We start from the raw sequence: 57,101 nt of genomic DNA, 5'->3' as shown, positions 1-57,101 counted from the left end.
GCAAAGACGATATCGCGCCTGCGCTGGGTCGTGCGGATGAAGTGTTTATCTTCCAGCCGGCAGATATTCCGTGGCTGGTCAGTGAAATTACCGAGCGTTGTGTGCAGCCGGCTTACTGGACCGGAGACCCGGACGCACTGGTCAATATGGTGGCCGGGCATGCTCAGCCGGGAGATCATATCCTGGTGATGAGCAACGGCAGCTTCGGCGGTATCCACGATAAACTGCTGGAAAAGCTGAAGTAATCTGACAGCTGAGAATGTGAAAGCTGAGAATTTGAAGACTAAGAAAAAAAACCGCGCGGGACATCAGTACCGCGCGGTTTTTGTATGATTAACGGCGGATTACAGTTCCTGTTCGAACAGGGCAAGAATCGCTTCGTAAAGCTGTTCTGTGGTGAAATCTTTGGCCGGTGTCGAGAAAATGGTGTCATCCCCGGCGATACTGCCGAGAATACCCTCGGATTTGCCGATGGAATCCAGCAGGCGGGCAATCAGCTGCGCTGCGCCCGGACTGGTACGGATAACCACCACCGAGTCATTGTAATCAATATCCAGCACCAGGTTTTTTAACGGGCTGGTGGCTGTCGGAACACCCAGTTCCGCAGGCAGACAGTAAACCATTTCCATTTTTGCGTTACGGGTGCGGACAGCACCGAACTTGGTCAGCATCCTGGAAATCTTGGACTGATTAATATTCTCAAAGCCCTCTTCCTGCAGGGCGGTGACAATCTCCCCCTGAGAGCTGAATTTTTCTTCTTTCAACAGCGCCTTAAACGCCTTGATCAGATCTTCCTGTTTAGAAGGTGCACGCATAGTCTTTCCTGAAAATTTGGATACGGACTTTATTATTATGCGGAAAAATGCATTTTTATGCAAATTAAACCCTGTGGTCTGACCCGGATAAACCGCATTAATGGTCAAAACTGGTGATCAGTTCACGTAATTGACATTGCTTATGGTTCTGACCAGGTTATCACCATAGGTAAATATATTGTTAATTAAATGATGTTGTTAGCAGTTACGCATTGTTATATTAACGCACATGACTATAAGTGCTCTTAAAGTAAAATAATTGTCAAAATAGTGTTCCTTATCTCATTAACAGATAAGCGATTTGTTTAGAATGGATAACAATAGACAAACAGATTCAAATGCGTGAATATGCAATCAGTCTGTTAAAATATTGTATTCACAGCCCTCATGCACGGATTCGCGCCTGATGCGCAATCGTGCTAACCGTCCCAAGTTAAGGAGTCTCAGGATGAAAGTTGCAGTTCTCGGAGCAGCAGGTGGTATTGGTCAGGCTCTCGCCCTTCTTCTTAAAACCCAGCTTCCTTCCGGTTCAGATCTTACTTTATATGATATCGCACCGGTCACTCCGGGTGTGGCAAAAGATCTCAGCCATATTCCGACAGACGTCCGGATCACCGGATTTGCCGGGGAAGATCCTACCCCTGCATTAGAAGGTGCGGATATTGTCCTGATTTCTGCCGGTGTGGCCCGTAAACCCGGCATGGATCGTTCTGATCTGTTTAATGTGAACGCAGGGATCGTGCGTAATCTGGTGGAAAAAATTGCCAAAACCTGCCCGAAAGCGTTAATCGGTATCATCACCAACCCGGTAAACACCACGGTAGCTATTGCGGCAGAAGTGCTGAAAAAAGCCGGTGTGTATGACAAAAATCGTCTGTTCGGCGTTACCACGCTGGATATTATCCGCTCCAACACCTTTGTGGCGGAACTGAAAGGGAAGAAACCACAGGAGCTGGAAGTGCCGGTTATCGGCGGACACTCCGGTGTGACTATTCTGCCGCTGCTGTCTCAGATCCCGGGCGTCAGCTTCAGTGATGCGGAAATTGACAGCCTGACCAAGCGTATTCAGAACGCGGGTACAGAAGTTGTGGAAGCCAAAGCAGGCGGCGGGTCCGCGACACTTTCTATGGGCCAGGCTGCTGCACGTTTCGGTCTGTCACTGGTTCGCGCCATGCAGGGTGAAAGCAATGTGGTGGAATGCACCTACACCGAAGGCGACGGCAAATATGCCCGTTTCTTTGCCCAGCCGGTCGTATTAGGCAAAAACGGTGTTGAAAAGCGTCTGGATATCGGGTCACTCAGCGCCTATGAAGAGAAAGCGCTTAACGGCATGCTGGATGTGCTGAAAGCGGATATTGCACTTGGCGAGAAATTTATTAACAGCTGAGTTATTAAATAGTTGTATTTATTTTTTTGAGCCGTAAATAAAACCGCTAATTATGATTAGCGGTTTTATTGTTTTTATAACTATATATTGAAATTAATTAGTTACCTTCACTCTTATTTTCCTATCTAATAATTCACCTGTGATAGAATTAAAATAACGGCTGGGCCAAATCTCCGACGGATGGACGGCGAGAAAGTCTGCGATGAGCCATTCACCTTTCGGCCACGGGCGGGAGAGCGCATTGGCGAGCGTTGAGGAGCTGAGCCCTGCGTTACGTGACAGGGCGGCCAGGGTTGTCCCCCGTTTCTTCAGCGCAGCAATAATATCAGCAGGGTGCCAGTCAGATTTACCGGAATCCATATATTGAGTCCTTTTTATTTTAGATTAATGCCGTGTTAGTGGTATAAATAACGGGTTGCCATCACATTAAAGATGAATTCAATTCGTTATTAAGAAAATAAAATACCATTATTTTTCTAAATATTTTCTTAAATTTTTTCTTAAAAATATCTTTTTTGAACTCTGTTACAGAATTAAGAAACAGAATGAAAATGTGCAGGTAACGCAAAGGACTGAATGAGGTAAGCATATTTGCTTACTTAACATAAGGAGTTTGTTGATGAAACAAAAGCGATTTTTATCTGTTACCAGGTGTGATACGTCAGCAGCACTGAGCCGGATCTCATTTTCTGCCCGACGATCATTGTATTAAGTGCTTACCGTTGTTGTAACAAAATATGCCGATTATTCACAAATAAATAATGTTTTATCCTTGTGTTTGTAAAATAATCCCGTAAAAATCGGTGTAGATCCGGAATTAGTTAAAAAATTCAGTGCAGATAAAGCATTTGTCATTTTTAGGAAAGTGCCCGGCAGATTCACGCAGTTTAAACACAGAAATTGCCGATTTTTTGCTGAAAATGGGTTGCAGGAGAAAAGATGAAAAAAGAATGGTATTCCGCGAAGGAATTGGTTGGTTTGGCGGGCTTGCCATCATCTCCTCAAGGTGTCAACCTGATGGCGAGACGGGAAGGCTGGCATCAGCGGCGCAAGCGCGGCGTGCAGGGAAAAGCAGTCGAGTACAGTATCGATAGTCTGCCGGATGAAGTTCAGGCAATCCTGCATGCGTGTGACAACAGCGCGAGCTATCAGGCAAAGCGGCAGGATGCGTTTCTGATTTGGGTGGAAGCTTATTATCAGCTCACCAGAGAGGAGCGCGAAAAAATTGTCACGTTCATTCTGCGGGAAGGTTTAGCTAAACTGATCCAGCATCTCGATGCACAGGAGCTTCCGGGCAGCCGGGAGCAGGACGAAAAACCGGAATAAAAAAACGGGATCTTTACAGATCCCGTTTTTTCTCTGTGATCAGGCAGAGCGGCGGACCGCGATATGTGCCAGACCTGCCAGGGCATCTTTGTACTGAGAGTCCGGCAGTGCAGACAGCGATGCGATCGCTTTGTCTGCTTCTTCTTCGGCGCGGGCATAGGTGTATGCCAGAGAGCCGCAGCGCTTCATCACGGTAAGCACCTGCTCCAGCAGATGACGCCCGTTACCCTGTTCTATCGCCTGACGGATCAGCGCGGATTCTTCCGCATTGCCGTTGTGCATGGCATGAAGCAGCGGAAGTGTCGGCTTGCCTTCATCGAGATCATCCCCGGTATTTTTACCGAGTGTCGTATTATCCGCATCATAGTCCAGAACATCATCGATCAGCTGGAAAGCCGTGCCGAGATACCGGCCGTAATCCTGCAATGCTTTCTCCTGCTCCGCGGTGGCACCGGCCAGAATCGCGGCAGATTGCGAGGCGGCTTCAAACAGACGGGCGGTTTTGCTGTAGATAACCTGCATGTAATCCGCTTCGCTGATATCCGGATCGTTGCAGTTCATCAGTTGCAGTACTTCACCTTCCGCGATCACGTTTGTCGCTTCTGACATCAGTTTCAGCACTCGCATGGAATCCAGATCCGTCATCATCTGAAAAGATCGTGTGTAGATAAAATCCCCGACCAGCACACTGGCAGCATTACCGAACACTTCGTTAGCCGTCTGTTTGCCGCGGCGCATGTCGGATTCATCCACCACATCGTCGTGCAGCAGGGTGGCGGTATGGATAAATTCGATCAGTGCCGCCACCTGAATATGTTTGTCGCCGTCATAGCCCAGAGCCCGGCCGGTCAGTACGGCGATCATCGGGCGGATCCGTTTCCCGCCGCCGCTGATAATGTAATAACCCAGCTGGTTGATGAGCGATACGTCTGAGGTCAGCTGTTTTTGAATCTTTTGATTGACTGCGGCCATATCATCCGCCGTCAGCGCGATTATTTGTTCTGAGTTCATATGACTTGCTTTAACCTTGTTTTTGACATCCCGATCAAAGGTAATGGTTTATGATAGCAGCGTTTTTTTATATTTTGTGATTGTACTGTAAAAAAGCCGCAAATAAACGGCTATCTGTAAAGTGACGATTTTTTTATCATTAGATCGTTTTCAGCACTTGTCATTTGCGGCATTTTTGCGTAAAATCCGCGCCCTATTGTGAATAATTTTATAGTGCACTCTGAGAATCAAATTTTATGGGGTGTGCGGAAAGCGGAGTTAATATGTACGCGGTTTTCCAAAGTGGTGGTAAACAACACCGGGTCAGCGAAGGTCAAATCGTTCGCTTGGAAAAGCTGGACATCGCAACAGGTGAAACTGTTGAGTTTGACCAGGTTCTGATGGTTGCAAATGGTGAAGACATCAAGATCGGCGCTCCAGTCGTTGAAGGTGTTAAAATTAAAGCTGAAGTGGTTACACACGGTCGCGGCGATAAAATTAAAATCGTTAAGTTCCGTCGTCGTAAACACAGCCGGAAACAGCAGGGCCACCGTCAGTGGTTCACTGATGTTAAAATCACCGGTATCGCTTAAGTTAATAGGAGAGCAGATCAATGGCACACAAAAAGGCTGGCGGCTCGACTCGAAACGGTCGCGATTCTGAAGCAAAACGTCTGGGTGTAAAACGTTTCGGTGGTGAAGCTGTATTAGCAGGCAGCATCATCGTTCGTCAGCGTGGTACTAAATTCCACGCAGGCAACAACGTAGGTTGCGGTCGCGACCACACTCTGTTCGCGTTAGCTGACGGAAAAGTAAAATTCGAAGTTAAAGGCCCGAAAAACCGTAAATTCATCAGCATCGAAGCTGAATAAGTTTTTCACGTCTTAACCGAGTCCGAAAGCCCTGCAAACCTTTTGCAGGGCTTTTTATATGCGTAAAACGTCATCCCGGGTCATACTGAACCGGTAGTCCGGACACGGCAACGTTACGGAGAAAAGTAATGAAATTTGTAGATGAAGCTAAAATCTTGGTTGTGGCAGGAGATGGCGGCAACGGATGCGTGAGCTTCCGTCGCGAAAAATATATTCCGAAAGGCGGACCAGACGGCGGAGACGGCGGTGATGGCGGTGATGTATACCTCCAGGCCGATGAAAACCTCAATACCCTGATTGATTACCGTTTTGAAAAATCATTCCGTGCTGAGCGGGGTCAAAACGGCCAGAGTCGTGACTGTACCGGTAAACGGGGCAACGATATCACGATTAACGTGCCTGTAGGCACCCGTGTGCGTGATATGACCACCAACGAGATACTGGCGGACATGTTGCAGCACGGACAGCGCCACATGGTTGCCAAGGGCGGATTTCACGGCCTGGGTAACGCACGCTTTAAATCTTCCGTTAACCGTGCACCGCGTCAGCGCACCATGGGTACCCCGGGCGAAACCCGTGAACTCATGATGGAACTGATGCTGCTGGCTGACGTCGGGATGCTGGGGATGCCGAATGCCGGTAAATCCACCTTTATCCGTTCTGTCTCTGCGGCAAAACCAAAAGTGGCGGATTATCCGTTCACCACGCTGGTACCGAGCCTGGGTGTGGTGCGGATGGATAACTCACAGAGCTTCGTGGTCGCGGATATCCCGGGGCTGATCGAAGGCGCATCTGATGGTGCCGGCCTGGGTATTCGTTTCCTGAAACATCTGGAGCGCTGCCGCGTGCTGCTGCACCTGATCGATATCTGCCCGGTGGATGAAAGTGATCCGGTGGAAAACGCGAAGATCATTGTCGGTGAACTGGAAAAATACAGTGAGAAGCTGGCAGAGAAGCCGCGCTGGCTGGTCTTCAACAAGGTCGATCTTATTGATCCGGAAGAAGCGAAAGCCCGTTCTCAGGCGATCGCGGATGCGCTCGGCTGGGATGAAAAATTCTATATGATCTCCGCAGTCAATCACGAAGGCGTGAAAGCACTGTGCTGGGATCTGATGGAATTCCTCAACACCCATGCCCGTGAAGCAGTTGCCGAAGTACCGGCCGCAGATGCGAAAGTGGACTTTATGTGGGACGATTACCACAAAGAGCAGCTTGAGCAGACGGAAGATGATGATGACTGGGACGACGACTGGGATGAAGACGACGAAGAAGGTGTCGAATTTATCTGGAAGAAATAATCGTCAGAGTTCTGAATAAAAACCCGATAGTTGGTTACCCGACTACCGGGTTTTTTTATGGATGAGGGAATGAGGGCTGTATTGCGATTCTCACCGAAAAAATAAATTCTGTTTATGTTAATCACGGTATTTTTATTGCACCCGCATGAATAAGATGGTGAACTTAAGGTAAATTTTCTTTTGTCATAAGGACGACAAGTGGCCAACATCATCTATCTGTCAGTAACCGGTAATAAACAAGGATTAATTTCCCGGGGGGCTTCAACGATTGATTCGATCGGAAATAAATATCAGTCGGGACATGAAGATGAAATACTGGTGTTTGAAGTTTCCTCCGGTATGTCGATGGGACAGAATGTCAATTTTCAGCCGCTGGATATCCGTAAACCGATTGATAAGTCATCCCCGCTTCTTGCTCAGGCGCTGACAAATAATGAAATATTGGCGTGTGATTTTTCATTTTACCGCACTGGGATGAACGGCAGTATGGAATTATATTACAAAATAAAACTGACCGGAGCTGCAATTGTCAGTCTTAACTGTTTCTATCCGAACTCTGTTACACATAACGATTCACAACCGGAAGAAAGTCTTTCAATCCGCTTTAAGTCCATAACATGGGATCACGTTATGGCAGGAACCAGTTCTTACAGTATCTGGGATGACAGGAGTTTCTGATGCCAACAGCCCGTGTATTATCGACGCAACCCGCTTACAACCGTGAATTCGATGATTATTGCAATAAGCTGAAAACGCTTTCTGAACGCGCGGCATCCTATCTTTTATATGACCCGGAAGTAAAAATAATTTACCGTGAGAATATCCGTAAGGCAATAGCGTATCTGCGGGAAGAATTTTACCGCAAGCGGAGTTCAGCGGAGGATCATTATGCTTACAGGCAAGGCCGGGATAATGCGTTTAATGGTCTTGTTTATTTGTACCAAAGTGAAGAGGCTGATTACCAACGTGGCAGACGGAATGACTGGTCTGTTTATGAGGCAACTGAACAATTTGAAGAGCAAGGATGGGTTTTTTATGCAAAAAAGACAGGTGAAATTATTGGTGGTGTACTTCAGGTTGCAGGTGGGTATTTAACATTCAGAACCGGACAAATGATTAGGTCAAATAGATTAAAAGGAATCGGTGTATTAGCTATTATAACCGGAGGTAGTAATATAGTAGAGCATGGAAATATATTGATGTATGATTTTACCAAAGGAAAATACGGCGGTAATGATCTTAATTTTTTACAAAATACGATGGCTGATATTTCTGAATATGCAGGGTATAGCAGGCATAGTGGAGAGTTGGCCTATAAATTTGTAGATTTTGGTGTCAATGTTTATCTTTCATTTGGTGCCTTGGTTAAGTTAAAAAATCCAAACAGATTATTACACCTTCCTGTACCTACCCGAAATGGTGTTGTTTATCCAACAGCAATGGAGCGATGGTTTGGCGACAAAGGTGGGTATTTTTTATGGCATGCATTTCGTTCTGACTTTACATATAAATTTAAGCAGATGTATAGGCCTGTATTTCTGTATCAATCGGGCATGGCTGCATATAAGCTTAAGGTGATTATATCCGAATTGATTGATGACTAGCGGATTGAAGTAAGAAAATATTTTTTGTATAAATTACAGAAATAACTTAGTGATAATTTTAAGCATAGTAGTATACTCCCGAATAAATATACAGAAATAAATAAATAAACAAGGAGTGATGCTAAAAACGAAAATATAATATCTATATAAATAGGATCATTATTTACGCTTTGGAATAGCAGTACTATAAAAAAAGAAACTGCAGTCGCATGAAGTGTTGCCAAGATATTTGACTTTATACTAATGTAACCAATGTTATACCTTGCTTTCTTTAATCTTTTTTTGTCTTTCTTAGTTAACATTTTCATTCCTATGTAAACTATGTTATTAAGCGTCAAATACTGGTATTTTCTCAGTTATACCTGTAATGGCACTCTTTTTCAATACAAACTAAACTCTGTTATTGGTAATAAAAAATAATTTTTATAAAAAATAATACGTTCTGATTTCAACTTTAACTTTAAAGTTAATCAAGTGTCCAGATTTTTTCTTTATAATACAAGGGTAGCAGTCAATAAACTTATATTTTTACTTCCTGGGTGCACGAATGATTAATATTTTTTTCAGCGCTATTTATTAAGTTAATGAAAAATACTGTTTTTCAATCATACACCATCACTTGAATGATTTCGTAAAGCGCCCCTTTTCTGAGTGAAATGATGGATTGTGGTAGTCAGCCTGTTTTGATGCTTCTCTTATCAAAGCAAAGCCCGGCACTTGTACCGGGCTTTGTTGTCAACTCAGTAATTACGGTATAAATCTTTATACAAATGCCCCTCAAAGCGGACCAGCGGCACACGGCGGCTGCGCTGCTGGGCAGGCGGGACAGCATAAGCGGAAATAAACTGCACGAACGCAATGCGCTGTCCGCTGGCGGTGGTGAGGAACCCGGCCAGGTTATACACACCCTGTAGTGAACCGGTTTTGGCTGAAAGTTTGCCGTTAACGCCTGCTTCTGTCAGGCCGCCGCGGTATTGCAGTGTGCCGTCATAGCCGGAGAGCGGCAGCATTTTAATGAATTGCAGCTGATCATCATGTTTGGCTATAAATTGCAGCACTTCCATCATGGTCGCCGGGGTGATCAGATTATGGCGTGATAACCCGGAACCATCCACCATCACGGTATTGCCCATATCAATGCCGGCTTTCTCTTTCAGAACCTGACGGACAGCCTGCTGGCCGGAACGCCAGGTGCCGGGCACACCGTAATAGCTGCGCCCGATAGTGCGGAAAACTTCATCGGCAATCATATTGTCGGATTTTTTCAGCATTTTGGTCAGCAACGCGTGCAGCGGGGCGGATTGTGTCTGTATCAGCACGGTGCCGGGTTGTTCCGGATGAGTCTGACGGCGGACATTACCGTTCAGGGCAATTCCGGCGTGAATCAGTTCATTTTTGACGATAGCTCCGGCGTAGCTTGCACCGTTCTGCACTCCGAATGCCAGCGGCAGCGGCTCGCTGCGCTGATTCATACAGCCGGTGATGGTATAGCGGTTCAGTTCACCGGGCACCACATCCAGTTCGCAGAAACGTCCTTCGGCAGAGCCGCGCTCCAGGGTTTTGACTTCACTGAACATATTGACCGGGTAGTAATCCGCCGTGCGGATATACGCGGTATCCCCGGGTTTATCACCGGGGTGCAGCGTTACCGAAAAGCAGTTACGGTCAATAATGGCAGCTCCCGGCGGGGCGCTGAAGCACTGGGTTAAATCATTCCACACCCAGCCCGGTGCTTTGTCATGACTGGCAAATGCAGATATGTCGATCACCAGATCACCATCAATAGCCTGTACCCCGGCTTTGCGCAGTTCATTGACCATATTGCGGATCTGCTGACGGGTAAGGGTCGGATCACCGGTAAAACGGGTGATTAAATCCCCTTTCAGGGTGGTACCATCAAGATGTCCTTTGGTTTCCAGACTGGTGGTGAAGCGGAAATCCGGTCCCAGCTGTAACAGTGCGGCCAGCGCCGTTACCACTTTCTGGGTACTGGCGGGCAGGGCCATTTGTTGTCCCTGGTATTCCACGATTGGCTGAGCATCGCCTACCCGCTGTGCAATCATTGCCAGGTTTGTGCCGGCGGGCAGATATTGGGTATATTCCTCAACCGGAGTAGCTGCTGCACCTGCAGCCAGTAATACTGATAATCCCGTTGCATACGAGAGCCGGGTAAAAACATTCATTGAGCGACCTATCCATCACAATCCGGGGTGAGAGCCCGTTATACTAAAGCCACGGGCCGGTAAAAGTAAACGATGACCCGCATTGCGCTCCGGGATAGAATACCGGAACAGGATCTCAGTTCAGCCCGCGCGGATAACGCGTCAACCGCGCTGACAGCATCCGTAGTGCGATGGCCGTATCAGCGCAAATTTACACGGTTTTACTTAATAGTAGTGTGCCACATATGGTGCATAAGGTACTGTTATCGTTTAATCAGGATGATATGACTATTACTTAGGAATGATTCAGAGGTAGAGAATGAAACAAATCCCTATGACGGTACGCGGCGCAGACCAACTGCGTGAAGAATTAGAATTTCTCAAAAATGAGCGCCGTCCGAAAATTATCGCTGATATCGCGGATGCCCGCGAGCACGGCGATCTGAAAGAAAACGCAGAATACCATGCAGCACGTGAGCAGCAGGGTTTCTGTGAAGGCCGCATCCAGGAGATCGAAGCCAAGCTCTCCAATGCGCAGGTGATTGATGTCACCAAAATGACCAACAACGGCCGGATTATTTTCGGTGCGACAGTCACGGTTTTTAACGTCGCAACGGATGAAGAACAGACTTACCGTATCGTGGGTGATGATGAGGCTGATATCAAATCAAACCTGCTGTCAGTAAACTCCCCGATTGCCCGCGGCCTTATCGGCAAAGAGGTTGACGACGTGGTTGTCATCCAGACACCGGGCGGTGAAGTTGAGTACGAAGTGGTAAATGTGGAATACCTGTAAGCAGTGCCGTAAAAAAACAGCACAATACGGATATTTCATCAGAAAAATGCAGTGAAAGGCATTTTTACTGAACTTTACATTCAGGTGGCTGAGCACAGAGTCTGCCGGGATATGAAGAAAATCTGAAAGGAATGCCACCGGCCGGACGATATCGTCAGAAATCATCTGCCGGTGGCATTTTTTTATAAATATGCAATTATCATTTAGGTAAAATGATCTTCCGGGCTTCCGACGGGCGGTAGAGCACCAGAATTTTACCGATAATCTGCACATTGTAAGCACGGGTTTCACGCACAATCGCATCAGCGATCAAGGTTTTCATTTCACGGTCTTCGCCCGCGATTTTAACTTTGATAAGCTCATGATGTGTAAGAGCCACTTCAGTTTCTGCGAGTACGCCTTCAGTCAGCCCGTTGTTGCCAATCATGACAACCGGGTTCAGATGATGAGCGAGCGCTTTCAGGTGCTGGACTTGTTTTTTAGTGAGGTTCATCGTTTTTTTTGCTTAATAACTATTGAAAACGGTGTATTCTACCGCCATATCATGCTTATCACCATCATTAGGTGAGGAGTACTGTCTGCGGTAACAGGACTTTTGTCCGGTTATGCGAAAAAACTGAGTCAGAAATAACAGGTTAGTCGGAAAACACAATGGCCAATAAAAAACGTTCAGCAAGCTCCGGGCGCTGGTTACAGGAACATTTTAGTGATAAATATGTTCAGATGGCGCAGAAAAAGGGGCTTCGCTCTCGTGCCTGGTTTAAGCTCGAAGAAATTCAGCAGGGCGATAATATTTTCAGACCGGGTATGACTATTGTGGATCTGGGTGCTGCACCCGGCGGCTGGTCACAATATGCTGTTAATCATATCGGGCAGTCCGGGCGTGTTATTGCCTGTGACCTGTTGCCGATGGACCCTATCGTCGGCGTGGATTTCCTTCAGGGCGATTTCCGTGACGAAAACGTGCTTAAAGCTCTGCTGGGGCGCGTGGGAGATAAAAAAGTCCAGGTTGTTATGTCAGACATGGCACCAAATATGAGCGGAACACCGGCTGTTGATATTCCGCGCGCGATGTATCTGGTTGAGCTGGCACTTGATATGTGCCGTTCTGTTCTGGCACCGGGGGGCAGTTTTATTGTTAAAGTCTTTCAGGGAGATGGCTTTGACGAGTACCTCCGGGAGGTTCGCTCCCTGTTCACGAAAGTGAAAATCCGTAAACCCGATGCTTCGCGGGCCCGATCGCGTGAAGTATACATTGTAGCGACAGGGTGGAAAGTGTAGTACCCTGTGCGTTATTTGTTAACACAGATGTAATAAGAGGTTAATCCCTTGAGTGACATGGCGAAAAACCTAATTCTCTGGCTGGTCATCGCAGTAGTGCTGATGTCGTTGTTCCAGAGTTTTGGCCCAGGCGATTCAAACAGTCGTAAGGTGGACTACTCTACCTTCATCACTGAGTTAGCACAGGATCAGGTGCGCGAAGTCCGTATTTCCAATCGTGATCTTAACGTCAGTAAAAAAGACGGCTCCAAATACACGACGTACCTGCCGATGCAGGACAATCAGCTGCTTAACACCATGCTGAACAAAAACGTTGCTGTGGTCGGTGAACCACCGGAAGAGCCGGGTATCCTGACAACCATCTTCATTTCCTGGTTCCCGATGCTGCTGTTGATCGGCGTCTGGATCTTCTTTATGCGCCAGATGCAGGGCGGCGGCGGTAAAGGTGCGATGTCCTTCGGTAAAAGTAAGGCTCGTATGCTGACCGAAGATCAGATCAAAACCACCTTTGCGGATGTGGCCGGTTGTGATGAGGCCAAAGAAGAAGTCGGCGAGCTGGTGGAGTATCTGCGTGAGCCGAGCCGCTTCCAGAAACTCGGCGGTAAAATTCCGAAAGGTATTCTGATGGTGGGGCCTCCGGGCACCGGTAAAACCCTGCTGGCAAAAGCGATTGCCGGTGAGGCAAAAGTACCGTTCTTCACCATTTCCGGTTCTGACTTCGTCGAAATGTTCGTGGGTGTGGGTGCGTCCCGTGTCCGTGATATGTTCGAACAGGCGAAGAAAGCAGCTCCATGTATCATCTTTATCGATGAAATCGACGCCGTCGGCCGTCAGCGTGGTGCGGGTCTGGGCGGTGGTCACGATGAACGTGAGCAGACGCTGAACCAGATGCTGGTTGAGATGGATGGTTTCGAAGGTAACGAAGGTATTATCGTTATCGCGGCAACCAACCGTCCGGATGTGCTTGACCCTGCGTTACTGCGTCCGGGCCGTTTCGACCGTCAGGTCGTGGTCGGTCTGCCGGATGTGCGCGGCCGTGAGCAAATCCTGAAAGTGCATATGCGCCGTGTGCCGTTATCGCCGGACGTTGAACCGTCTGTGCTGGCACGTGGTACACCGGGCTTCTCCGGTGCGGATCTCGCTAACCTGGTGAACGAAGCTGCGCTGTTTGCGGCGCGCGGTAACAAACGCGTTGTAACCATGGTCGAGTTCGAAAAAGCAAAAGATAAAATCATGATGGGTGCGGAGCGCCGCTCTATGGTGATGACAGAAGAGCAGAAAGCCTCGACTGCCTACCATGAAGCCGGTCACGCGATCATCGGTCGTCTGGTGCCGGAGCATGACCCGGTACACAAAGTGACCATTATTCCGCGCGGACGTGCGCTGGGTGTGACCTTCTTCTTACCGGAAGGGGATCAGATCAGTGCCAGCCGTCAGAAACTTGAAAGTCAGATTTCCACCCTGTACGGCGGTCGTCTGGCGGAAGAGATTATCTACGGGCCGGAAAATGTGTCCACAGGCGCATCCAACGACATCAAAGTGGCAACGAACATTGCCCGTAACATGGTGACGCAGTGGGGCTTCTCTGAAAAACTGGGGCCATTACTGTATGCGGATGAAGACGGTGAAGTATTCTTAGGCCGTTCTGTGTCAAAAGCACAGCACATGTCTGATGAAACTGCCCGGACTATCGATGAGGAAATCCGCGGGCTTATTGAGCGCAACTACAAACGTGCGCGTCAGATCCTGATGGATAACCTGGATATCCTGCACACCATGAAAGATGCATTAATGAAATATGAAACCATTGATGCACCACAGATTGATGATCTGATGAACCGTGTGCCGGTCCGCGAACCTGCGGGCTGGGAAGGTGACAAGCCGAAAGCGGATACCCGTCCGCCGGAAAGCAGTAACCAGGTTCCGGTTCAGGAAGCACCTGAATCATCAGATGACAACGATGCTGCGCCGTCTGAAGACGACAACAAGCAGTCATAATTCATCATTCAGTTGTATGAAGCAGTAATATGAAAAACCCGGCGGAAAATCTGCCGGGTTTTTTTATATCTTTATCCCGCCGGAGTCAGGCATTACAATCACATCACGATTTGAATAATAAACAGTAAGAAGGCCGGATTATGAAACTTACCGCACGCGGTCAGACGCTCTCACTGGCAACGCCGCAGGTGATGGGGATCCTCAATGTGACCCCGGATTCATTCTCAGACGGCGGTACACACAACACCCCCGCCAAAGCACTGGAACATGCCCGGAAAATGATTGCCGAAGGTGCAACGATTATTGATATCGGCGGCGAATCCACCCGTCCCGGAGCTGCCGAAGTAAGTCCGGAACAGGAAGCGGAGCGGGTTGTCCCGGTTGTGGCGGCGATTGCCCGTGAGTCGGATGTCTGGATTTCGGTGGATACCTCAAAAGCTCTGGTGATCCGCGAAGCCGCAAATGCCGGTGCTCATATTCTCAATGATATCCGTTCATTCAGCGAACCCGGTGCATTACAGGCGGCTGCACAGAGCGGTCTGCCGGTCTGTGTGATGCATATGCAGGGGGAACCGCGTACCATGCAGCATGCACCGCACTATCAGAATGTGGTGCGTGAGGTTTATGCGTATCTTGAAGAGCAGGTGGCGCGTTGCACGGCCGCCGGTATTGAAAAAAATCATATAATTCTCGATCCGGGTTTCGGTTTCGGGAAAACACTGGCGCATAATTACCAGTTATTGGATAAATTAGACGTATTTCATAATCTGGGATTACCGGTTCTTGCCGGAATGTCACGAAAATCTATGATTGGCCAGCTGATGGATATTCCCCCGGATGAACGGGTTGCCGGCAGCGTGGCCTGTGCGGTGATCGCCGCGATGAAAGGTGCGCAGATTATCCGTGTTCATGATGTGAAAGAAACTGTCCAGGCCATGAAAGTGGTGGAAGCAACCCGTTTAGCGAAGGAAACAAACGACAATGAGTGATCGCAAATACTTTGGTACTGATGGCATCCGCGGAAAAGTGGGTGACAGCCCGATTACCCCTGATTTTGTGCTCAAACTGGGCTGGGCGGCCGGGAAAGTGCTGGCACGTCACGGCTCACGTAAAATTATTATCGGCAAAGATACCCGTATTTCCGGCTATATGCTGGAATCCGCCCTGGAAGCCGGGCTTGCTGCCGCAGGGTTATCCGCCTCTTTTACCGGCCCGATGCCGACACCGGCGGTCGCTTATCTGACCCGTACTTTCCGTGCGGAGGCGGGTATCGTGATCTCTGCCTCTCATAACCCGTATTATGATAACGGTATTAAATTCTTCTCTATCGACGGCACCAAACTGCCGGATCACGTGGAAGAAGCCATTGAAGCTGAAATGGAAAAACCGCTGACCTGCGTGGAATCCGCCGAACTGGGCCGTGCCAACCGCATTGTGGATGCCGCCGGTCGTTATATTGAATTCTGTAAAGGCACATTCCCGAATGAACAAAGCCTGAACGGGCTGAAAATGGTGATCGACTGCGCACACGGCGCAACCTATCACATCGCACCGAACGTATTAAGCGAGCTGGGTGCGGAAGTCATTGCTATCGGCTGTGATCCGAACGGTATCAACATTAATGAAAAATGTGGTGCGACAGATGTCCGCCAGTTACAGGAACGTGTTCTGGCTGAAGGCGCGCATGTCGGTCTGGCCTTTGACGGCGACGGCGACCGCCTGATCATGGTGGATCACCTGGGTGAGAAAGTGGACGGTGACCAGATCCTGTTTATCATTGCCCGTGAAGCGCTGCGTCAGGGACAACTGCGCGGCGGTGCTGTCGGTACACTGATGAGTAACATGGGGCTGGAACTGGCACTGAAACAGCTGGGTATTCCGTTTGAGCGCGCGAAAGTCGGCGACCGCTATGTGCTCGAAAAACTCCAGGAAAAAGGCTGGCGTCTGGGTGCGGAAAACTCCGGTCATATCATCCTGCTGGACAAAACCACCACCGGTGACGGTATTGTGGCCGGCCTTCAGGTACTGAGTGCCATGGTACGCAACAACATGAGCCTGCATGACCTGTGCAGCGGCATGAAACTGCTGCCGCAGGTACTGGTGAACGTCCGTTTTGCCGGTCAGCACGACCCGCTGGCAAGCGAGGAAGTCACCCGTGTGGCACAGGAAGTGGAAAAAGAACTGAACGGCAAAGGCCGTGTGCTGCTGCGTAAATCCGGTACTGAACCGCTGATCCGTGTGATGGTGGAAGGGGAAGATGAAGCGCAGGTCACTGCAATGGCAAACCGTATTGCAGACGCGGTGAAACGCGTATAATTATTTATGATGTGAATGACAGAGCCGGAAAAACTGATTGCGGTTTTCCCCCGGCTCTGTCAGAATCCGCCCCTTATTGTTGTTTTTTTCCGCAACCGATGCGCCGGGCTTAAAATAGACTTGCGTGTCCGCGTTTGTTTGGTTAGTATTCTGACCCGCTCAGCAAGGTAATTTATTTTACCGGTGAGTGTGCAGATTGATACCGAATCAGTCGGTATACCGTACGAGGAATAGGTACACGTTTATGTATACAGCTCTCTTAGTCGTTTTCTTACTTGTTGCGATCGCCCTGGTGGGTATGATCTTAATGCAGCAGGGGAAAGGTGCGGACATGGGTGCTTCGTTCGGTGCAGGCGCGTCTGCAACACTGTTTGGTTCTTCGGGTTCAGGTAACTTTATGACCCGTACCACAGGCATTTTAGCAACACTGTTTTTTGTACTGAGTTTAGTCCTGGGTAATATGACCAGCAATAAAACCGGTACAGGCAGCAAGTTTGATAATCTCGCTCAGCCGGTGCAGACAGAACAGAAAACAGATGTTCCCGCAGCACCAGCAGCTCCTAACAGCGATATTCCGCGCTGATTGTTGCAAGTCTGAAGTAAAAGTTTTAAACGGGATTGATACACACCATCAGTCAGTCCCGTAAAAAAGAGCAGTTCAGTGCCGAGGTGGTGAAATTGGTATACACGCTACCTTGAGGTGGTAGTGCCTACAAAACGGGCGTACGGGTTCAAGTCCCGTCCTCGGCACCATTTAGTTTCACACTTGCGTTTTGCAGGTGATCAGCGTAGAATTTTTCACGTTTCGAACGCGGGATGGAGCAGCATGGTAGCTCGTCGGGCTCATAACCCGAAGGTCGTCGGTTCAAATCCGGCTCCCGCAACCACTTCTTATAACAAATCGTTTTTTCCAATGTTGATTGTATCAACAACTCTTACGTTATCCCTGATTTGGAAAAAAGATTAAGAAGTGTGATGTACACAGGGTCCAGTTGCATAAAGCCCCGAAATTTCGGGGTTTTTTGTTATCAGTCAACAGAGATACTGGGCGTTATGCCCTTTTTTTATGTCCCGGGGGTGGTCTTGTCCACATTAGAGCAGAAATTAACAGAGATGGTCACTGCACCTGTCGAAGCACTCGGTTTTGAGCTTGTCGGCGTGGAGTTTATCCGCGGCCGCGTGTCAACACTGCGTATTTTTATTGATAGTGAAGAGGGTATCACTGTTGATGATTGCGCGGACGTGAGCCACCAGGTCAGTGCCGTTCTTGATGTTGAAGATCCTATTACGACCGTTTATAACCTTGAGGTTTCATCTCCGGGTATGGAGCGACCGTTATTTACGGCAGAACATTATCAGCGGTTTACCGGTGAGGAAGTCTCACTGACTTTACGAATCGCAATGCAGAACCGTCGCAGATGGCAGGGTATTATCAAAGCCGTTGACGGTGAAATGATCACGGTTACAGTGGATGGCAAAAACGAAGTGTTCGCACTTGGCAACATCCAGAAAGCTAACCTGGTACCCCACTTTTAATATAAAGTTCAAAAGAGGCAACTAGGATGAATAAAGAAATTCTGGCTGTTGTTGAGGCAGTTTCTAACGAAAAATCGCTTCCTCGTGAGAAAATTTTTGAGGCACTTGAAACTGCGCTGGCAACCGCCACCAAGAAAAAATACGAACAGGAAATTGATGTTCGTGTTGAAATTGATCGTAAATCCGGTGATTTTGATACCTTCCGCCGCTGGGTGGTGGTAGAAGAAGTTACTCAGCCGACCCGTGAAATCACACTGGAAGCGGCTGATTATGAAACACCCGGCATTCAGTTAGGCGAATATATCGAAGATCAGATTGAATCTGTCACCTTCGACCGTATCACCACTCAGACCGCCAAACAGGTTATCGTACAGAAAGTGCGTGAAGCCGAACGTGCGATGGTGGTTGATCAGTTCCGCGAGCAGCAGGGCGAAATCATCACCGGTGTGGTGAAAAAAGTGAACCGCGAAAACATTACCCTCGATCTGGGGAATAATGCGGAAGCGGTCATTATGCGCGAAGATATGCTGCCGCGTGAGAACTTCCGTCCGGGTGACCGTATCCGCGGTGTTCTGTATGATGTCCGTCCGGAAGCCCGTGGTGCGCAATTATTTGTGACCCGTTCCCGTCCGGAAATGCTGGTCGAATTATTTAAAATCGAAGTGCCGGAAATCGGCGAAGAGATTATTGAAATTAAAGCGGCTGCCCGTGATCCCGGTTCCCGTGCGAAAATCGCGGTGAAAACCAATGACAAACGCATCGACCCTGTCGGGGCATGTGTGGGAATGCGCGGCGCCCGCGTTCAGGCCGTTTCCGGTGAGCTGGGCGGCGAGCGGATTGATATCGTGTTGTGGGATGACAACCCGGCGCAATTCGTGATTAATGCAATGGCTCCGGCAGATGTTGCATCCATTGTTGTCGATGAAGACAAATGCACAATGGACGTTGCTGTGGAAAGCAGCAACCTTGCACAGGCCATTGGCCGTAACGGCCAGAATGTGCGTCTCGCTGCACAACTGCTGAAAAAACATCGTGGTGATGACAAATGGGAACTGAACGTCATGACTGCGGAGGAACTTAACGCGAAACACCAGGCGGAAGCACACGCTTCCATTGAAACTTTTGTTAAGCATCTCGACATCGATGAAGATTTCGCAACCTTATTAGTGGAAGAAGGTTTCTCCACACTGGAAGAACTGGCCTATGTGCCGGTCAGCGAACTTCTGGAAATCGACGGCCTCGAAGAGGAAACCGTTGAAGTTCTGCGCGAACGTGCAAAAGCCGCTTTAACAACGCTCGAACTGGCACAGAAAGAGAGCCAGTCAGGTACCACACCGGCGGATGACTTGTTAAACCTTGAAGGCATGGATCGCACACTGGCATTCACCCTGGCTTCCCGTGGTATTTGTACCCTTGAAGATCTCGCAGAGCAGGGTATCGATGACCTCACAGATATCGAAGGTCTGACTGATGAGAAAGCAGGTGAGCTCATCATGGCAGCGCGTAATATCTGTTGGTTTGGCGACGATGCATCTTAATTTGTAGCGGGAAGGAGCAGCATGACAGAATCGGTAAAATCACTGGCAGACGAAATTCAGACATCCGTAGAGCGCCTGGTACAGCAGTTTGCTGATGCCGGCATCAACAAAACGGCGTCTGATAACGTTTCCCAGCAAGAGAAAGAGGCCCTGCTGGCCCATCTGAACCGCGAGCAAGGCGGGGCAAGTCAGCCGGGTAAATTAACACTTCAGCGCAAAACTCGCAGTACGCTGAGTGTTCCGGTAACCGGTGGCAAGAGCAAATCGGTTAATATTGAAGTCCGCAAAAAACGCACATATGTAAACCGCGATGCCGCTGAACAGGCAAAAGCCGCGGAAGAGCAGGCACAGCGTGAAGCGGAAGAGCAGGCAAGACGCGAAGCTGAAGAGCAGGCCCGTCGTGAAGCCGAAGAAAAAGCCAGACAAGAGGCGCAAGCCAAACGTGAGGCTGAAGAAAAGGCAAAACGCGAAGCGGCAGCAGCGAAAGTAACTGAACAAGCGGCAGAACCGGCTAAGCGTGAAGCAGCGGAAAAGAATAACGTGAAAGAAAATAAAGCGAAATCAGCCCCGGCTGATACCCGGGAAAACAGCGAAAAAGTGCGCCGCGAAGCCGAAGCCGCTGAAATCAAACGCAAAGCTGAAGAAGAACAGCAGCGCAAACTCGAAGCTGAAGTAAAACGTGCAGCAGAAGAAGCACGCCGTCTGGCCGAAGAAAACGGCGAGAAATGGTCTGCTCCTGTCAGCGAAGAAACTGAAAGCGCGGACTATCACACCACCACCTCTGCTCACGCCCGTGAGGCGGAAGATGAAAGTGATGCGAAAGTTGAAGGCGATAACCGCGGCCGCGGCCGTGGCGCGAAAAACGTCCGCCAGAAGAAAAACAACCGTCACTCTGAGAAAGCCGATCGCGAAGAAGCCCGTGCGCAACTGCCGCGCGGTAAGAAACAGCGTAAAGGCAGCTCACTGCAGCAGAGCTTTAACAAGCCGGTTGCAGCGGTTACCCGTGATGTGGTTATCGGTGAAACCATCACTGTTGGTGAATTAGCCAACAAGATGGCAGTGAAAGGTTCTCAGGTCATTAAAACCATGATGAAGATGGGCGCGATGGCGACTATCAACCAGGTGATTGACCAGGAAACCGCACAGCTGGTTGCCGAGGAAATGGGTCACAAAGTTATCCTGCGCCGTGAGAACGAGCTGGAAGAAGCGATCCTGAATGACCGTGATATGGGCGAAACTCAGGCTGAGCCGCGTGCACCGGTTGTTACCATCATGGGTCACGTTGACCACGGTAAAACCTCATTACTGGACTATATCCGTTCCACCAAAGTCGCCTCCGGCGAAGCGGGCGGTATTACCCAGCATATCGGTGCATATCATGTGACTACCGATAAAGGCGCTATCACGTTCCTGGATACTCCGGGACACGCCGCGTTTACCTCCATGCGTGCCCGTGGTGCGCAGGCAACGGATATCGTTGTTCTGGTGGTTGCAGCGGACGATGGCGTGATGCCGCAGACTATCGAAGCTATCCAGCATGCGAAAGCAGCCGGTGTGCCGGTTGTGGTTGCGGTGAACAAAATTGATAAACCGGAAGCCGATCCGGATCGCGTACGTAATGAACTGTCTCAGTACGGCATCCTTTCTGAAGAGTGGGGCGGTGAGACTCAGTTCATCAGCGTTTCCGCGAAGAAAGGTATCGGTATCGACGATCTGCTCGACGCTATCCTGCTCCAGGCTGAAGTTCTCGAACTGAAAGCAGTACGTGCGGGTATGGCAAGCGGTGTGGTTATCGAATCTTACCTCGATAAAGGCCGTGGTCCGGTCGCGACTATCCTGGTACAGAGCGGTACACTGAACAAAGGCGATATCGTCCTGTGCGGCTTTGAATACGGCCGTATCCGTGCGATGCGTAACGAACTGGGTCAGGATATCACCGAAGCGGGTCCGTCTATTCCGGTGGAAATCCTGGGTCTGTCCAACGTACCATCTGCCGGTGATGAAGCCACTGTTGTCCGTGACGAGAAGAAAGCCCGCGAAGTGGCACTCTATCGTCAGGGTAAATTCCGTGATGTCAAACTGGCCCGCCAGCAGAAAGCCAAACTGGAAAACATGTTTGCCAACATGGAAAGCGGTAAGGTTTCTGAGCTGAACATCGTTCTGAAAACCGATGTTCAGGGTACCTGTGAAGCTATCACCGATTCACTGATGAAACTGTCGACTGACGAAGTCAAAGTGAAAATCATCGGTTCCGGTGTCGGTGGTATCACTGAAACTGACGCCACACTGGCTGCGGCATCCAACGCGATTATCCTTGGCTTTAACGTCCGTGCGGATGCATCAGCACGCCGCCTGATTGAAAGCGAAAGCGTTGACCTGCGTTACTATTCCGTTATCTACAGCCTGATTGATGAAATCAAACAGGCAATGAGCGGGATGCTGGCGCCGGAATTCAAACAGGAAATCATGGGTCTGGCAGAAGTCCGTGATGTGTTCCGTTCACCGAAATTCGGTGCAATCGCCGGTTGTATGGTGACTGAAGGGACTATCAAACGTAACAACCCAATCCGCGTTCTGCGTGACAACGTGGTTATCTATGAAGGCGAGCTGGAATCTCTGCGCCGCTTCAAAGATGACGTCGCTGAAGTCCGTAACGGGATGGAATGTGGTATCGGTGTCAAGAACTACAATGATGTCCGCCCGGGCGACATGATTGAAGTCTTCCAGGTGATTGAAGTCAAACGTACTATCTGATCACCTGACGGTATGACATAACATGATATAATTGGGGGGCTTATGGCCCCCCGAATTTTCAGGAGAGAAACTATGGCACGAGAATTCAGCCGTACTCAGCGCGTTTCACAGGAAATTCAGAAAGAAATTGCGATTATCCTGCAGCGTGAAATTAAAGATCCCCGTGTGGGTATGGTAACCGTATCGGGTGTGGATTTATCCCGCGATATGGCCTATGCCACAGTATTTGTCACCTTTCTGAACTTTATGGATGAAGACCATAACTCTGAACAGGTGAAAACCGGCATTAAAGTATTAAATGATATTTCCGGCTACATCCGTTCCCTGTTAGGGAAAGAGATGCGTCTGCGCATTATCCCGGAACTGAAATTTGAATATGACAGTTCTCTGGTCGAAGGGATGCGTATGTCCAACCTGGTGTCTGATGTGATCAAACATGACCAGGATATGCGTAAATCTGCGGACGACAAAGAGGGTAATTGATGGCACGCCGTCGTCGTGGCCGTGAAATCAACGGCATTGTGCTGCTGGACAAACCGCAGGACATTTCATCCAATGATGCATTACAGAAGGTCCGCCGTCTGTTTAATGCCAGTAAAGCCGGTCACACCGGCGCGCTCGATCCGCTGGCGACTGGTATGCTGCCGGTCTGCCTCGGTGAAGCGACCAAATTTTCGCAGTTTCTGCTGGATTCCGACAAACGTTACCGTGTGATTGCCCGTCTGGGACAGCGTACAGATACCTCAGACTCGCATGGTGAGGTTATCAGTGAGCGCCCGCTGACATTCACTGCGGAACAGCTTGCGGCCGCCCTGGAGTCATTCAGGGGCGATACCATGCAGGTGCCGTCCATGTATTCTGCTCTCAAGCATCAGGGACGTCCGCTGTACGAATATGCCCGCAAAGGGATCACCATAGAGCGGGAAGCCCGCCCGATCACGGTGTATGAACTGCTGTTTATCCGCCATGAAGGGGATGAGCTGGAGCTGGAAATCCACTGCTCGAAAGGCACTTATATCCGCACTATTATTGATGATCTCGGTGAAAAGCTTGGCTGCGGGGCACATGTGATCATGCTGCGCCGGTTGCAGGTGGCCACGTATCCGTCAGAACGGATGGTGACACTGGAGCAGCTTCAGGAAATGCGCCGGGTCGCGGATGAATCAGAAACACCGCTGGAAACCGCGCTGGACCCGTTGTTACTGCCGATGGATACCGCTGTGTCACATTTCCCGCAGGTGAACCTGACGGATGTGACCGCCGGATATTTTAAGCTGGGACAGCCGGTACGGGCGCCGCACGAACTGGCACCACAGACACTAACCCGCGTGACACAGGGTGACGAAGACCGTTTTATCGGTCTTGCAGTGATCAGTGATGACGGGCTGGTGGCACCACGCCGCCTTGTTGTGGAATACACCGAATAAGCATCGCCGCATCTTGCGTTCAGGGCGCAGGCGGCGTAGAATAACGCGGCAATTTCCCTGAGATGCTGAATTAGAGATCGGCACTCAATTTTATTAATCAAAGTATATTTGGAGTTCTATTATGTCTCTAAGCACTGAAGCTAAAGCGAAAATTGTCGCTGATTTCGGTCGTGGCGAAAACGACACCGGTTCAAGCGAAGTTCAGATCGCGCTGCTGACTGCACAGATCAATCACCTGCAAGGTCACTTTTCTGAGCACAAAAAAGATCACCACAGCCGTCGTGGTCTGCTGCGCATGGTAGCTCAGCGTCGTAAGCTCCTGAACTATCTGAAAGGCAAAGATTTAGCAAGCTACACCTCAATTCTTGAGCGTCTGGGCCTGCGTCGCTAATTCAGACAAGTTTCAGTGGAAAGGGGCCGACGGCCCCTTTTCTTCTGAATGCGGCTATTGAGCTGTTGCCGCAATAATAACGATTCTTCGGTACAGCTATTCGCGCGGCTAATGAGAGCACTTTCCGGCAGAAGGAAAAGGTTGTCATTAGTCGCGAGGATGTATCTGAAGGAACCATTTCACTACTTACCCCTGCCGGGGTGAGAGACCCAGAAGGATATTATTTTGTTAAATCCGACAATCCGTAAATTCCAGTATGGTCAGCACACTGTCACTATTGAAACCGGCATGATGGCCCGTCAGGCGACAGCAGCTGTAATGGTTAACATGGACGACACCGCGGTATTCGTTACCGTTGTCGGCCAGAAAAAAATGAAACCGGGCCAGGACTTCTTCCCGCTGACCGTAAACTATCAGGAGCGTACTTACGCTGCCGGCCGTATTCCGGGAAGTTTCTTCCGTCGTGAAGGCCGTCCGGGCGAAGGCGAAACCCTGATCGCACGTCTGATTGACCGTCCGTTACGTCCTCTGTTCCCGGAAGGTTTCCTGAACGAAGTTCAGATCATCGCAACCGTGGTATCTGTGAACCCGCAGATTAACCCGGATATCGTGGCAATGATCGGTGCCTCAGCGGCGCTGGCACTGTCCGGTATTCCGTTCAACGGCCCGATTGGTGCGGCACGTGTTGGTTTCATCAATGACCAGTATGTTCTGAACCCGACCACTGACGAATTAGCGGTAAGCAAGCTGGATCTGGTTGTTGCCGGTACCAAAGGTGCGGTTCTGATGGTTGAATCAGAAGCGCAGCTGCTGACTGAAGAACAAATGCTGGGTGCGGTCGTGTTCGGTCACGAGCAGCAGCAGATTGTTATCGAAAATATCAACGCACTGGCAGCTGAAGCCGGTAAACCTAAATGGGACTGGCAGCCTGAGCCTGTTAATCAGACTCTGCATGACCGCGTTGCTGAGCTGGCTGAAAAAGCCCTGGGTGATGCTTACCGTATCACTGAGAAACAGGATCGTTATGCGCAGGTTGATATCATCAAAGATGCAACCATCAGCGCACTGGAAGCTGAATTTGCCGCACGCGGTGAAGAGCTGACCAGCGAACTGAAACATGAAATCAGCGACATCCTGTCTGCGGTTGAAAAATCGGTTGTCCGTACCCGTGTACTGGACGGCGAGCCGCGTATCGACGGCCGTGAAAAAGACATGGTCCGTGCACTGGATGTCCGCACCGGTGTTCTGCCGCGTACCCACGGTTCTTCTCTGTTCACCCGTGGCGAAACTCAGGCGCTGGTAACAGCAACTCTGGGTACTGCCCGTGATGCACAGACCCTGGATCAGGTGATGGGTGAAATCACTGATACCTTCCTGTTCCACTACAACTTCCCTCCGTACTGCGTGGGTGAAACCGGTATGGTCGGTTCACCGAAACGCCGCGAAATCGGCCACGGCCGTCTGGCGAAACGTGGTGTGCTGGCAGTGATGCCGTCTCAGGAAGAATTCCCGTACACCGTACGTGTGGTGTCAGAAATCACTGAATCCAACGGTTCTTCTTCTATGGCGTCAGTCTGTGGTGCATCTCTGGCACTGATGGATGCAGGTGTTCCTGTGAAATCAGCGGTTGCCGGTATCGCGATGGGTCTGGTGAAAGAAGGCGACAAATACGTGGTTCTGTCTGATATCCTCGGTGATGAAGATCACCTCGGCGATATGGACTTTAAAGTGGCGGGCAGCCGTGACGGTATCAGTGCCCTGCAGATGGATATCAAAATCGAAGGTATCACCAGCGAAATCATGCAGGTGGCTCTGAATCAGGCTAAAGGTGCGCGTCTGCACATCCTGGGCGTGATGGAACAGGCTATCAACTCACCACGTGCTGATATCTCTGAGTTTGCACCGCGCATCCACACCATCCGCATCAATCCGGACAAGATCAAAGACGTTATCGGTAAAGGCGGTTCTGTGATCCGTGCCCTGACCGAAGAAACCGGCACCACTATCGAAATCGAAGATGACGGTACTGTGAAAATTGCTGCGACTGACGGTGATAAAGCGAAAATGGCTATCCGCCGTATCGAAGAAATTACCGCAGAAGTGGAAGTCGGCCGTATCTATAACGGTAAAGTTGTCCGTATCGTTGATTTCGGTGCTTTCGTAGCTATCGGCGGCGGTAAAGAAGGTCTGGTGCATATTTCTCAGATCGCTGACAAACGCGTTGAAAAAGTATCAGATTATCTGGAAATGGGTCAGGAAGTACCGGTTAAGGTACTGGAAATCGACCGTCAGGGTCGTATCCGCCTGAGCATGAAAGAAGCGGTCAGTCAGGATGCTGCTCCGGCTTCAGATGCAACCTCTGATGCAAATAACGCTGAATAAAATTTGACGTAAGGCATGGCGTCCTGTAAAAAGGGCGCCATTCGGCAAAAAAAGCAAAAATGCACTCGGTTATTGTCAGTCAGAGGATTATCCTTTCAGGGATCTGACTTCGGGAGTAGGAAATGAATTTTTTTCTGCGTTGGTGGAGCATTGCAGCTATAATTTTTATCGCAGGATGCAGCAGCGGTAAAAAATGGCACTCCGGGGATTTACTTGCAGTACCCCTGCAGCCATCATTACAGCAGGAAGTGATCCTCGCCCGAATGGAACAAATACTGGCAAGCCGGTCATTAACTGAGGATGAGTACGCCCAGCTGCTTTATCAGCGTGGTGTGTTGTACGACAGCCTCGGATTGCGTGCATTGGCGCGTAACGATTTTACTGTTGCGTTATCAATGCGTCCGGATATTCCGGAGATATTTAATTACCTGGGCATTTATTTTACGCAGGCAGGCAACTTTGATGCTGCCTATGAAGCGTATGATTCTGTATTAGAGCTTGATCCAACTTATAACTACGCGCGTATGAACCGCGGTATTGCCCTGTATTACGGGGGCAGGTATCCGGTAGCGCGGGATGATTTGCTGGCGTTTTATCAGGATGATCCAAACGATCCGTTCCGCTCGCTGTGGCTCTATCTCACCGATAAAGAGATAGATCCGAAGAAAGCACTGACCGATTTACGTCAGCGCTATCAGCAGGCGAAAGGCGGACAATGGGGCTGGAATATTGCTGAATTCTATCTCGGCGACATCAGTGAAAAGACACTGCTTGATCGGCTGAAGGAATTCTCAACGGATAACACTTCGCTCGCTGAACATCTCAGTGAAACCTACTTCTATTTAGGTAAATACTACCTGAGTCTGGGGGATACGGACAGCGCTGAAACGCTGTTCAAGCTGACGGTTGCCAACAACGCACACAATTTCGTTGAGCACCGCTACGCATTGTTGGAATTAGCTCTGTTAGGTGATGAAGAACAGGACCTGACGGATTCAGATCCACAATAGCTGACGAACACACTTCAACCCGTTAATTTTTCACCATCGCGGAAGTGATGGGGGGATTTTTGTTCGTTTTATAATTTTATTTGAGCCAGTTCACACTTTTAAATGAAAACAACCGACATGCTTTCCGATGGGTTGTGTAGACTGGCCGCCATTTTGTATGAGGCACCTTTACATGACCACTGAGACTGAAATCTCTTTTGCTGACATTGGTTTATCAGCTGATATTTTGACTGCACTGGACGACCTGGGCTACGAAAAGCCGTCCCCGATCCAGCAACAATGTATTCCGCACCTGCTTGCCGGACGTGATGTCCTGGGTATGGCACAGACAGGTAGTGGTAAAACGGCGGCATTCGGCCTGCCATTACTGAATAATATTGATCCGAACCTGAGAGCACCACAGATTCTGGTGCTGGCACCGACCCGTGAATTAGCGGTTCAGGTTGCGGAAGCCTGTACTGATTTCTCCAAACATATGCGTAACGTGAATGTGGTCGCCCTGTACGGCGGTCAGCGTTATGACGTCCAGTTACGTGCTCTGCGTCAGGGACCACAAGTGGTTGTCGGGACTCCGGGCCGTCTGCTGGATCACTTAAAACGCGGCACCCTGGATTTATCCAACCTGAAAGGTCTGGTTCTGGACGAAGCAGATGAAATGCTGCGCATGGGCTTCATCGAAGACGTTGAAACCATCATGAGTCAGATCCCGGCAAATCACCAGACCGCGCTGTTCTCTGCAACCATGCCGGAAGCTATCCGCCGCATTACCCGCCGTTTCATGAAAGATCCGCAGGAAGTGCGCATTCAGAGCAGCGTGACTACCCGTCCGGACATCAGCCAGAGCTACTGGACTGCTTACGGTGCACGTAAGAGCGAAGCACTGGTTCGTTTCCTGGAAGCGGAAGATTTTGATGCGGCGATTATCTTCGTCCGTACCAAAAATGCGACCCTGGAAGTGGCAGAAACGCTGGAGCGTAACGGCTACAACAGCGCAGCACTGAACGGTGACATGAACCAGGCACTGCGTGAGCAGACACTGGAGCGCCTGAAAGACGGCCGCCTGGATATCCTGATTGCAACAGACGTTGCTGCCCGTGGTCTGGATGTTGAGCGTATCAGCCTGGTTGTTAACTACGATATCCCGATGGATGCGGAATCTTACGTTCACCGTATCGGCCGTACCGGTCGTGCAGGTCGTGCGGGTCGCGCACTGCTGTTCGTGGAAAACCGTGAACGCCGCCTGCTGCGTAACATTGAACGCACCATGAAACTGACCATCCCTGAGGTAGAATTACCGGATGCAGAGATGATCAGCCAGCGCCGCCAGGAAAAATTTGCTGCCACTATCCATGCAGAAATGGAAAGCAGCAACCTGGATCAGTATCGTGCACTGCTGAAAAAACTGGTTCCGGCAGACAGCGATGAGTCTGAAGCCGATATCGATATGGAAACCCTGGCTGCGGTTCTGCTGAAAATGGCAGAAGGTGAGCGCAAACTGATCCTGCCGCCGGATGCACCACGTCGTCCGCGCCGTGAGTTCAACGATCGTGATGATCGCCGCCGTAATGACCGCAATGACCGCAATGATCGTAACAGTCGTTTCGGTGATCGTCCGGAGCGTGGTTCAGAACCGCGCCGTGAACGCCGTGACGTGGGTGATATGGAACTGTACCGCATTGAAGTGGGCCGTACCGATGGTGTTGAAGTCCGCCACATTGTGGGCGCGATTGCTAACGAAGGGGATATCAACAGCCGTTACATCGGTAACATCAAACTGTTTGATACTCACTCAACTATCGAATTACCGAAAGGTATGCCGACTGATCTGCTGCAGCACTTCACCCGTACCCGTGTTATGAACAAACCAATGAACATGACATTAGTCGGTGATGCGAAGCCGTTTAACCGTGAACGCCGCAGCGGCGGTAATGATCGTGGTAATGACCGTGGTGGTAACGGCGGCCGCAGTTTCGGTGGTGGTAACCGCCGTGACGGCGAGCGTTCTGACCGTGGTAACAGCGATCGCCGTCCGCAGGGCGAGCGCCGCAACTTCCGCCGTGAAGACGGAAACTCCGCACCGCGCCGTCGTACCAATAATGACGCATAATTGATTCTCTGAATCATAAAAAGCCCGGCCGGGGATATCCCCGCCGGGCTTTTTTTTATACGCCTGAAACCTGAAAACAAGTATTAAATCAGCCCCAGAGCCTCTTTCAGCGGTTTGAGGTAGCGGCGGCTGACCGGGATGGTTTCATCGTTACTCAGAATCAGCTCCGCCTGGCCGTTATCGCCCAGCAGAATTTCCCGTAAACGGGTCAGATTAACCAGATACTGCCGGTGGCAGCGCAGCAGCGGGGTGCGCGTTTCCAGAGTACGCAGCGTCAGCTCGGTAAACCCTTCCTGGCCGTGTGCGCTCATCACAAACACACCGCTGATGCGGGAATTAACATACACCACATCCTCAACCGGCATCAGCCAGATACGGTTATGGCCGCTGCACGGGATATAGCGCAGCTGTTCTGTCTGTTCCGGGGTCTCTGCCGGCCGGATCTGTCCCTGGCGCAGCCGGTTCAGGGTTTTGTCCAGACGCTCTTTCTCTACCGGTTTGAGCAGATAATCAAATGCATCTTCCTCAAAAGCCTGTAATGCGTACTCTTCAAAGGCGGTGAGAAAGACAATCGCAGGCCGGTGGCCGGGGTCGAGCATACCGACCATTTCCAGTCCGGTAACGCGGGGCATCTGGATATCCAGAAACACCACATCCGGCTTCAGGCGATGGATTTTACCGATGGCATCAATGGCGTTGGTACATTCACCCAGGATATGAATGTCAGGATACGCATCGAGCAGTAATCGCAGGTTTTCCCGGGCCAGTGGTTCATCATCAACTATTAAAACATTCATAGTGTCATTATCATTTTTTTAGTTATCTGGCGGTGCTGCCGCACCTGCCGATGAATCGAAGGGTAAGGTCAGAATAATGGTTGTTTTTACTTCCGGCTCACAGTGAACACTGAGGCCATATTGTTTACCATAACGGACTTTGATGCGTTTATCGACCAGCCCCATGCCCAGCCCGTCACTCATTCCGGTTGGCTGATACAGCCCGGCATTATCGGTGATCAGGATGACAAGGGCATTGCCCTCTGCCCGTGCGGTTATGGTAATTTTTCCCTGCTCAAATATCTGTGATGTGCCGTGTTTTATCGCATTTTCCACCACCGGCTGTAACGAAAAGACCGGCAAAGTGGCCTGTTTCAATTCATCCGGAATGGCGATATCCACACACAACTGCTCACGGAAGCGGGCTTTTTCAATCTGTAAGTAAGCATTCACATGCTCAATTTCAGCCGCGAGAGTGGCAATCTCACCGGGGCGCTTTAAGTTTTTGCGGAAAAAGGTGGAGAGATTCTGTACCAGATGCCGTGCCTGTTCCGCATCGCGGCGGATCACCGCCTGTAAGGTATTGAGCGCATTAAACAGGAAATGCGGATTGACCTGGGCATGCAGCAATTTCACCTCTGTTTCAAGTAGTGACTGCTTACTTCGTTCAAACTGTCCGGCCAGGATTTGTGCCGACAACAGACTGGCAATACCCTCTCCAAGTGTGCGGTTAATCGAGCTGAACAGGCGGTTCTTCACTTCATACAGCTTAATCGTACCGACCACCTGTTTATTTTCCCCGGTCAGCGGGATCACCAGCGTGGAGCCGAGCTTACAGTGCGGATTGATTGAGCAGCAGTACGGCGTTTCGTTGCCGTCGGCATAGACAACCTCATTATGGGCAATGGCCTGCCGGGAATAGCGTGAGGCAATCGGTGTGCCCGGCAGATGGTGATCCGCCCCCACGCCGATAAAGGCCAGCAGTTTTTCCGTATCCGTGATAGCAACCGCTGCCACATTCAGTTCGTCATACAGCACCTGCGCCACCTGACGGCTGTTGGTCTCGTTAAATCCCTGGCGCAGCACACCATCTGTGCTGATCGCCAGTTTCAGCGCCTGGGCGGAAAATGCACTGGTGTATTTTTCAAAGATGGCGCGTCTGTCCAGCAGGATGCGGATAAACATAGCGGCGCCGATGGTATTGGCAATAATCATCGGTGCGGCAATATCTTTCACCAGATTCAGTGCTTCATTAAACGGCCGTGCCAGTAACAGAATAATTGCCATCTGTGCCAGTTCGGCAACAAAGGTCACACCGGCTGCGGTCCAGGGGTTGAACAGTTTGTTGATCTGTCCGCGTTTCATATAGTACCGGTGCACCATACCGCCGATCAGCCCCTCTGCAATGGTGGACACCATACAGCTGAATGCCGTCATGCCGCCGAGAGAATAGCGGTGCAGACCACCGGTAAAGCCGACCAGCAGCCCGACGGACGGACCGCCGAGCAGACCGCCGAGTACCGAGCCGATAGCCCGTGTATTGGCGATAGAATCATTGATATTCAGACCGAAATAGGTGCCCATGACACAGAAAACGGAGAAAATCAGGTAGCACATCAGCTTGTGCGGCAGGCGGACAGTCACCTGTAAGACCGGCAGCACCAGCGGCGTCTTGCTGAGTACCCAGGCGATAACCAGATACACACACATCTGCTGAAGCAGCAGGAAAATCAGATTGTAGTCATACATTTTTCTGTCGGATCACTTGCCGGGGGAAGATTATTTGTAACTATCTGAGATTTTATATTAAAAATAGTTTTTCAGCAGGTGTATAAGGCCGGGGTTGAAGGTATTATGCTGTGATCTGGCGCACAAATATCTTAACGGTTTTTGCTGAAATCAGTAATACTGACAGCTTCCCCTTCTTCATCGTTTTTTCCAGAACAATTTTATTCGGGATGATTCCACCCTGAATAGTTTCACAAATGATAGTTAAGGCCGAAATCAATAATGAAAAAAAGAACAATCTATCTGATCCTGCTGATGCTGGTCTTAATTGCGATGGCTGCACTTTTTCGTGCCCACAACCAGTATCTTTTATTGCAGGGCGAAGTCGATGCACCGGAGGTTATTGTTTCCTCTAAAGCCAAAGGACGTGTTGTTGAGCGTCTGATTGAGCGTGGTGACGACGTCAAACAGGGACAGGCGCTGATCCGCCTGACCAGTCCGGAGCTGGAGGCACAGGTTGCCTCACTGGTGGCTGCCCGCGACCAGGCACAGGCTCAGTTAACCGAATCCCTGAACGGTACGCGTGAAGAGAGCGTACGTAATTATGCCGCACAACTGGCGCAGTCTCAGGCTGAACTGGCGAATGCACAGCGTGATTTTCAGCGGATGAGCAGTATGTCCGGAAAGGGCTATGTATCAAAAACCGAGCTTGATCAGTCCCGCCGTGCCCGTGATGTGGCACAACAGCGCGTACTGGCCGCCAAAGCACAGCTCGACCAGGCGAAAAACGGTGACCGCACAGAGCAGCGTCAGCGTTATGAAGCGGCATTGCGCCAGGCAGAGCAAAAACTGGCGGAGTTAAAAGTCCAGCAGGATGAACTGACGGTTACCGCACCGGTGACCGGTGAAATCGGGCCGATTCCGGCTGAAATCGGTGAGCTGTTTAATGCCGGCAGTCCGCTGGTGACGATTATCCGTCTGCCGGAAGCGTATTTTGTCTATAACCTGCGTGAAGATATTCTCGCGGATGTGAAAAAGGGCGACAAAATCACGCTGACCGTTCCGGCGCTGAAAAATCAGGAAATTGAGGCTGAAGTCCGCTATATCGCACCTATGGGGGATTACGCCACCAAACGCGCCACCCGCGCCACCGGGGATTTTGATCTGAAAACCTTTGAGGTTCGCCTCTATCCGGCGCAGCCGGTGGACGGATTAAGACCCGGTATGAGTGCATTATGGCGCCGGGATAAGTAATGAGGCTCCCGGCAATATGGCGCGGTTTCCGTAACGCATTCTCACAGGAAACCCGGATGGCGGTGCGCAGTCCGGTGTTCCACTGGCTGAGCTGGCTGTTTCCGCTGATGTTATTCGCACTGGTCAGTGCCAACTTCTCTGAAGGTACATTACTGGATTTACCGGTTTCCGCCATCGATTATGACCACAGCCCGCTCTCGCGTACGCTGGTACGTAACCTGAATGCGGCCTCACACGCCAGTATCACACCGCAGGATGATAAAGAGGTTGCACTTGAGCGCATGGGGAGTGCGGAAGATTATGCCATCCTGGTGATCCCGCCGCGTTTTGAAAGTGATGTGCTGTCCGGCAAGCAGCCGACAACCCGGATGTTTTTTAATGCACTGTTTTATGCTTCCGGCAGTTATGCCACCCAGGACTTCAGCGGGCTGATTGCCGAACTGAACGGTCAGTACCGCTCTGTTCTCGCTTCTGAAATGGGGAAAAATGTCCCGAAACTGGCACAGGTGACGATGTCCTATGACACCCTGTTTAACGCCAGCGGCAGCTATATTTATTATCAGCAGTTTGCTGCCACGATCCATATGCTTCAGTTGTTTGTGGTGACCTGTACGATTTACACCATGTCACGCAGCACCATGCTGCAATCCATTAAACCGCTGTTCAGCGGTGTGCTCGGCAAGCTGGCACCGTATACCCTGTTTTTCACGGCACTGCTGATGATCGAACTGGGTGTCCTGGTCACCGTTTTTGAGGCTAAAGTCACCGGGAATCCGGTCTATATGCTGATGATAGGTTTCTTTTATGTGATGGCCGCCCAGAGCATCGGCCTGCTCCTCTATACATTCACCCGTGATCCGATGATGGCTTACAGTATGATCGGGATGCTGGTGAGTATGGCAATGGCCTTTTCCGGGATGACCGTGCCGGAGCTGTCGATGATTCTGCCGGCACGGATTATCGCGAACATCGAGCCGCTGACACATGCGCTGAACGCCATGTTTGATATCTTCCTGCGGGAAGTCTCGTTACAGCATATCCTGTATGTTTGTGCGTTATTGCTGCTCTATCCGGTGGGCGCGACTTTCCTGATCCGTAACCGCCTGCCGAAACGGCTGGCATTACAGGGAGGACACGCGGTATGAAACTGTATTTCCAGACATTCCTGAAAGTACTGCTCGGTATGCTTGAAAAACCGATGTGGATGCTGCTGATTATCTCGCTGTGTGTCATGAGCCTGGTCTATGTGCATCCGGTACTGTGGGACTTACCGGTCGCGGTGGTGGATCAGGATAACACGGTGGCCAGCCGTTCACTGGTGCGGGAGCTGGACGCCACCGCAAAAGTGGAACTGCACAGTTATGACAACCTGGCCGCAGCCCGGCAGGATATGATCATGCGTGATCTGTTTGCGATCATCATTATTCCGCAGGATTTTGAACGCAATCTCTTACAGGGCAAAAATATCACGGTGCCGGTATTTGGTGACGGTACCAACCGTATCGCCAGCGGGCAGATTCAGCAGGAGCTGAGCAAGGCATATCAGCAGATCCTGGCGGATTACAATACCAAAATCCTGACAGCCAATGGCTATACACCGGAGCAGGCATCAATACTGATCGCGCCGATTCAGTCGGAAACAGTCGGGATGTATAACCCGGGCGTCAGTTTCGCCGCCATTGCGCTGCCGGGGCTGCTGGTCATGCTGTTGCAGCACACACTGCTGATCGCCTGTGTCCGTGTCAGTATTGCCGTGCGCAGCACACCGAAAGGTAAACCGCCTCTGGCAGTCTATCTGGGAGCGCTGAGTGCGCTGCTGCCGATCTGGCTGTTCCTGTCGACCGTCTTCTTCGCGTTGTGGCCGTGGGTACTGGGGTATCGTCAGGAAGCGCCGATGTATGAATTGTGGCTGCTGACGTTCCCGTTCCTGCTGGGGGTTCTGGGACTCGGGAAACTGGTCACCGAATGTCTGCGCAGTGTGGAGATGATTTACCTGACGCTGGCCTTTGTCACCACACCGGTCTTTTATATGTCCGGTACTATCTGGCCGTTACAGGCGATGCCGGACTGGGTACGGTTTATTGCCTCTGCATTGCCGTCCACCTGGGCGACCAAAGCGATTGCCGGTATCAACCAGATGGATTTGCCGTTCAGCGGCGTACAGAACGATATTATTATGATGCTGGTGCTCGGGATTATTTATACGCTGCTCGGTGTTTTTATCGGTATGTTACGTGACGGAGAATTACGGCGTATAACGCATTCTCTGCGGCGGTTATCGCGGCGGAAAAACAAAGCCCGTTAAAATAAATGAAATCCCGTGCCTGTCACGGGATTTTTTTGGCCGGTATATTTTGTATTTCCGGCTATACTTATGATATCGGACATAATTCAGAAGTAATACTTAACATAATGGCAGGGACGTCATATGGCTTATTGTAACGATTTTGACCCGATGGATCAGTTTTATTGCCGTGATGGTGAAATTATGGATATTTCAGAAGAGGTAAAAGCACGGATTTATACCAACCGGCGGATAATACGTTTTCTGCGGAAATTACTGACTGAAAGAAAAACAGAAACAGCATGCAAACCGTATACCGGACTGGGTGAATCCATTTATTACCAATGTGCGGACAGTGAACCCTCTGTTGAAACAGCAATGAGCCGTATTCCGGATGCACTGATAAAAGATATTGCGGTGACCAGCTATCACGGTGCTGAGCGGGCGGTAAATACGCTGGCTGATTTTCCGTTTCCGGTTATCGATATTCCGATGAGTTTTTTACGTAATAAACGTCTGTCAGGCGGATATCAGATTATGAAAGAGAACGCGGAAGCAATTTACCTTCTGCGTTTTCTGGCTGATCCCTATGAAAATTTTAAAGAAGCGATTGAGATTATCGTGTCAGCGGCTTTAGAGGATATGCCGGTGTCCAGAAGGAAGATGCTTAATAATTTTTTTCAGGAAAATATTATTAGGTCTAAAAAAGAAGAAATTGAAAAAGATACTCTCGTATTCACTAATGATTATATTGATGATAAAACTGCCCACTATACCCCAATAGTTATAGGTAATTCAGTATTAAGGAAATATCTCGTCACAGCGATATCCTCCGGCATAATTGCCGCTGTTACCTATAAATTCCCCGATCTGTTTAGTCAGAAAGAGTTGGTTATTAAACGGTCGGTGGTTGTTGCAACACTCCTGTACAGTTACGGCACTATCGAAAAAATGGCCCGTGCGGCACAACGGTTAAAAGAAAGAAATTACGCGGTTTATCAGGCATTAGATCGTGCACAACTGTCACTGATCTACTATTTTCTGGAAGATGAACTGGCAAATTTTGTGTTACTGGCTGCGAAGCCCTCCGGCCGGTCAGCAGATGAGGCTTTTGTGCAGGAGGTTCGCAGCCTTATCGCACGTTATAGTCAGTAGTTATTATCATCGGTAATACTGTAGCCGGAAGTTCCGGCCATAATATGGGAGGTGGTAATATCCCGGTATTTTACGGAGATATACTCTTCCGGCTGAATATCATTGCGCAGAATATTATTAGGCGAACGAGTGGCGTAATTAACGATACTCGCTTCATTGAGCCTTATTGTATAGTATTTTTCCGGGCCGCCATGTTGTGATATCCGGAAAAAATCAAAGGTCAGGGTTAATCTTTCATTATTGGCGATGGCTACTAAAATCAGCGGGGAAGATTTATCAATTAATTTTACAAAATCAATCGGATGATGGCTGAGGTTCTGATCACGGGTTACCGCACAGTCAAATTCAGTAATAAAGATATAATCTTCTTTACCGGACTGATACTTATTTCCTATAGAATCTGAAGTACAGCAGCCTCTTGATATTAAACCCTGTTGCTTTCCTTCCAGCTTTAAATAGATTATGTTTGCCATAGCCTTGTATCCTTACAATGGAGTATTTAATGATAGTAGCATACAAACTCAGTAGTCGGTTGCAATCAGTTATATTCTCTGTTTTTTTAATGATGGCAGGTAACAGCTATGCAAGTGAAATAGTCAAGTCTGAAACTATTTATTCCGCACGTAAACCGACAGATATCGCTGATAATCGTTCTGTAGTATTAAAGGCCAATGCGCTGATCCAGTTGCAAATCGGACTACTGTATGAAGAAGGTATCGGTTTTCCGCAGAATTATGTATTTGCTCGTTACTGGTTTGAAAAAGCAGCAGAACAGAATAATGCAGATGCGTTATTTTATCTGGGATCTTACTATATTCATGGTTCAGGTGTTGAGAAAAATAAAGAAAAAGGCCTGTCACTATATAAAAAAGCATCTGAATTAGGTTCTCCTCGTGCAATGAACAACTTGGCACTTCAGAAAAAGCAGGAGGGTAAAACGGAAAGTGCTATTTTTCTTTATAAAAAAGCAATAGATCTTGGATCTGATGCGGCAATTTTAAATCTGAGCGGGTTGTACCAAAAGATGGGAGAATATGATAAGTCTGAAGTTATATTATTATCTGCTATGGATAAGGATGATTTTATAAAGTCAGATGCACTGAATAAGCTCGGAAATTTATACTCAAGAAAAGATTTTAAGAATTATAGTTTTAAAAAAGCAGAGGGATATTATTTGGAATCTATTAAGTTAGGTGATGATGTATCACTAAATAATATTGGCATGCTGTATTTTTATAACGAACAATATCAGAAATCATTCAATTATATAAAAATGGCAGCCGATAAAAATTTACCGGATGCCATTAATAATCTTGGTTCATTATATCAGCATGGATATGGTGTAGAACAGGATCATGCAAAAGCAATATCACTGTATGAAAAATCAGCGGAGATGGGCAGTCCCGGCGGTTATTTTAATTTAGGCAGCCTGTATGAACATGGAGATGGCGTAAAACAAGACGATAATAAAGCCATCGAATATTACGAAAAAGCATTAGCTGCAGGGCATTATCCGGCACAGAAAAAAATTGATGACCTCAGGAAAAAGAACGATAAATAAGGTAAGGGAATTTCTATGAGAATGATAATAAAAACAGTGTTATACGCTTTGGCTATTATATTCTCTTCTCCCGGTTACGCCGCAGTAACACATTCGCATGAGAAATATACAACGCAGGTAAATAAAGCTAATGCACTAATCCAGTTACAAATCGGACTGCTGTATGAAGAAGGTATCGGTTTTCCGCAGAATTCTGTATTTGCCCGTTACTGGTTTGAAAAAGCAGCAGAACAGAATAATGCAGATGCGTTGTTTTATCTGGGTGAGTTTTATATGGATGGTTACGGGGTTGCTAAGGATGTGAAGAGAGGATACCAACTATATCAAAAAGCAGCGGAATTAGGATCTTCACATGCCATGAATAATCTGGGATTGCTGGCAAAGCAGGAAGGAAATATTGAAAAAGCAATTACTCTCTATAAACAGGCGATCGCATCAGGAGCGGATACTACCCTTTTAAATTTAGCGAGTCTTTATCAGGAGAATGGAAACTATGAGGAGTCTGAAAAACTACTATTAGTTGCATTGGGAAAAAAAGATTATAATATAAAGTCAGAAGCATTAAATAAACTAGGTACTATATATAGCCGGTCTGACTATGAAGGTTATGATCCAAAAAAAGCAGAGGAATATTATTTGGAGTCAATAAAGCTAGGTAATGATTTATCTTTAAATAATATTGGTGTTCTTTATTTTAAAAGCCATCAGTACCAGAAAGCATTTTACTACATTAAGCTGGCAGCAGATAAAAATATTCCTGGTGCAATAAACAACCTTGGTGCTCTATATAAATATGGCCATGGTACTACACAAGATTATACAAAAGCATTATCTTTGTTTAAACAGTCCGCTGCACAGAATAATTCTGTTGGGTTATTTAATTTAGGGAGTATGTATGAAAAGGGCGAAGGCGTAAAACAAGACGATAATAAAGCCATTAAATATTACGAAAAAGCATTAGCCGCAGGGCATTATCCGGCACAGGAACGAATTGATTTTCTGAAAGCGAAACGTAAAAAATAAAGCCGGATAACGGGCACGCTTATATCGTATATCGCGCCCGTTCTGTTCTGTTACTCAATACCGGCGATCAGCGATATCTCCATACAGGCACCGAACGGCAGCTGTGCCACGGTCAGTGCATTACGGCTGTGGTAGCCTTTCTCACCGAAAACATCATGGAAAACCTGTGAACAGGCATTCGCCACCACATGGGGATCTGTAAAATCCTGAGTGCCGTTGATCATGCAGTTCAGGTTGATGATCTTTTTAATCTTATTCAGATCACCCACCGCACCCTGCAATGTACCGAGCAGATTAACAGCCAGCTGACGGGCAATTTTCTCACCTTGTTCAATGGTCAGATCCGCCCCGAACTTACCGGTATTTAGCTGCTCCCCGGTTTTGGATAAATGACCGGAAAGTGTAATGGTGTTATCAAAAATCACATACGGCTGAAATTTTGCATCTGGTACAACGACCGGCGGCAGTTCAATATTCAGTGCGTTTAAACGGGCATAAACATCAGTCATTGTTATTTCCTTCTGTTATTCCACCAGTTCCAGGCCCGCCACTTTACGCCAGTAGCCGTTGCAGTTTTGTGCCTGTGCCAAATCCAGCGGTTGTGCGCCGGTTTCATTCTGACGGAAATGGTCAATGACGGCCAGATCGTCCGGGGCTTCCGGGGAGATCCGCACAATATCAACCAGTCCCTGCATAGAACGCAGATCATTGCCGAGGTTATAGCAGTAACCACTCTGGGTCTGAATCCCGTTAAGGACAAAGACCTGCTGATTTTCCTGTGAGAGCACTTTGCGCCCCTGCGGATAACTGATACAGCAGGTTTCGCAGTCATCTTTGGCGCGGTTTTCCGAACGGGCGGTGAAGCAGCGGGCGGAGTAGGCCAGCGGCAGATGGCCGTAGCTCATCACTTCCACTTCAAATTTGTCACGGATCTCCAGCTCTTCACACTGTTTCAGCAGGTTAACCAGCCAGTCACGGGAGAGTTCCACCGGCATACACCAGCGGGTCATGCCCTGTTTTTGCAGGATTTTCAGTGCCGGGGCGTTATAACAGTTCAGGCCGTGTCCGGCGACGAACGGCAGCCCGCGTTCATGCAGCATATTAATCACACCGAAATCATGCGCTTCGATCATAAACCCGCCGTTATCGACCAGTTTGGCGATCTCTTTCAGCTCAGACGGAGCCTGTAACAGCGCCAGCGTGGAAATCACCACCTGTTTGCCGCATTCAGCAACGGTTTTGGCGAGATTTATCCAGTCGTCCGGTTTCATTTCCCGGCGCTTGCTGCACACGGTTTCACCGAGATAGATAATATCCGCACTGCTTTGTACTGCCTGCTGATAAAACTGTTCCAGTGTTGCTTTCGGCCAGTAATAGAGGACTGAACCTAATGAAAATTGCATCGTTTTTCTCTCCGTTACTGCCATTTGCGGTGGTAAGCACCGAGGGTAGTCTGCCGTCCTTCTGACATACCGCCGAGGGTCTGCATCCACGCGGCATCCGGCGCATAGTTGTCCGGATCGGCCTTGCAGCGGTCAATCGCCTGACGCCACACTTTGGCCACATCAGTCACATAGGCCGGGCTGCGCTGGCGGCCTTCAATTTTCACTGACGCGATATTGGCCGCCATCAGTTCCGGCAGCAGCTCCAGCGTGTTGAGGCTGGTCGGCTCTTCCAGAGCGTGGTAAGGCTTGCTGTCCACGCAGTAGCGGCCTTTGCAGAGTGTCGGATAACCGGCATTCTCATCCGCACCGTAGCGGTCAATCAGCACGTCATTCAGGCGGGATTCGAGTCCCTGCGGGGTTTCCTGCCAGCGGACAAACCGTGCCGGTGAGCAGGCACCGACGGTATTCGGGGATTCCCCGGTCAGATAGGAAGAGAGGTAGCAGCGGCCTTCCGCCATAATACACAGACTGCCGAATGCAAAGACTTCCAGCGGCACCGGGCTGGTGCGTGCCAGCTGTTTTACCTGATGAATAGAGAGCACACGCGGGAGCACAATACGGTGCACATCAAAATTGCGCTGATAGAAACGAATAGCTTCAGTATTGGTGGCGGACGCCTGCACAGAGACATGCCGCTCAATATGCGGATAGCGCTCCGCAGCATATTCCAGCATGGCGATATCCGCGAGGATCAGGGCATCCGCCCCCAGTTGTGCGGCCATATCCACCGCCCGCTGCCAGCGGCTGAAACCGTCCGGATGGGCAAAGGTGTTAATCGCGATATGCAGGTGACGCCGGTGGCGGTGAACATAATCCACCGCCTCGGTAAGTTTCTTTTCAGTAAAATTCAGACCGGCGAAGTGACGGGCATTAGTATCATCTTTCAGGCCGATATAAACCGCATCCGCGCCGTTATCAATGGCGGCTTTCAGTGCGGGTAAATTACCGGCAGGACACAATAGTTCCATGGTGAGACTCTCAGACTGAATAATAAAAATGATCGGAAATTGTAAATGGCAGGCTAAAAAAGGTATTGACCTGAGGCAGGTTAGTGAACATTTGCCGCAAAAAATCACCCGGTTTGCGGATATAAAAGCGGGATGTTCTCTGCGGCAGGGGGAAAATCGGGTATATAATAGAAACAATGACACGAAAAATTGACCGGAATCCTGAGTTATTTCCGCAGATTCTGGCACAATGACGCAGTAATTCAGATTAAGGAGTCAGTACGGTGTTTGCCAAAATTCGTTCCTCGCTCGTACACAACGGGCCGGCGTTATTGCGGTTTCCGCTGAAATTAACGCCGTTTACCCTGCAAAAACAGGTTCTCCAGCAGGTTCTGGCGCGTCAGTTTGAAGAGGCGCTGACAGAAGGTGATCTCGATTTTCTGGAAAATAAATGGCTGAAAGTGGAAGTCCGCGACCTGGCGCTTCACTGGTATATCAGTAACCGTGACGGCCGTCTGGTGGTCAGTGCGGATGAACAGGAAGATGTCAGTTTCAGCGGTAACGCTAATGATCTGGTGCTGATCGCTGCCCGCAAAGAGGACCCGGATACTCTGTTCTTTCAGCGCCGTCTGCGCATTGAAGGGGACACCGAGCTGGGTCTGTATGTCAAAAACCTGATGGACTCGATTGATCTTGACGGTATGCCGCCGCTGCTGCGCACGGCATTAATGCAGCTGGCTGACTTTATTCAGGCCGGGCTGGCGGAAGACGAAGATAAATCACACGCAGTGGTGACCTCATGCTGATCCGCACAGAAATTCCGGTTGATGCCGCCGGTATCGATACACTGCTGCGCAGCGCATTCGGGCGTGATAATGAAGCTGATCTCCTGCATTCGCTGCGGGAAGACGGGCTGCTGACCTTAGGTGTGGTTGCCACTGATGATGAGGGGCTGGTGGTCGGTTATGCCGGTTTCACACCGGTGGACGTGGAAGGCGAAGATTGTCAGTGGGTCGGACTGGCGCCGCTTGCGGTGGCAGAGGCTTACCGTGGTCAGGGGATTGCGAAGCAGATGGTTTATGAGGGGCTGGACAGCCTCAATGAATTCGGTTACGGCGCGGTTGTGGTGCTGGGCGATCCTGAAATCTACGGAAAATGGGGCTTTAAACCGGCAGCCGAATTTGATTTGCACTGTAAATGGCCGGATACCTCACCGTATTTTCTGATCCATCCGCTGGAAAATGATGCCGCAGACCGTTATCACGGACTGGTTAATTTCTCACATCACTTTGACAGCTGTGAATAATCACCACCGTTAAGGTATGTCGTCAAATCAGAAGGCTGGTCACTGACCAGCCTTTCTTTTTTCTTCTTTGTCAGCCGCTTGACCCGGTATTCTTCTTTTGACGCTATTGAGCGATCCGCAAGTGCAACCTGATACACCACGCTTAACCCGGTTTTCCCCCGCAGGTATTTTGCCCCTTTTCCGGACTGATGTGTTGCAACACGTTGTGCGACATCACGAGTGATCCCTGTGTAAAGATATCCGGATTCTGTCCTGATTATGTAAAGAAACCACGTGTTTATCTCTGCATTATCATTCATTTTTGTTTAATCGTGCGTTTTTGTGTTTATATGAAAGTCGAATATTTTGCTGATTTGCGTCGCGGGATAGTCACGCAAGTAATTAATTAATCAGTGGTATTCACCATGGTAATTCTTTTCGCAGATTAATTAAAACCCCAATCATCAATTTTATTGAACAACTACAGCAGAAATAGCTAATTTTCTTTTTCGACGGAGGAGCATAATATGACTCACATCACAGAGAGAGACAAAAACGTCTCATGATATTACGTTTATTCTAAGGAATCATAATATGAAAATTTCAACAGTAATCCCTGCAATTTTAGCTTTAAGTGCCGTTTCATTTGGTTCAATGGCTGCTACCGAAGTACAACATAGCACACAAGCACCTGTCGGTGTTGTTTCTGTCAGCGATATTGATACCCTGGCTGATGTGACTGCTGCCTTATCCAAAAAAGCTGATGAAGCTGGTGCAACTTCTTTCCGCATCATCTCTGCAGGCGGTGAAAACCTGATGAGTGGTACTGCGGAACTCTATAAATAATTCCTGAGATTTGCCATACAATACAGCCCGTCTGACGGGACTGTCTGAACCAGCACCGGATGATATACTCTATCAGCCGGTGTGGTTTTATGGGGGGTACTGTATGGAATTACCGCACGATTCAATCCTGTCTTATCTGAAGAAAAATCATGTCTTTACGCTGTGTGCCACTGCCGGAGATGACCTGTGGTGCGCCTCCTGCTTTTATATTGCGGATCCGGAAGCGATGATGCTTTATTTCCTTACTGAACCGCATACCCGGCACGGCACCCTGATGCAGCAGAACCCGCGGGTGGCGGGAACTATTTCTGCACAGACGGTCACGGTGGCAAAAATCCGCGGGATACAGTTCCGGGGGGAGATTGTTACCCTGTCAGAGGAAGAGGAAAAACAGGCCCGGGCACGTTACTGCCGCCGGTTTCCGGTGGCCGTCGCCGCAAAAACCCCGTTGCGGGGGCTGCGGCTGGATGAGATTAAGATGGTGAATAATACGCTTGGGTTCGGAAAGAAACTGCACTGGTCGCGTTTCAGCGTTGGTTTCAGCGCAAATAGTGAATAACCTGGTTACTGCTGCCGCGCCAGATCAGCATCGGGTCATGCAGATCCTGCACAAATTTCCCGTCAACTAATACATTGATATGCTCAATGACTTCCTGCTGGGCATCATTCAGTTCATCCAGTTTATAACCTGTCCACATCCAGATATCTTTTTCCGCCGGGCACTCGCGGCGGATACGCCGCACCAGTGCCAGAATCTCCGGCACATTGTGCGGATGCAGGGGATCACCGCCGGACAGTGTAATTCCCTGACGTTTTACACGGGTATCACAGAGGTCGGCGATAATTTTATCTTCCAGTTCCCGGGTATACGGCACACCGGAATCCGTGCGCCATGTACTCTGGTTATAACAGCCGCGGCACTGATGCACACAGCCTGAAACAAACAGCGTGCAGCGTGTACCCGGCCCGTTGACGACGTCAACGGGGTAATACTGATGATAATTCACAACTCAGCCTAATTGTCCGTTATTCAGGTGTTTAACGCGGCGTTTCACTTCTTCCTGTTTCCCGGCGTTAAACGGACGGGCATCCGGGCTGCCGAGATAACCGCATACACGGCGGATGACGGATACGCGGGAAGCGTCATGATTACCGCATTTCGGGCAGACAAAACCTTTGCTGGTACAGTTAAACTCACCGGCAAATCCGCATTCGTAACACTCATCAATCGGCGTGTTGGTACCGTAGTACGGAACGCGGTCATAGCTGTAATCCCAGACATCTTCCAGTGCTTTCAGGTTGTGCTGAAGGTTCGGGTATTCGCCGTAACAGATGAAACCGCCGTTCGCCAGCGGCGGGTACGGTGCTTCAAAATCCAGTTTGTCGTACGGATTGACCTTTTTCTCCACATCCAGGTGGAAGCTGTTGGTGTAATACCCTTTGTCTGTCACACCCGGGATGAGCCCGAACTCAGCAGTATCCAGACGGCAGAAGCGGTCGCACAGGTTTTCACTCGGCGTGCTGTAGAGGCTGAAACCGTAGCCGGTTTCTGTTTTCCACTCATCGGTTGCACGGCGCAGACGTTCCACGATGGCAATGCCCAGGGCGCGGCGCTGTTCATCGTCATACATGTGTGTTTCAGTGCCGGTCAGAGCATTGATGGTTTCATGGATACCGATGTAACCCAGAGAAATTGAGGCACGGCCGTTTTTAAAGATTTCAGTAACGGAATCATCCGCTTTCAGCCGCACACCGCAGGCACCTTCCATATACAGAATCGGCGCGACGCGGGCTTTGACATTTTCCAGCCGTGCGATACGGGTCATCAGCGCTTTTTTGGCGAGCACCAGACGTTCATCCAGCAGAGACCAGAAATCCGTTTCACTGCCCTGTGATTCGATAGCAATACGCGGCAGGTTCAGGCTGATAACCCCGAGGTTGTTACGCCCGTCGTGGATCATTTCGCCGTTCTCTTCATACACACCGAGGAAACTGCGGCAGCCCATCGGGGTTTTAAAGGAACCGGTAACTTTCACTACCTGATCGTAGTTCAGGATATCCGGGTACATCCGCTTGCTGGCGCACTCTAACGCAAGCTGTTTGATGTCATAGTTCGGATCGCCGTACTGGTGGTTGAGGCCTTTTTTAATAGCGAAGACCAGTTTCGGGAATACCGCGGTTTTGTGATTTTTTCCGAGACCGGCGATACGGTTACGTAAAATCGCCTGCTGGATCATGCGGGATTCTCTGGATGTGCCCAGTCCGAAGCCGAAAGTGACAAACGGGGTCTGTCCGTTGGCGGTGTGCAGTGTGTTGACTTCATATTCCAGTGACTGGAAAGCGTCATAACACTCTTTTTCTGTGCGGGCATTGGCATAACCTTCCGCATCCGGAATCTGCCACTCGTTTGCCGTTTTCAGATGTTTGTTATAGCTGGCAGTGACAAACGGCGCGAGAATTTCGTCGATACGGTTAATCGTGGTACCGCCGTAAATATGGCTGGCCACCTGGGCAATAATTTGTGCTGTTACCGCAGTCGCGGTAGAGATGGACTTAGGCTGTTCTATCTCGGCATTACCCATTTTAAAGCCATGAGTCAGCATGCCTTTCAGATCGATCAGCATGCAGTTAAACATCGGGAAGAACGGCGCGTAGTCCAGATCGTGATAGTGAATTTCACCACGTTCGTGTGAAATTACAACATCACGCGGTAAAATGTGCTGTTTTGCGTAGTGCTTGGCAACGATACCCGCCAGCAGGTCACGCTGTGTCGGGATCACCTTGCTGTCTTTATTGGCATTCTCGTTGAGAATGGACATATCACTCTGTTCGACCAGCCCGCGGATCTCATTATTGAGGCGGCCGCGCAGTTCACGTGCCACGTCGCGGTCATGACGATATTCGATGTAAGTTCTGGCTAACTCTTTGTAATCACCGGACATTAACTGATTTTCAACGGCGTCCTGGATCTCACCGATATCCACTTTTTTCCGGTCACCCAGCAGGGAGGCTACCCGGGCGGCAACCTGAGAGCAGTAGTCATCATCATTAACACGTGCGGCTTTAGCGGCTCTTTTAATGGCATCCCGGATGCGTGATTCATCAAAATTTACCTGACATCCATCACGCTTAATCACGATAGTGTGCACTTTGCTTCTCTCCGGCAGTTTGGTTATCCACAGGGTAAAACCTGTTATAATGCGGCTTCATGGCGTTGTGGATAACACTGTGAATAAATACTATATCTTGTGTGCTTTGTATTATATAGCACTAGATATAGATTTCCTCCGGAATAAGGCGATTGAAATTGATTTAAGTCAAAGTATTTTGGCGACATCAGGTAAACCGCACACTCCGGTTAAGTGTAAAAATGTGCGGTTTGATTGCTGAAATTATAGTAAAAGTTATTTCTGTCACTTATCAGCGTTGTTTTTATCATCTTTGAAGACGAAAACATAACCGATACAGGCGGTGAGCAGTACGCAGACCCCCGCAGCGATAGCCAGCAGGAACCCGGTATCAATGCCGTAAGTATCAATGATCATACCGACACCGGCAGAGCCGAGTGCCACACCGACCGCCAGGCCGGTAATAAGCCAGGTAAAACCTTCTGTCAGCATATTGGCCGGTGCTTCACGTTCCACAAAGCCGATAGCGAGGATCATGGTCGGCGAGAAGAAGAAGCCGGCGACGAACATGGTCAGCCCCAGACCGGTCAGATTTGTGACCAGCAGCAGCGGCAGGGTGGTCAGCAGTGTGGCGGCCGCCGTGAAGACAAACTGCTTTGTGTAGCTGAACGGCAGACGTATCGCACCGAAGATAAACCCGGCGATACAGGAACCGGCGGCATAGACAGACAGCACATAGCTTGCCCCTTTCGGATATCCCTGTGCATTGGCAAAAGCAACAGCCAGTACATCCACCGTCCCGACAATCACCCCGAGTGCAAGCAGAACCACCATCAGCAGCTGAATAGCGGGCAGGCGCAGCACGGTGCCTTTCGCCAGCCCGTCACGTTTATGTACAGGCGGCTCAGTCCGTTTCTGGCAGACCACCAGCATCGTTCCGATTATCAGAAAAATAATTGCCGCCAGCGGACCGGCCTGCGGAAACAGCGCGATACAGAGTGTGACCGACAGCGGCGGCCCGATAATAAAGCTGATTTCATCCAGTACGGACTCAAAAGAGTAAGCCGTCTGCAAACGCGGATCGCCCTTATAGATATGTGTCCAGCGGGAGCGGATCATCGCGGGCATGCTCGGGATCGCCCCGACAAAAACAGCGGACAGCCAGATTGCCCAGTCCGGAGCATCATAAACCGTGCATAACAGCAGAACGGCAGTCGCGGGCACACTGATCACCAGCGTTTTCGGCAGGATACGGCTCTGCCCGTAGCGATCCACCAGACGGGCGATCAGCGGGGCGCAGAATGCCGCCGAAAAAGTATAAACAGCTGCGGTTACGCCGGCCATAAAGAAAGAATCACGCAATTGGGCAATCATGGTAATGATCCCAATCCCCATCATGGAGACGGTCATCCGCGCGATAAATCCCGCACCGGAAAAAGCTTTGGTGCCGGGATGCTGAAAGATGACACGATAAGAGCTGAACATAACAACCTCACAGATACCCGTGGTATTACAGACGGGTATGATTTTAACTGCCGGAAGTAGCCGGCTGTAATGCAATTAACATACATTGCGTATGTGAATCTATTGACATACGCGATGTATGTCAATAAAAAAGTGTTATAATCGCACGGCTGAAGAGAGCCAACCGCAGGAGTGAGAAAATGGGTCATAAGCCACGTGCAGAGATGATAGAAGAAACGCGGACAAAGCTTATCCGTGCTGCACGCCAGCAGTTTGGCGGGGCAGGGTACGCCGCCACCGTAATGGATGACCTGACGGCGCAGGCCGGTCTGACCCGGGGGGCGCTGTATCATCACTTTGGTGACAAAAAAGGTCTGTTTCTGGCCGTATTACAGGATCTGGATCGCGAACTTGATGCGCGTCTGGATACGGCAGAAAAAAATGAAGCAGATGCGTGGACGGCGTTTAAATCACGCTGTCAGGGCTATCTGGCGATGAGTCTGGAGCCGGAAGTGCAGCGGATTATGTTCCGTGATGCGGCTTCGGTACTGGATTTTTCCATTGTTAAATCCCATGAACTGGCCTGTGTGCAGGGGATCACCCGGCGCCTGACACATCTGATGGAAGCAGGGCGGATAAAACAGGTGGCACCCGATGTGCTGGCACTGTTTATTAATGGCGGGCTGTACGAATGCGCCATGTGGATTGTGCACAGTGAAAATCCGCAGGCGACGTATGACAAAGTCAGGGTGTCGTTTGATCAGTTGCTGGAAAATCTGCGGGTATAGGATGAGGTGATAAATTTTACTATTAAAATTTATCACCCATAAAACGGCGGTCATTTAATCGTCAGCGCCATTGTCTGTTTCAGCATATCTATATTAAAACGCTTCCCAGTCATTATGTGTATTTGCCGGTTTTTCAGGAACAGGGCGCCGTAACGGCATCACCGTACCGATCTGAGTGCCGGTCTTCAGTTCTCCGGTCTGTATCTGAAATACAGATACGGCCTGAGTCAGTCTGCCTGCCTGCTCTTCAAGTGATGCAGCCGCTGCCGCTGATTGCTCGACTAACGCCGCATTCTGCTGGGTTACTCTGTCCATTTCCGTCACTGCCATGCCAATCTGGTCAATTCCGCGGCTTTGTTCATCCGATGCAGAGGCTATCTCACTCATAATATCGGTGACCCGGGTGACGGCGCTGACAATTTCATCCATTGTTTCACCGGCGCGCTCAACCAGAACTGTACCGGCCTCAACTCTGCCGGCCGAATCCCCGATCAGGGTTTTGATTTCCCTGGCTGCCTGCGCACTGCGCTGGGCAAGGCTTCGGACCTCACCGGCCACAACGGCAAAGCCGCGGCCCTGCTCACCCGCCCGTGCCGCTTCTACTGCGGCATTCAGCGCCAGAATGTTGGTCTGGAAGGCAATACTGTCAATCACACTGATGATATCGGCAATTTTCTCAGAGCTGTCCCCGATACCGCGCATGGTATTCACGACATCGTCCACGACTTTCCCGCCACGCTCTGCGGTTTCGGAGGCGGTTAGCGCAAGGTGACGTGCCTGACGGGCATTATCGGCATTCTGGCGCACGGTGGCTGTCAGTTCTTCCATGCTGGCTGCGGTTTCTTCAAGAGATGCAGCCTGTTGTTCTGTCCGCGAAGACAGGTCATTATTACCGGCAGATATCTCACCGGCACCCCTGTAAATGGCATTGGCACCATCCCGGACATCCCCGACAGTTTTGGAAAGTTCGTTTTGCATATAACGTAATGTTTCAGATAGTTTTTTGATTTCATAACTGCCTGTCACGTTAATCGGTCTTATCAGATTACCTTTTGCAATATTCTGAATGCTTTCCTGGAAATGATTCATCGGTAAGATAAGTAAACGACGAATACCGACCCAGACTAAAATGATGGTGATACAAATGCTGACAAGTAGCAATATTGCTATCCATATTGTCAATGTTTCATTATTTTTACTATTTTTAATGAGTTTGTCATAATAATCGGTATCTGCGATATAATAATTTTCATATAATTTTCCGAATACATTTTGATAATCACTGGTAGGTTGGTTATCAAAGTCATCTAACCTGTTTTTCCGCAAAAAATAAACTAACTCAAGCTGAGCGTTATAATATTCATTAAAAGAAGAATCCATATGATGTTCAAGTTCTTCTCCGAATTTTGTTGGCATTGATTTAAATTTTAACCAATCCGATCTTGTTTTTTTTACCTGTTCTTCCGCATAATCAATTCGTTTTTTTTTTCTGTGTATCATTTTCATAAATACCTTTCATTACACCTTTGGATATGATGTTAAGTAATGATCGGTTCTCTAAAAATCCAATCCAGACACGGTCGAGTACATGAGTTTTTTCTGACTGTATCGTCATCGTGTTATTTATTTCATTCTGTGAGTTTATAAACCTGAGAAAATAAAATGATGAAATAATCTGTATCAAAAGAAATGCGATTAAGATGAGGGGCACTCCCGTCGATATTTTTACTTTTTCTAACATATTGCCACCTATAATTAATATTTTTAATTACAAAAACCATATTAGTATGGCAAATTTCATCAGGGTGTTTAAATAAACAGCCGGTGGTTTATTTGTAAGTAAGAGACTATAATTGGCTGGTTTTGTCTGAAGGCATCCCTGTAAAAATAGTATTTACATTCAGGTTTCGGAATAAACAATTCCGCCGGTGGTTTTATGTATCGTTAACATAAAAAAACAGGATTGCAGGGCCGGATTATCGCTTTGGGTTGCCATGCCCCGTTGAGTGTATTGCAGGCTGTGAACAGGACAGATTCGCTGTCGGGTTAACTATCGGGTTAATAACTATCGGGTTAATAACTATCGGGTTAATAATGAACAGAGCCCCCATACAGGGGGCTCAATCAACGTCATCTCTTTGAGAGATGCTCTTCTCAGAAAGCGCAGTAATTATTTACGGACTGCGATTGCTTCGATTTCTAATTTAACGTCTTTTGGCAGACGCGCAACTTCAACACAAGAACGTGCAGGGTATACTGCTTTGTGCTCATCAAAGAAAGCAGCGTATTCTGCGTTTACAGTAGCAAAGTCGTTCAGATCTTTAACGAAAACAGTTGTTTTCACGATATCCGTAACTTTCAGACCAGCCTGTTCGATGATAGCTTTGATGTTGTTCAGTGACTGACGCGCCTGAGCTTTAACATCGTCGGCAACTGCACCGGTTTTCGGATCAACAGGGATCTGACCTGAAGTCATTACCATGTTACCCAGGTCTACTGCCTGTACATACGGGCCGATTGCTGCTGGTGCGTTTTCTGTTGCGATTACTTTAGTCATTACGGACTCCTGTAGGATGATTATTGCTGTTAAGCTTTTTAAAAACGCCATCATTATAATCGTCTGATTTTACCGGGCAACTGACCTGGATCTATCTTATTGGTTATTAATGATTGCGTGGTGATCAAATTCTTTCTCACAATACTTACAGATTAACACAATTTCCTGTGCAATGGACTTAACAGTAAAGCTGCTTTCCACCGGCTCATTGTGACTGATGCAGTTGCTGTTCGGGCAGATAATCACGCCTTCAATACGTTCCGGCAGGTTAATCGGCAGTTTTTTAACCACCTGATAATCTTCGATAATATTAATTGTGGCTTTCGGGGCATAAAAACCGAGCTGGTTGGCCTGCTCCGGCGTCAGGAAAGTATCTTCCAGTTTAATCAAATCCTTGCGGCCCATATTGTTGGACGGCAGGTTCAGACCGATAGTGATACGGCTGTCCGTCTCCGTCAGACGGAAAAAGGAGAGCAGCTTAAATCCCACATTGGCAGGGATATGGTCGATAACAGTACCGCATTTGATGGCTTCAACCAGTAATTTATGATCCTGAGTCATGATGTGCTCCTTAGGCCGGGAAGGTTTCGTTTAACACCAGAGATAACAGCGCCTGACGGGCAAAGATCCCGTTACCGGCCTGCTGGAAGTAGTACGCGTAAGGCGTTTTATCCACATCCGGGGTTATCTCATCGATGCGCGGCAGCGGGTGCAGCACTTTCAGGTTCGGTTTCACATTGACCAGATCGGCTGCACGCAGTACAAACTGGGCTTTGACGTTAGCGTATTCGGACGGGTCAAGGCGCTCTTTCTGCACGCGGGTCATATACAGCACATCCAGCTGCGGAAGTACCTCATCAATAGAATGATGTTCGCTGTATGCCACGCCGTTTTCATCCAGCATATGCAGGATGTGATTCGGCATTGCCAGTGCCTGCGGGGCAATAAAATGCAGGTGGTTGCCGCGGAATTTTGACAGCGCCTGTGACAGAGAATGCACCGTGCGTCCGTACTTCAGATCACCGACCATGGCGATATGCAGATTTTCAAGGCGGCCCTGGGTTTCCTGAATGGTAAACAGGTCGAGCAGGGTTTGTGTCGGGTGCTGGTTGGCGCCGTCACCGGCGTTGATGACAGGCACCTTACCTGAGAACTCAGACACCAGCCGTGCTGCCCCTTCCTGCGGGTGGCGCATCACGATAGCATCCGCGTACTGACTGATCACACTCATGGTATCCGCCAGCGTTTCGCCTTTTTTGCCCAGCGAAGTGTTGCTGCTGTCTGAAAAGCCGACAACAGACGCGCCCAGGCGCTGAATAGCGGTTTCAAAAGAGAGCCGCGTGCGGGTTGAGGCCTCGAAGAAGCAGCTGGCGATCACTTTGTGCTTCAGTAATTCAGGCTGAGGGCGTTGTTTCAGCGCCGCGGCAGTGTTTAATACCAGTTCCAGTTCATCACGACTGAGATCGTTAATCGAGATGATATCGCGCAGGTATAACGGATTTGCCATTGGGGTCTCCTCATGTTTCGGCCAGGCAAAAAAAAACCCCTCAATTGAGGGGTTCTGAAATAAATACGGGGGAATGGCAGACATTGCCGCGCTGCGGCTGTCCGTGGTATGTCACATTGTCCGGCACCGGTTTTACGGTGCTGATAATCACAATGACCATTGTTTCCTCCCGACAAAATTGCGGGGCATTATACGCAATCGGCAACCCGGCGCAAGCGTTTGACATCACTTTTTTGTATGAAATTTATGCAACGCTGCCGGTAAATTTAAAATTGTACGTTTTTTGAAAGAGATGCAACCATCACCGCTTTAATGGAATGCAGCCGGTTTTCTGCCTGGTCGAACACCACGCTGTGTTTTGATTCAAACACGTCATTGGTGACTTCAATACCATTGGTAAACCCGTACTCTTTCGCGAGGGATTGCCCCATGGTGGTTTCCGTATCGTGGAATGCCGGCAGGCAATGCATAAAAATAACATCCGGATTGCCCGTTTTATCCACCACATCCTGATTGACCTGATACGGCGTCAGCAATTTAATCCGCTCTGCCCAGACCTCTTTCGCTTCTCCCATGGAAACCCACACATCGGTGTACAGCACATCAGCGCCTTTCACTCCCTCTGCCACATCTGCAGTCAGGGTAATTTTACCGCCGGTGAGTTCAGCCGCTTTACGGCACTGTGCGATAAGGTCGTCTGACGGCTGACACCCGGCCGGCGCCACCAGCCGGACATCCATACCGGTCACGGCCGCCATTTCAGCGATGGTATTTCCCATGTTATTACGGGCATCGCCTAAATATGCAAATTTAATTTCAGACAATGGTTTTTTCACATGCTCCTGGATGGTCAGTAAATCCGCAATCAGCTGTGTCGGATGAAACTCGTCGGTCAGCCCGTTCCAGACCGGAACACCGGAATAGTACGCCAGTGCTTCGGCGGATTTCTGGGAATAACCGCGAAACTGAATACCATCATACATCCGGCCCAGCACTCTGGCGGTATCTTTGATGGATTCTTTATGGCCTATCTGACTGCCTGACGAACCCAGGTATGTTACCTGTGCGCCCTGATCGTAAGCACCTACTTCAAAGGCACAGCGGGTACGGGTGGAATCTTTTTCAAAAATCAGCGCAATATTTTTGCCTTTCATCAGCGGCTGTTCAGAGCCGGTTTTTTTGGCATGTTTCAGATAAGCAGAAAGATTGAGCAGTTTTTCGATATCGGCGGGTTTATAGTCAAGCAACCGTAAAAATGACTGTTGATAAAATGGGTTCATATCCGTGTCTCCGATGAATTTATATTCAACATAAATCAATAAAAATTCAATTGCAACACCGAAGGTAAATTCTTTTTTATTATGGGTGGCTCAATTGGTGCGGCTGTGGGAGAATGCGCGGGTATCACTTATCAGAGGACATGGCCATGTCAGAATTAGATGCGTTTTTAGAAGAACAGCGCGAAGAAACCCGTGCGATTATTGCAGAACTGCAGGAAGACGGCAGCGATCCTGATGCGCAGTACACCATTGAGCACCATTTTTCGAGTGAGAACTACGACAAGCTGGAAAAAGCAGCGGTTGAAGCGTTCAAACTGGGTTATGAAGTGACGGATGCTGAAGAACTGGAAGTGGAAGGCGGCCAGGTGGTGTTATGTTGCGATATCATCAGCGAATGCGGCCTGACAGCGGAACATATTGATGCTCAGGTAGAGCAGCTGGCGCGTCTGGCGGAAAAAATGGATGTGGATTACGACGGCTGGGGCACCTATTTTGAAGACCCGGATGCCGAAGATGAAGATGAAGACGACGATGCTGATGAGGCACCGTTACACTGATTCTCTGCCATGACTGAAAAACCTGCCGCGGCAGGTTTTTTTGTGTCCGCAGCTCAGGCGGAAACTGAAAAGACAGACTTCAGCGGGGCAGTGCGCTCACGCCGGGAATCGTTCTGACTGTCGCGTATCATCGGTCGCAGCGGTGCACAGCCCGGAAATTGGATATCCTGAATATTGATATCATCCTCTGCTTCTTTCATTGCCTCAATGGTCTGATAGAGAACGGGGCCTTTCTGCGTTCTTACCTGCGGGCTCCTGCTCTCTCCCTGCCATCCTTCCTGTTGTATTTCTGTCTGTTCATCGTCCTGTATGCGGCAGACCGGCCGCTCTGCCGGTGCTTTCAGCGTTACGGCGGTACATAACAGGTCATTCATTCCGTGAATCGTGCTGATCATCCTGATCTCCTGTTTGTCAGTTACAAAATGTGATATCCGTCACATGTGTAATGACTGTAAGATAAACAGCGGAGAGAAACTATCAGAAAAGCACCGGATGTTTTTACCGGAAAAGCGGATACCGGCCGGACTTCCGGCCGGCAGGGGGATCAGGCAGCGAAAACTTTCAGCATCCGGACTTCACAGTCGCTATGGCCGGTGTCGCCCAGCGGGGCATCAAGGAAGATAAACCCGAGCTTTTCATACAGCTTAATTGCAGCCTGAAGATCGGCGGTGGTTTCCAGATAACACTGGCTGTAGCCTTCCGCTTCGGCAAATTCGAGCGCCTGAAGTGCGATTTTTTTCGCCAGCCCTTTGCCGCGCAGGCGGGAAGAGATGTACATTTTCTGTAATTCTGCGGTTTTGCCGTCACCGCCGGCAAGGCCGGAAACACCGCCGCCGCCGAGGATCTCACCTTCTGCCTCAATGACCCAGTATGCGGCCCGCGGCTGGCTGTACACCTCGTATAAGGTATCCAGAATCGGGTCTGCAACCGCAAAGCCTTTGTCTGCGGTCAGACCGTGTTCAGCTGATACCGCGCGGATCACCTGTGCGATACCGGGGTTATCTTCCTGGCGGATCAGGCGGAGGGTGTAGTTTTCTGTTGTGCTGCTTGTCATGGATATCATTATCTCATTATTTTTATTGTGAAAAGTAAAGCCGGGGGAATAAACCTGAGGGGCGATTACTGTGGATATCGTATGAAACGATAAATATGATAATAAATAATTATCACACAAAGTAAACAGGCGAAATAAGGGATAAAAAAAACCAGCCCGGAGGCTGGTTTCGCTACTCATTCCGTCAGGATCACAGGGCTGCGATCGTGGCTTTCTGAGCAATCAGTTTTTCTTTTGCTTCACGGTTGGCGGTGAGGCGCTCGCGCTCTTTGGCAACGACAGCTTCCGGCGCACGGCTGACAAAGCCGTCGTTCGCCAGTTTACCTTCGATAGCGGCAATCTCTTTCTCCGTTTTTTCCAGCTCTTTATCCAGACGCGCCAGTTCGTCGTCTTTATTGATAAGATCAGCCATCGGGATCAGGATTTCCGCACCTTCCACCAGCTTGGTGACACACACCGGTGCCGTTTCGCCT

General features: G+C 49.4%; 59 protein-coding genes, 2 tRNA genes and 1 pseudogene (2 of these 62 cut by a window edge). 38 read left to right on the top strand and 24 right to left on the bottom strand.

What is annotated here, in order from left to right; all coding sequences use genetic code 11:
• Window positions 1-245 carry the 3' portion of a UDP-N-acetylmuramate:L-alanyl-gamma-D-glutamyl-meso-diaminopimelate ligase gene (mpl, locus tag JC793_RS18080; RefSeq protein WP_218426944.1) on the top strand. It extends 1,108 nt beyond the left edge of the window, so only the last 245 of its 1,353 coding nucleotides appear in the window; its start codon lies off the left edge, out of view; it ends in the stop codon at window positions 243-245.
• 99 nt (window positions 246-344) lie between these two features.
• Here mpl and argR read toward each other — a convergent pair whose 3' ends face one another.
• Window positions 345-815 (bottom strand): transcriptional regulator ArgR, encoded by a 471-nt coding sequence (argR, locus tag JC793_RS18075; protein WP_004234524.1) that lies wholly within the window; start codon window positions 813-815, stop codon window positions 345-347.
• Window positions 816-1,263: 448 nt separating this feature from the next.
• Between argR and mdh the strand changes: the two genes are divergently transcribed.
• The gene (gene mdh / locus JC793_RS18070; RefSeq protein ID WP_024474260.1) at window positions 1,264-2,202 is read left to right on the top strand and encodes a malate dehydrogenase; all 939 of its coding nucleotides are present in this window, start codon (window positions 1,264-1,266) and stop codon (window positions 2,200-2,202) included.
• 93 nt (window positions 2,203-2,295) lie between these two features.
• Here the strand turns inward: mdh and JC793_RS18065 are convergent, their stop codons facing one another.
• A complete protein-coding gene (locus JC793_RS18065; protein WP_046894265.1) occupies window positions 2,296-2,562 on the bottom strand; it encodes a helix-turn-helix domain-containing protein in 267 nt (88 codons plus the stop codon).
• Window positions 2,563-3,141: 579 nt separating this feature from the next.
• Here JC793_RS18065 and JC793_RS18060 point away from each other — a divergent pair.
• A complete protein-coding gene (locus JC793_RS18060) occupies window positions 3,142-3,528 on the top strand; it encodes a DNA-binding protein (protein ID WP_046894266.1) in 387 nt (128 codons plus the stop codon).
• 39 nt (window positions 3,529-3,567) lie between these two features.
• Here the strand turns inward: JC793_RS18060 and ispB are convergent, their stop codons facing one another.
• Complete coding sequence (gene ispB, locus JC793_RS18055) at window positions 3,568-4,539, bottom strand: octaprenyl diphosphate synthase (RefSeq protein WP_052926776.1); 972 nt, start codon at window positions 4,537-4,539, stop codon at window positions 3,568-3,570.
• 263 nt (window positions 4,540-4,802) lie between these two features.
• On the opposite strand from ispB, the gene rplU reads away from it, so the two are divergent.
• The 5 genes from rplU (at window position 4,803) to JC793_RS18030 (ending at window position 8,291) form a co-directional block, all read left to right on the top strand.
• A complete protein-coding gene (gene rplU, locus JC793_RS18050) occupies window positions 4,803-5,111 on the top strand; it encodes a 50S ribosomal protein L21 (RefSeq protein WP_004241383.1) in 309 nt (102 codons plus the stop codon).
• Window positions 5,112-5,131: 20 nt separating this feature from the next.
• The gene (gene rpmA, locus JC793_RS18045; protein WP_046894268.1) at window positions 5,132-5,389 is read left to right on the top strand and encodes a 50S ribosomal protein L27; all 258 of its coding nucleotides are present in this window, start codon (window positions 5,132-5,134) and stop codon (window positions 5,387-5,389) included.
• A gap of 128 nt (window positions 5,390-5,517) precedes the next feature.
• Entirely contained in the window at window positions 5,518-6,687 is a 1,170-nt protein-coding gene (gene cgtA, locus JC793_RS18040) for an Obg family GTPase CgtA (RefSeq protein WP_107680082.1), read from the top strand.
• Window positions 6,688-6,885: 198 nt separating this feature from the next.
• The gene (locus JC793_RS18035) at window positions 6,886-7,365 is read left to right on the top strand and encodes an Hcp family type VI secretion system effector (protein WP_218426942.1); all 480 of its coding nucleotides are present in this window, start codon (window positions 6,886-6,888) and stop codon (window positions 7,363-7,365) included.
• On the top strand, window positions 7,365-8,291 hold the full coding sequence (locus JC793_RS18030; protein ID WP_218426940.1) for a DUF4225 domain-containing protein: 927 nt from the start codon (window positions 7,365-7,367) through the stop codon (window positions 8,289-8,291). The genes JC793_RS18035 and JC793_RS18030 overlap by 1 nt, the downstream gene beginning before the upstream one ends.
• Before the next feature lie 740 nt (window positions 8,292-9,031).
• Here the strand turns inward: JC793_RS18030 and dacB are convergent.
• On the bottom strand, window positions 9,032-10,474 hold the full coding sequence (gene dacB, locus JC793_RS18025; protein WP_218426938.1) for a serine-type D-Ala-D-Ala carboxypeptidase: 1,443 nt from the start codon (window positions 10,472-10,474) through the stop codon (window positions 9,032-9,034).
• 298 nt (window positions 10,475-10,772) lie between these two features.
• Here dacB and greA point away from each other — a divergent pair, with 298 nt between their 5' ends.
• Window positions 10,773-11,249, top strand: coding sequence for a transcription elongation factor GreA (greA, locus tag JC793_RS18020; protein WP_107680078.1), 477 nt, complete (start codon window positions 10,773-10,775; stop codon window positions 11,247-11,249).
• A gap of 199 nt (window positions 11,250-11,448) precedes the next feature.
• Here greA and yhbY read toward each other — a convergent pair whose 3' ends face one another.
• The gene (yhbY, locus tag JC793_RS18015) at window positions 11,449-11,742 is read right to left on the bottom strand and encodes a ribosome assembly RNA-binding protein YhbY (RefSeq protein WP_046894275.1); all 294 of its coding nucleotides are present in this window, start codon (window positions 11,740-11,742) and stop codon (window positions 11,449-11,451) included.
• A 158-nt stretch (window positions 11,743-11,900) separates the two neighbouring features.
• Here yhbY and rlmE point away from each other — a divergent pair, with 158 nt between their 5' ends.
• The 17 genes from rlmE to JC793_RS17930 all read left to right on the top strand — a co-directional run bounded on the left by rlmE (window position 11,901) and on the right by JC793_RS17930 (window position 29,989).
• On the top strand, window positions 11,901-12,530 hold the full coding sequence (gene rlmE / locus JC793_RS18010; protein ID WP_004234546.1) for a 23S rRNA (uridine(2552)-2'-O)-methyltransferase RlmE: 630 nt from the start codon (window positions 11,901-11,903) through the stop codon (window positions 12,528-12,530).
• Between the two features lie 48 nt (window positions 12,531-12,578).
• The gene (gene ftsH / locus JC793_RS18005; protein WP_218426936.1) at window positions 12,579-14,528 is read left to right on the top strand and encodes an ATP-dependent zinc metalloprotease FtsH; all 1,950 of its coding nucleotides are present in this window, start codon (window positions 12,579-12,581) and stop codon (window positions 14,526-14,528) included.
• 140 nt (window positions 14,529-14,668) lie between these two features.
• Window positions 14,669-15,517: a dihydropteroate synthase gene (gene folP / locus JC793_RS18000; RefSeq protein ID WP_218426934.1), complete on the top strand. Its 849-nt coding sequence runs from the start codon at window positions 14,669-14,671 to the stop codon at window positions 15,515-15,517.
• Entirely contained in the window at window positions 15,510-16,844 is a 1,335-nt protein-coding gene (gene glmM, locus JC793_RS17995) for a phosphoglucosamine mutase (RefSeq protein WP_004241391.1), read from the top strand. Before folP ends, glmM begins: the two co-directional genes overlap by 8 nt.
• A gap of 244 nt (window positions 16,845-17,088) precedes the next feature.
• The gene (secG, locus tag JC793_RS17990; RefSeq protein WP_015422312.1) at window positions 17,089-17,427 is read left to right on the top strand and encodes a preprotein translocase subunit SecG; all 339 of its coding nucleotides are present in this window, start codon (window positions 17,089-17,091) and stop codon (window positions 17,425-17,427) included.
• Window positions 17,428-17,507: 80 nt separating this feature from the next.
• Window positions 17,508-17,597: transfer RNA gene (locus JC793_RS17985), tRNA-Leu, on the top strand.
• A gap of 57 nt (window positions 17,598-17,654) precedes the next feature.
• A tRNA-Met gene (locus JC793_RS17980) sits at window positions 17,655-17,731 on the top strand.
• 196 nt (window positions 17,732-17,927) lie between these two features.
• Window positions 17,928-18,380, top strand: a complete 453-nt coding sequence (gene rimP, locus JC793_RS17975) for a ribosome maturation factor RimP (RefSeq protein ID WP_218426932.1) — start codon at window positions 17,928-17,930, stop codon at window positions 18,378-18,380.
• 26 nt (window positions 18,381-18,406) lie between these two features.
• Window positions 18,407-19,918, top strand: a complete 1,512-nt coding sequence (gene nusA, locus JC793_RS17970; protein WP_046894278.1) for a transcription termination factor NusA — start codon at window positions 18,407-18,409, stop codon at window positions 19,916-19,918.
• A gap of 21 nt (window positions 19,919-19,939) precedes the next feature.
• Entirely contained in the window at window positions 19,940-22,672 is a 2,733-nt protein-coding gene (gene infB / locus JC793_RS17965; protein ID WP_166708776.1) for a translation initiation factor IF-2, read from the top strand.
• A gap of 72 nt (window positions 22,673-22,744) precedes the next feature.
• Window positions 22,745-23,155 (top strand): 30S ribosome-binding factor RbfA, encoded by a 411-nt coding sequence (rbfA, locus tag JC793_RS17960; RefSeq protein WP_046894280.1) that lies wholly within the window; start codon window positions 22,745-22,747, stop codon window positions 23,153-23,155.
• Window positions 23,155-24,099, top strand: coding sequence for a tRNA pseudouridine(55) synthase TruB (truB, locus tag JC793_RS17955; RefSeq protein ID WP_214095912.1), 945 nt, complete (start codon window positions 23,155-23,157; stop codon window positions 24,097-24,099). The genes rbfA and truB overlap by 1 nt, the downstream gene beginning before the upstream one ends.
• A gap of 121 nt (window positions 24,100-24,220) precedes the next feature.
• Window positions 24,221-24,490 carry a 30S ribosomal protein S15 gene (gene rpsO, locus JC793_RS17950; RefSeq protein ID WP_025152377.1) on the top strand — a complete coding sequence of 90 codons (270 nt, stop codon included), beginning with the start codon at window positions 24,221-24,223 and terminating at the stop codon, window positions 24,488-24,490.
• Window positions 24,491-24,715: 225 nt separating this feature from the next.
• Window positions 24,716-26,872: a polyribonucleotide nucleotidyltransferase gene (gene pnp, locus JC793_RS17945; protein ID WP_107680074.1), complete on the top strand. Its 2,157-nt coding sequence runs from the start codon at window positions 24,716-24,718 to the stop codon at window positions 26,870-26,872.
• Window positions 26,873-26,994: 122 nt separating this feature from the next.
• Entirely contained in the window at window positions 26,995-27,882 is an 888-nt protein-coding gene (gene nlpI / locus JC793_RS17940; protein WP_046894283.1) for a lipoprotein NlpI, read from the top strand.
• 102 nt (window positions 27,883-27,984) lie between these two features.
• Window positions 27,985-28,065 (top strand): protein YrbN, encoded by an 81-nt coding sequence (gene yrbN / locus JC793_RS19865; RefSeq protein WP_107680073.1) that lies wholly within the window; start codon window positions 27,985-27,987, stop codon window positions 28,063-28,065.
• The gene (locus JC793_RS17930; RefSeq protein WP_166708774.1) at window positions 28,055-29,989 is read left to right on the top strand and encodes a DEAD/DEAH family ATP-dependent RNA helicase; all 1,935 of its coding nucleotides are present in this window, start codon (window positions 28,055-28,057) and stop codon (window positions 29,987-29,989) included. The genes yrbN and JC793_RS17930 overlap by 11 nt, the downstream gene beginning before the upstream one ends.
• 83 nt (window positions 29,990-30,072) lie before the next feature.
• Here JC793_RS17930 and btsR read toward each other — a convergent pair whose 3' ends face one another.
• Together btsR and JC793_RS17920 are read right to left on the bottom strand one after the other, a co-directional pair.
• Window positions 30,073-30,786, bottom strand: a complete 714-nt coding sequence (btsR, locus tag JC793_RS17925) for a two-component system response regulator BtsR (protein WP_024474269.1) — start codon at window positions 30,784-30,786, stop codon at window positions 30,073-30,075.
• Between the two features lie 18 nt (window positions 30,787-30,804).
• Window positions 30,805-32,514 (bottom strand): sensor histidine kinase, encoded by a 1,710-nt coding sequence (locus tag JC793_RS17920; RefSeq protein ID WP_046894285.1) that lies wholly within the window; start codon window positions 32,512-32,514, stop codon window positions 30,805-30,807.
• Window positions 32,515-32,775: 261 nt separating this feature from the next.
• Between JC793_RS17920 and JC793_RS17915 the strand changes: the two genes are divergently transcribed.
• The 4 genes from JC793_RS17915 to JC793_RS17900 all read left to right on the top strand — a co-directional run bounded on the left by JC793_RS17915 (window position 32,776) and on the right by JC793_RS17900 (window position 37,186).
• The gene (locus tag JC793_RS17915; protein ID WP_046894286.1) at window positions 32,776-33,747 is read left to right on the top strand and encodes an HlyD family secretion protein; all 972 of its coding nucleotides are present in this window, start codon (window positions 32,776-32,778) and stop codon (window positions 33,745-33,747) included.
• Window positions 33,747-34,892 carry an ABC transporter permease gene (locus JC793_RS17910; protein WP_166708771.1) on the top strand — a complete coding sequence of 382 codons (1,146 nt, stop codon included), beginning with the start codon at window positions 33,747-33,749 and terminating at the stop codon, window positions 34,890-34,892. Before JC793_RS17915 ends, JC793_RS17910 begins: the two co-directional genes overlap by 1 nt.
• Complete coding sequence (locus tag JC793_RS17905) at window positions 34,889-36,052, top strand: ABC transporter permease (RefSeq protein ID WP_182106093.1); 1,164 nt, start codon at window positions 34,889-34,891, stop codon at window positions 36,050-36,052. Before JC793_RS17910 ends, JC793_RS17905 begins: the two co-directional genes overlap by 4 nt.
• 123 nt (window positions 36,053-36,175) lie before the next feature.
• Window positions 36,176-37,186, top strand: coding sequence for a hypothetical protein (locus tag JC793_RS17900; RefSeq protein ID WP_218426930.1), 1,011 nt, complete (start codon window positions 36,176-36,178; stop codon window positions 37,184-37,186).
• On the opposite strand, the gene JC793_RS17895 is transcribed toward JC793_RS17900, so the two are convergent.
• Entirely contained in the window at window positions 37,180-37,659 is a 480-nt protein-coding gene (locus JC793_RS17895) for an Hcp family type VI secretion system effector (RefSeq protein WP_182106186.1), read from the bottom strand. The genes JC793_RS17900 and JC793_RS17895 overlap by 7 nt on opposite strands.
• A 29-nt stretch (window positions 37,660-37,688) precedes the next feature.
• Here JC793_RS17895 and JC793_RS17890 point away from each other — a divergent pair, with 29 nt between their 5' ends.
• A complete protein-coding gene (locus tag JC793_RS17890) occupies window positions 37,689-38,747 on the top strand; it encodes a tetratricopeptide repeat protein (protein ID WP_218426929.1) in 1,059 nt (352 codons plus the stop codon).
• A 15-nt stretch (window positions 38,748-38,762) separates the two neighbouring features.
• Window positions 38,763-39,770 carry a tetratricopeptide repeat protein gene (locus JC793_RS17885; RefSeq protein ID WP_218426927.1) on the top strand — a complete coding sequence of 336 codons (1,008 nt, stop codon included), beginning with the start codon at window positions 38,763-38,765 and terminating at the stop codon, window positions 39,768-39,770.
• A 50-nt stretch (window positions 39,771-39,820) separates the two neighbouring features.
• Here JC793_RS17885 and JC793_RS17880 read toward each other — a convergent pair whose 3' ends face one another.
• From JC793_RS17880 to ubiU, 3 genes are read right to left on the bottom strand one after another with little or no spacing between them, the layout of a single operon-like run.
• Complete coding sequence (locus JC793_RS17880) at window positions 39,821-40,279, bottom strand: RidA family protein (RefSeq protein ID WP_052926786.1); 459 nt, start codon at window positions 40,277-40,279, stop codon at window positions 39,821-39,823.
• Between the two features lie 15 nt (window positions 40,280-40,294).
• Window positions 40,295-41,173, bottom strand: a complete 879-nt coding sequence (locus tag JC793_RS17875; protein WP_218426925.1) for a U32 family peptidase — start codon at window positions 41,171-41,173, stop codon at window positions 40,295-40,297.
• Between the two features lie 14 nt (window positions 41,174-41,187).
• Window positions 41,188-42,183, bottom strand: a complete 996-nt coding sequence (gene ubiU / locus JC793_RS17870; protein ID WP_054423962.1) for a ubiquinone anaerobic biosynthesis protein UbiU — start codon at window positions 42,181-42,183, stop codon at window positions 41,188-41,190.
• Window positions 42,184-42,446: 263 nt separating this feature from the next.
• Between ubiU and ubiT the strand changes: the two genes are divergently transcribed.
• Both ubiT and JC793_RS17860 read left to right on the top strand, forming a co-directional pair.
• Window positions 42,447-42,968, top strand: coding sequence for a ubiquinone anaerobic biosynthesis accessory factor UbiT (gene ubiT, locus JC793_RS17865; protein WP_046894292.1), 522 nt, complete (start codon window positions 42,447-42,449; stop codon window positions 42,966-42,968).
• Window positions 42,962-43,468 (top strand): GNAT family N-acetyltransferase, encoded by a 507-nt coding sequence (locus JC793_RS17860; protein WP_218426923.1) that lies wholly within the window; start codon window positions 42,962-42,964, stop codon window positions 43,466-43,468. The genes ubiT and JC793_RS17860 overlap by 7 nt, the downstream gene beginning before the upstream one ends.
• Here the strand turns inward: JC793_RS17860 and JC793_RS17855 are convergent.
• A complete protein-coding gene (locus JC793_RS17855; protein WP_282102746.1) occupies window positions 43,447-43,767 on the bottom strand; it encodes a GIY-YIG nuclease family protein in 321 nt (106 codons plus the stop codon). The two genes, JC793_RS17860 and JC793_RS17855, sit on opposite strands and share 22 nt — an antisense overlap.
• A gap of 274 nt (window positions 43,768-44,041) precedes the next feature.
• On the opposite strand from JC793_RS17855, the gene JC793_RS17850 reads away from it, so the two are divergent.
• Window positions 44,042-44,293 (top strand): YdgH/BhsA/McbA-like domain containing protein, encoded by a 252-nt coding sequence (locus JC793_RS17850; protein WP_046894295.1) that lies wholly within the window; start codon window positions 44,042-44,044, stop codon window positions 44,291-44,293.
• A gap of 103 nt (window positions 44,294-44,396) precedes the next feature.
• Entirely contained in the window at window positions 44,397-44,852 is a 456-nt protein-coding gene (locus JC793_RS17845; protein WP_052926807.1) for a YhbP family protein, read from the top strand.
• Here JC793_RS17845 and nrdG read toward each other — a convergent pair.
• The 3 genes from nrdG to JC793_RS17830 form a co-directional block, all read right to left on the bottom strand.
• A complete protein-coding gene (nrdG, locus tag JC793_RS17840; RefSeq protein ID WP_166708762.1) occupies window positions 44,833-45,300 on the bottom strand; it encodes an anaerobic ribonucleoside-triphosphate reductase-activating protein in 468 nt (155 codons plus the stop codon). The two genes, JC793_RS17845 and nrdG, sit on opposite strands and share 20 nt — an antisense overlap.
• A gap of 3 nt (window positions 45,301-45,303) precedes the next feature.
• Window positions 45,304-47,442 (bottom strand): anaerobic ribonucleoside-triphosphate reductase, encoded by a 2,139-nt coding sequence (gene nrdD / locus JC793_RS17835; RefSeq protein WP_218426921.1) that lies wholly within the window; start codon window positions 47,440-47,442, stop codon window positions 45,304-45,306.
• 264 nt (window positions 47,443-47,706) lie between these two features.
• Window positions 47,707-48,906: an MFS transporter gene (locus JC793_RS17830; protein ID WP_218426919.1), complete on the bottom strand. Its 1,200-nt coding sequence runs from the start codon at window positions 48,904-48,906 to the stop codon at window positions 47,707-47,709.
• Between the two features lie 179 nt (window positions 48,907-49,085).
• Between JC793_RS17830 and JC793_RS17825 the strand changes: the two genes are divergently transcribed.
• Window positions 49,086-49,673, top strand: a complete 588-nt coding sequence (locus JC793_RS17825; RefSeq protein WP_166708759.1) for a TetR/AcrR family transcriptional regulator — start codon at window positions 49,086-49,088, stop codon at window positions 49,671-49,673.
• A 93-nt stretch (window positions 49,674-49,766) separates the two neighbouring features.
• Here the strand turns inward: JC793_RS17825 and JC793_RS17820 are convergent.
• The 6 genes and pseudogenes from JC793_RS17820 to argF all read right to left on the bottom strand — a co-directional run.
• Window positions 49,767-51,140: pseudogene (locus JC793_RS17820) on the bottom strand (methyl-accepting chemotaxis protein); the annotation flags it as partial.
• 4 nt (window positions 51,141-51,144) lie between these two features.
• Window positions 51,145-51,414 carry a Tar ligand binding domain-containing protein gene (locus JC793_RS19860; protein ID WP_218426915.1) on the bottom strand — a complete coding sequence of 90 codons (270 nt, stop codon included), beginning with the start codon at window positions 51,412-51,414 and terminating at the stop codon, window positions 51,145-51,147.
• Between the two features lie 429 nt (window positions 51,415-51,843).
• A complete protein-coding gene (gene ridA / locus JC793_RS17810) occupies window positions 51,844-52,230 on the bottom strand; it encodes a 2-iminobutanoate/2-iminopropanoate deaminase (RefSeq protein ID WP_004234600.1) in 387 nt (128 codons plus the stop codon).
• 96 nt (window positions 52,231-52,326) lie between these two features.
• The gene (gene pyrI, locus JC793_RS17805) at window positions 52,327-52,791 is read right to left on the bottom strand and encodes an aspartate carbamoyltransferase regulatory subunit (protein WP_218426913.1); all 465 of its coding nucleotides are present in this window, start codon (window positions 52,789-52,791) and stop codon (window positions 52,327-52,329) included.
• Window positions 52,792-52,801: 10 nt separating this feature from the next.
• Window positions 52,802-53,737, bottom strand: coding sequence for an aspartate carbamoyltransferase (pyrB, locus tag JC793_RS17800; RefSeq protein ID WP_046894357.1), 936 nt, complete (start codon window positions 53,735-53,737; stop codon window positions 52,802-52,804).
• A 266-nt stretch (window positions 53,738-54,003) separates the two neighbouring features.
• On the bottom strand, window positions 54,004-55,017 hold the full coding sequence (argF, locus tag JC793_RS17795) for an ornithine carbamoyltransferase (RefSeq protein ID WP_218426911.1): 1,014 nt from the start codon (window positions 55,015-55,017) through the stop codon (window positions 54,004-54,006).
• A gap of 140 nt (window positions 55,018-55,157) precedes the next feature.
• Between argF and rraB the strand changes: the two genes are divergently transcribed.
• On the top strand, window positions 55,158-55,574 hold the full coding sequence (gene rraB / locus JC793_RS17790) for a ribonuclease E inhibitor RraB (protein WP_218428495.1): 417 nt from the start codon (window positions 55,158-55,160) through the stop codon (window positions 55,572-55,574).
• A gap of 53 nt (window positions 55,575-55,627) precedes the next feature.
• On the opposite strand, the gene JC793_RS17785 is transcribed toward rraB, so the two are convergent.
• From JC793_RS17785 to JC793_RS17775, 3 genes are all read right to left on the bottom strand, one after another.
• The gene (locus tag JC793_RS17785) at window positions 55,628-55,969 is read right to left on the bottom strand and encodes a hypothetical protein (RefSeq protein WP_218426909.1); all 342 of its coding nucleotides are present in this window, start codon (window positions 55,967-55,969) and stop codon (window positions 55,628-55,630) included.
• 149 nt (window positions 55,970-56,118) lie between these two features.
• The gene (locus tag JC793_RS17780) at window positions 56,119-56,628 is read right to left on the bottom strand and encodes a GNAT family N-acetyltransferase (RefSeq protein ID WP_218426907.1); all 510 of its coding nucleotides are present in this window, start codon (window positions 56,626-56,628) and stop codon (window positions 56,119-56,121) included.
• 190 nt (window positions 56,629-56,818) lie between these two features.
• On the bottom strand, window positions 56,819-57,101 hold the 3' end of the coding sequence (locus JC793_RS17775; RefSeq protein ID WP_147642774.1) for a valine--tRNA ligase. It continues 2,573 nt past the right edge of the window; the window shows 283 of its 2,856 coding nt (coding positions 2,574-2,856); its start codon lies off the right edge, out of view — the gene reads right to left on this strand; it ends in the stop codon at window positions 56,819-56,821.

It is taken from the genome of Morganella morganii (genome assembly GCF_019242955.1).
In the GTDB taxonomy this organism is placed as follows: Bacteria; Pseudomonadota; Gammaproteobacteria; order Enterobacterales; family Enterobacteriaceae; genus Morganella; species Morganella sibonii.
The sequence above is the reverse complement of the archived record's forward strand: the minus strand, read 5'-3'. Positions and strand labels throughout refer to the sequence as shown.

Bases quoted from the DNA above. Each gene is read 5' to 3' on its own strand.
- JC793_RS17920 (WP_046894285.1), bottom strand. From the start codon at position 32,514: ATGTATGACTACAATCTGATTTTCCTGCTGCTTCAGCAGATGTGTGTG.
- folP (WP_218426934.1), top strand. From the start codon at position 14,669: ATGAAACTTACCGCACGCGGTCAGACGCTCTCACTGGCAACGCCGCAG.
- JC793_RS17885 (WP_218426927.1), top strand. From the start codon at position 38,763: ATGAGAATGATAATAAAAACAGTGTTATACGCTTTGGCTATTATATTC.
- infB (WP_166708776.1), top strand. From the start codon at position 19,940: ATGACAGAATCGGTAAAATCACTGGCAGACGAAATTCAGACATCCGTA.
- ubiU (WP_054423962.1), bottom strand. From the start codon at position 42,183: ATGGAACTATTGTGTCCTGCCGGTAATTTACCCGCACTGAAAGCCGCC.
- yhbY (WP_046894275.1), bottom strand. From the start codon at position 11,742: ATGAACCTCACTAAAAAACAAGTCCAGCACCTGAAAGCGCTCGCTCAT.
- JC793_RS17875 (WP_218426925.1), bottom strand. From the start codon at position 41,173: ATGCAATTTTCATTAGGTTCAGTCCTCTATTACTGGCCGAAAGCAACA.
- dacB (WP_218426938.1), bottom strand. From the start codon at position 10,474: ATGAATGTTTTTACCCGGCTCTCGTATGCAACGGGATTATCAGTATTA.
- JC793_RS17850 (WP_046894295.1), top strand. From the start codon at position 44,042: ATGAAAATTTCAACAGTAATCCCTGCAATTTTAGCTTTAAGTGCCGTT.
- cgtA (WP_107680082.1), top strand. From the start codon at position 5,518: ATGAAATTTGTAGATGAAGCTAAAATCTTGGTTGTGGCAGGAGATGGC.
- rbfA (WP_046894280.1), top strand. From the start codon at position 22,745: ATGGCACGAGAATTCAGCCGTACTCAGCGCGTTTCACAGGAAATTCAG.
- mdh (WP_024474260.1), top strand. From the start codon at position 1,264: ATGAAAGTTGCAGTTCTCGGAGCAGCAGGTGGTATTGGTCAGGCTCTC.
- JC793_RS17930 (WP_166708774.1), top strand. From the start codon at position 28,055: ATGACCACTGAGACTGAAATCTCTTTTGCTGACATTGGTTTATCAGCT.
- yrbN (WP_107680073.1), top strand. From the start codon at position 27,985: ATGAAAACAACCGACATGCTTTCCGATGGGTTGTGTAGACTGGCCGCC.
- JC793_RS19860 (WP_218426915.1), bottom strand. From the start codon at position 51,414: ATGTTAGAAAAAGTAAAAATATCGACGGGAGTGCCCCTCATCTTAATC.
- JC793_RS17860 (WP_218426923.1), top strand. From the start codon at position 42,962: ATGCTGATCCGCACAGAAATTCCGGTTGATGCCGCCGGTATCGATACA.
- truB (WP_214095912.1), top strand. From the start codon at position 23,155: ATGGCACGCCGTCGTCGTGGCCGTGAAATCAACGGCATTGTGCTGCTG.
- JC793_RS17880 (WP_052926786.1), bottom strand. From the start codon at position 40,279: ATGACTGATGTTTATGCCCGTTTAAACGCACTGAATATTGAACTGCCG.
- pyrI (WP_218426913.1), bottom strand. From the start codon at position 52,791: ATGACTCAGGATCATAAATTACTGGTTGAAGCCATCAAATGCGGTACT.
- ridA (WP_004234600.1), bottom strand. From the start codon at position 52,230: ATGACTAAAGTAATCGCAACAGAAAACGCACCAGCAGCAATCGGCCCG.
- argR (WP_004234524.1), bottom strand. From the start codon at position 815: ATGCGTGCACCTTCTAAACAGGAAGATCTGATCAAGGCGTTTAAGGCG.
- JC793_RS17855 (WP_282102746.1), bottom strand. From the start codon at position 43,767: ATGAATGATAATGCAGAGATAAACACGTGGTTTCTTTACATAATCAGG.
- JC793_RS18030 (WP_218426940.1), top strand. From the start codon at position 7,365: ATGCCAACAGCCCGTGTATTATCGACGCAACCCGCTTACAACCGTGAA.
- rraB (WP_218428495.1), top strand. From the start codon at position 55,158: ATGGCCATGTCAGAATTAGATGCGTTTTTAGAAGAACAGCGCGAAGAA.
- pyrB (WP_046894357.1), bottom strand. From the start codon at position 53,737: ATGGCAAATCCGTTATACCTGCGCGATATCATCTCGATTAACGATCTC.
- JC793_RS17905 (WP_182106093.1), top strand. From the start codon at position 34,889: ATGAAACTGTATTTCCAGACATTCCTGAAAGTACTGCTCGGTATGCTT.
- rlmE (WP_004234546.1), top strand. From the start codon at position 11,901: ATGGCCAATAAAAAACGTTCAGCAAGCTCCGGGCGCTGGTTACAGGAA.
- nusA (WP_046894278.1), top strand. From the start codon at position 18,407: ATGAATAAAGAAATTCTGGCTGTTGTTGAGGCAGTTTCTAACGAAAAA.
- JC793_RS17780 (WP_218426907.1), bottom strand. From the start codon at position 56,628: ATGACAAGCAGCACAACAGAAAACTACACCCTCCGCCTGATCCGCCAG.
- glmM (WP_004241391.1), top strand. From the start codon at position 15,510: ATGAGTGATCGCAAATACTTTGGTACTGATGGCATCCGCGGAAAAGTG.
- argF (WP_218426911.1), bottom strand. From the start codon at position 55,017: ATGAACCCATTTTATCAACAGTCATTTTTACGGTTGCTTGACTATAAA.
- secG (WP_015422312.1), top strand. From the start codon at position 17,089: ATGTATACAGCTCTCTTAGTCGTTTTCTTACTTGTTGCGATCGCCCTG.
- JC793_RS17895 (WP_182106186.1), bottom strand. From the start codon at position 37,659: ATGGCAAACATAATCTATTTAAAGCTGGAAGGAAAGCAACAGGGTTTA.
- nlpI (WP_046894283.1), top strand. From the start codon at position 26,995: ATGAATTTTTTTCTGCGTTGGTGGAGCATTGCAGCTATAATTTTTATC.
- ispB (WP_052926776.1), bottom strand. From the start codon at position 4,539: ATGAACTCAGAACAAATAATCGCGCTGACGGCGGATGATATGGCCGCA.
- JC793_RS17785 (WP_218426909.1), bottom strand. From the start codon at position 55,969: ATGATCAGCACGATTCACGGAATGAATGACCTGTTATGTACCGCCGTA.
- JC793_RS17830 (WP_218426919.1), bottom strand. From the start codon at position 48,906: ATGTTCAGCTCTTATCGTGTCATCTTTCAGCATCCCGGCACCAAAGCT.
- JC793_RS17915 (WP_046894286.1), top strand. From the start codon at position 32,776: ATGAAAAAAAGAACAATCTATCTGATCCTGCTGATGCTGGTCTTAATT.
- btsR (WP_024474269.1), bottom strand. From the start codon at position 30,786: ATGAATGTTTTAATAGTTGATGATGAACCACTGGCCCGGGAAAACCTG.
- rpmA (WP_046894268.1), top strand. From the start codon at position 5,132: ATGGCACACAAAAAGGCTGGCGGCTCGACTCGAAACGGTCGCGATTCT.
- JC793_RS18065 (WP_046894265.1), bottom strand. From the start codon at position 2,562: ATGGATTCCGGTAAATCTGACTGGCACCCTGCTGATATTATTGCTGCG.
- greA (WP_107680078.1), top strand. From the start codon at position 10,773: ATGAAACAAATCCCTATGACGGTACGCGGCGCAGACCAACTGCGTGAA.
- JC793_RS17825 (WP_166708759.1), top strand. From the start codon at position 49,086: ATGGGTCATAAGCCACGTGCAGAGATGATAGAAGAAACGCGGACAAAG.
- JC793_RS18060 (WP_046894266.1), top strand. From the start codon at position 3,142: ATGAAAAAAGAATGGTATTCCGCGAAGGAATTGGTTGGTTTGGCGGGC.
- JC793_RS17890 (WP_218426929.1), top strand. From the start codon at position 37,689: ATGATAGTAGCATACAAACTCAGTAGTCGGTTGCAATCAGTTATATTC.
- JC793_RS17900 (WP_218426930.1), top strand. From the start codon at position 36,176: ATGGCTTATTGTAACGATTTTGACCCGATGGATCAGTTTTATTGCCGT.
- JC793_RS17845 (WP_052926807.1), top strand. From the start codon at position 44,397: ATGGAATTACCGCACGATTCAATCCTGTCTTATCTGAAGAAAAATCAT.
- rplU (WP_004241383.1), top strand. From the start codon at position 4,803: ATGTACGCGGTTTTCCAAAGTGGTGGTAAACAACACCGGGTCAGCGAA.
- JC793_RS17910 (WP_166708771.1), top strand. From the start codon at position 33,747: ATGAGGCTCCCGGCAATATGGCGCGGTTTCCGTAACGCATTCTCACAG.
- rpsO (WP_025152377.1), top strand. From the start codon at position 24,221: ATGTCTCTAAGCACTGAAGCTAAAGCGAAAATTGTCGCTGATTTCGGT.